Annotated in this window: 50 protein-coding genes, 1 rRNA gene and 1 pseudogene (1 of these 52 only partly in view); 14 read left to right on the top strand and 38 right to left on the bottom strand. The window is 72.6% G+C overall.

The window, feature by feature from the left end; genetic code table 11:
• Together ACFV20_RS08305 and ACFV20_RS08300 are read right to left on the bottom strand one after the other, a co-directional pair.
• Positions 1-411, bottom strand: the 5' portion of a protein-coding gene (locus tag ACFV20_RS08305; protein ID WP_385653853.1) for a S1 family peptidase. The gene continues 495 nt to the left of window position 1, outside the view; 411 of the gene's 906 nt are visible here — the first part of the coding sequence; it begins with the start codon at positions 409-411; its stop codon lies beyond the left edge, outside the window.
• A gap of 383 nt (positions 412-794) precedes the next feature.
• On the bottom strand, positions 795-2,087 hold the full coding sequence (locus ACFV20_RS08300) for a DUF5685 family protein (protein ID WP_385653851.1): 1,293 nt from the start codon (positions 2,085-2,087) through the stop codon (positions 795-797).
• Positions 2,088-2,375: 288 nt separating this feature from the next.
• Here ACFV20_RS08300 and ACFV20_RS08295 point away from each other — a divergent pair, with 288 nt between their 5' ends.
• Positions 2,376-2,816: a cell division protein SepF gene (locus tag ACFV20_RS08295; RefSeq protein ID WP_053672325.1), complete on the top strand. Its 441-nt coding sequence runs from the start codon at positions 2,376-2,378 to the stop codon at positions 2,814-2,816.
• Between the two features lie 49 nt (positions 2,817-2,865).
• On the opposite strand, the gene ACFV20_RS08290 is transcribed toward ACFV20_RS08295, so the two are convergent.
• Positions 2,866-4,056, bottom strand: a complete 1,191-nt coding sequence (locus ACFV20_RS08290; RefSeq protein ID WP_385653848.1) for an acyl-CoA dehydrogenase family protein — start codon at positions 4,054-4,056, stop codon at positions 2,866-2,868.
• A 130-nt stretch (positions 4,057-4,186) separates the two neighbouring features.
• Positions 4,187-5,788 carry an MFS transporter gene (locus tag ACFV20_RS08285; RefSeq protein ID WP_385653846.1) on the bottom strand — a complete coding sequence of 534 codons (1,602 nt, stop codon included), beginning with the start codon at positions 5,786-5,788 and terminating at the stop codon, positions 4,187-4,189.
• A gap of 263 nt (positions 5,789-6,051) precedes the next feature.
• On the opposite strand from ACFV20_RS08285, the gene ACFV20_RS08280 reads away from it, so the two are divergent.
• Both ACFV20_RS08280 and ACFV20_RS08275 read left to right on the top strand, forming a co-directional pair.
• Entirely contained in the window at positions 6,052-7,347 is a 1,296-nt protein-coding gene (locus ACFV20_RS08280) for a hypothetical protein (protein ID WP_385653844.1), read from the top strand.
• A 226-nt stretch (positions 7,348-7,573) separates the two neighbouring features.
• The gene (locus tag ACFV20_RS08275) at positions 7,574-8,569 is read left to right on the top strand and encodes a phosphatase PAP2 family protein (RefSeq protein WP_385653842.1); all 996 of its coding nucleotides are present in this window, start codon (positions 7,574-7,576) and stop codon (positions 8,567-8,569) included.
• A 77-nt stretch (positions 8,570-8,646) separates the two neighbouring features.
• On the opposite strand, the gene ACFV20_RS08270 is transcribed toward ACFV20_RS08275, so the two are convergent.
• Positions 8,647-8,862 (bottom strand): I78 family peptidase inhibitor, encoded by a 216-nt coding sequence (locus tag ACFV20_RS08270; protein WP_385653841.1) that lies wholly within the window; start codon positions 8,860-8,862, stop codon positions 8,647-8,649.
• Between the two features lie 427 nt (positions 8,863-9,289).
• Here ACFV20_RS08270 and ctaD point away from each other — a divergent pair.
• Positions 9,290-10,966, top strand: a pseudogene (gene ctaD, locus ACFV20_RS08265) (cytochrome c oxidase subunit I); the annotation flags it as partial.
• On the opposite strand, the gene ACFV20_RS08260 reads toward ctaD, so the two are convergent.
• Genes ACFV20_RS08260 through ACFV20_RS08250 form a run of 3 tightly spaced genes read right to left on the bottom strand, consistent with a single transcriptional unit; the run spans position 10,860 to position 13,767 of the window.
• On the bottom strand, positions 10,860-11,900 hold the full coding sequence (locus ACFV20_RS08260; RefSeq protein ID WP_385653839.1) for a helix-turn-helix transcriptional regulator: 1,041 nt from the start codon (positions 11,898-11,900) through the stop codon (positions 10,860-10,862). The pseudogene ctaD and the gene ACFV20_RS08260 sit on opposite strands and share 107 nt — an antisense overlap.
• A 39-nt stretch (positions 11,901-11,939) precedes the next feature.
• Positions 11,940-13,229, bottom strand: a complete 1,290-nt coding sequence (locus tag ACFV20_RS08255; protein WP_385653836.1) for an ABC transporter substrate-binding protein — start codon at positions 13,227-13,229, stop codon at positions 11,940-11,942.
• Entirely contained in the window at positions 13,204-13,767 is a 564-nt protein-coding gene (locus ACFV20_RS08250) for a hypothetical protein (RefSeq protein WP_385653833.1), read from the bottom strand. Before ACFV20_RS08250 ends, ACFV20_RS08255 begins: the two co-directional genes overlap by 26 nt.
• Before the next feature lie 145 nt (positions 13,768-13,912).
• Here ACFV20_RS08250 and ACFV20_RS08245 point away from each other — a divergent pair, with 145 nt between their 5' ends.
• Genes ACFV20_RS08245 through ACFV20_RS08235 form a run of 3 tightly spaced genes read left to right on the top strand, consistent with a single transcriptional unit; the run spans position 13,913 to position 17,759 of the window.
• Entirely contained in the window at positions 13,913-14,389 is a 477-nt protein-coding gene (locus tag ACFV20_RS08245) for a hypothetical protein (RefSeq protein WP_385653832.1), read from the top strand.
• Positions 14,389-17,121 carry an ATP-binding cassette domain-containing protein gene (locus tag ACFV20_RS08240; RefSeq protein ID WP_385653829.1) on the top strand — a complete coding sequence of 911 codons (2,733 nt, stop codon included), beginning with the start codon at positions 14,389-14,391 and terminating at the stop codon, positions 17,119-17,121. The genes ACFV20_RS08245 and ACFV20_RS08240 overlap by 1 nt, the downstream gene beginning before the upstream one ends.
• Positions 17,118-17,759, top strand: coding sequence for an ABC transporter ATP-binding protein (locus tag ACFV20_RS08235; RefSeq protein WP_385653827.1), 642 nt, complete (start codon positions 17,118-17,120; stop codon positions 17,757-17,759). Before ACFV20_RS08240 ends, ACFV20_RS08235 begins: the two co-directional genes overlap by 4 nt.
• Before the next feature lie 72 nt (positions 17,760-17,831).
• Here the strand turns inward: ACFV20_RS08235 and ACFV20_RS08230 are convergent, their stop codons facing one another.
• The gene (locus ACFV20_RS08230; protein WP_385653826.1) at positions 17,832-18,485 is read right to left on the bottom strand and encodes a transglycosylase family protein; all 654 of its coding nucleotides are present in this window, start codon (positions 18,483-18,485) and stop codon (positions 17,832-17,834) included.
• Between the two features lie 544 nt (positions 18,486-19,029).
• On the opposite strand from ACFV20_RS08230, the gene ACFV20_RS08225 reads away from it, so the two are divergent.
• Positions 19,030-19,812: a hypothetical protein gene (locus tag ACFV20_RS08225; protein WP_385653824.1), complete on the top strand. Its 783-nt coding sequence runs from the start codon at positions 19,030-19,032 to the stop codon at positions 19,810-19,812.
• 85 nt (positions 19,813-19,897) lie between these two features.
• Positions 19,898-20,332 carry a hypothetical protein gene (locus ACFV20_RS08220; protein ID WP_385653821.1) on the top strand — a complete coding sequence of 145 codons (435 nt, stop codon included), beginning with the start codon at positions 19,898-19,900 and terminating at the stop codon, positions 20,330-20,332.
• Positions 20,333-20,393: 61 nt separating this feature from the next.
• Here ACFV20_RS08220 and der read toward each other — a convergent pair whose 3' ends face one another.
• The 5 genes from der to aroH form a co-directional block, all read right to left on the bottom strand.
• Positions 20,394-21,887, bottom strand: a complete 1,494-nt coding sequence (gene der / locus ACFV20_RS08215; RefSeq protein ID WP_385653818.1) for a ribosome biogenesis GTPase Der — start codon at positions 21,885-21,887, stop codon at positions 20,394-20,396.
• A gap of 81 nt (positions 21,888-21,968) precedes the next feature.
• Positions 21,969-22,616 (bottom strand): lysophospholipid acyltransferase family protein, encoded by a 648-nt coding sequence (locus ACFV20_RS08210; protein WP_385653815.1) that lies wholly within the window; start codon positions 22,614-22,616, stop codon positions 21,969-21,971.
• On the bottom strand, positions 22,613-23,275 hold the full coding sequence (gene cmk, locus ACFV20_RS08205; RefSeq protein WP_385653812.1) for a (d)CMP kinase: 663 nt from the start codon (positions 23,273-23,275) through the stop codon (positions 22,613-22,615). Before cmk ends, ACFV20_RS08210 begins: the two co-directional genes overlap by 4 nt.
• 135 nt (positions 23,276-23,410) lie before the next feature.
• On the bottom strand, positions 23,411-24,496 hold the full coding sequence (locus ACFV20_RS08200) for a prephenate dehydrogenase (RefSeq protein ID WP_385653809.1): 1,086 nt from the start codon (positions 24,494-24,496) through the stop codon (positions 23,411-23,413).
• Complete coding sequence (gene aroH / locus ACFV20_RS08195) at positions 24,493-24,855, bottom strand: chorismate mutase (RefSeq protein WP_031106761.1); 363 nt, start codon at positions 24,853-24,855, stop codon at positions 24,493-24,495. The genes ACFV20_RS08200 and aroH overlap by 4 nt, the downstream gene beginning before the upstream one ends.
• 178 nt (positions 24,856-25,033) lie before the next feature.
• On the opposite strand from aroH, the gene ACFV20_RS08190 reads away from it, so the two are divergent.
• A complete protein-coding gene (locus tag ACFV20_RS08190) occupies positions 25,034-25,474 on the top strand; it encodes a Rieske (2Fe-2S) protein (RefSeq protein ID WP_385653806.1) in 441 nt (146 codons plus the stop codon).
• A gap of 25 nt (positions 25,475-25,499) precedes the next feature.
• On the opposite strand, the gene ACFV20_RS08185 is transcribed toward ACFV20_RS08190, so the two are convergent.
• The 11 genes from ACFV20_RS08185 to ACFV20_RS08135 form a co-directional block, all read right to left on the bottom strand.
• Positions 25,500-26,519: an ADP-ribosylglycohydrolase family protein gene (locus ACFV20_RS08185; RefSeq protein WP_385653803.1), complete on the bottom strand. Its 1,020-nt coding sequence runs from the start codon at positions 26,517-26,519 to the stop codon at positions 25,500-25,502.
• Positions 26,516-27,235, bottom strand: a complete 720-nt coding sequence (locus ACFV20_RS08180; RefSeq protein ID WP_385654310.1) for an NUDIX domain-containing protein — start codon at positions 27,233-27,235, stop codon at positions 26,516-26,518. The genes ACFV20_RS08185 and ACFV20_RS08180 overlap by 4 nt, the downstream gene beginning before the upstream one ends.
• A gap of 68 nt (positions 27,236-27,303) precedes the next feature.
• Positions 27,304-28,422 carry a pseudouridine synthase gene (locus ACFV20_RS08175; RefSeq protein WP_385653801.1) on the bottom strand — a complete coding sequence of 373 codons (1,119 nt, stop codon included), beginning with the start codon at positions 28,420-28,422 and terminating at the stop codon, positions 27,304-27,306.
• Complete coding sequence (scpB, locus tag ACFV20_RS08170) at positions 28,422-29,108, bottom strand: SMC-Scp complex subunit ScpB (RefSeq protein ID WP_385653799.1); 687 nt, start codon at positions 29,106-29,108, stop codon at positions 28,422-28,424. Before scpB ends, ACFV20_RS08175 begins: the two co-directional genes overlap by 1 nt.
• Entirely contained in the window at positions 29,105-30,253 is a 1,149-nt protein-coding gene (locus ACFV20_RS08165; protein ID WP_385653796.1) for a segregation and condensation protein A, read from the bottom strand. Before ACFV20_RS08165 ends, scpB begins: the two co-directional genes overlap by 4 nt.
• Positions 30,254-30,271: 18 nt before the next feature.
• Positions 30,272-30,856 (bottom strand): hypothetical protein, encoded by a 585-nt coding sequence (locus ACFV20_RS08160; RefSeq protein ID WP_385653793.1) that lies wholly within the window; start codon positions 30,854-30,856, stop codon positions 30,272-30,274.
• The gene (locus ACFV20_RS08155) at positions 30,841-31,968 is read right to left on the bottom strand and encodes a ParA family protein (RefSeq protein ID WP_385653790.1); all 1,128 of its coding nucleotides are present in this window, start codon (positions 31,966-31,968) and stop codon (positions 30,841-30,843) included. Before ACFV20_RS08155 ends, ACFV20_RS08160 begins: the two co-directional genes overlap by 16 nt.
• Before the next feature lie 424 nt (positions 31,969-32,392).
• Positions 32,393-33,517: an alanine dehydrogenase gene (gene ald, locus ACFV20_RS08150; RefSeq protein WP_385653787.1), complete on the bottom strand. Its 1,125-nt coding sequence runs from the start codon at positions 33,515-33,517 to the stop codon at positions 32,393-32,395.
• A 138-nt stretch (positions 33,518-33,655) separates the two neighbouring features.
• A complete protein-coding gene (locus ACFV20_RS08145; protein WP_385653785.1) occupies positions 33,656-35,695 on the bottom strand; it encodes a tetratricopeptide repeat protein in 2,040 nt (679 codons plus the stop codon).
• A gap of 385 nt (positions 35,696-36,080) precedes the next feature.
• The gene (locus ACFV20_RS08140; protein ID WP_385653783.1) at positions 36,081-36,707 is read right to left on the bottom strand and encodes an NUDIX domain-containing protein; all 627 of its coding nucleotides are present in this window, start codon (positions 36,705-36,707) and stop codon (positions 36,081-36,083) included.
• A gap of 94 nt (positions 36,708-36,801) precedes the next feature.
• On the bottom strand, positions 36,802-38,460 hold the full coding sequence (locus ACFV20_RS08135; RefSeq protein ID WP_234847135.1) for a CTP synthase: 1,659 nt from the start codon (positions 38,458-38,460) through the stop codon (positions 36,802-36,804).
• A 526-nt stretch (positions 38,461-38,986) separates the two neighbouring features.
• Between ACFV20_RS08135 and ACFV20_RS08130 the strand changes: the two genes are divergently transcribed.
• Entirely contained in the window at positions 38,987-40,789 is a 1,803-nt protein-coding gene (locus ACFV20_RS08130) for a glycoside hydrolase family 15 protein (RefSeq protein WP_385654307.1), read from the top strand.
• A 161-nt stretch (positions 40,790-40,950) separates the two neighbouring features.
• Here ACFV20_RS08130 and ACFV20_RS08125 read toward each other — a convergent pair whose 3' ends face one another.
• Positions 40,951-41,907 carry an LLM class F420-dependent oxidoreductase gene (locus tag ACFV20_RS08125; protein WP_385653781.1) on the bottom strand — a complete coding sequence of 319 codons (957 nt, stop codon included), beginning with the start codon at positions 41,905-41,907 and terminating at the stop codon, positions 40,951-40,953.
• A 125-nt stretch (positions 41,908-42,032) separates the two neighbouring features.
• Between ACFV20_RS08125 and ACFV20_RS08120 the strand changes: the two genes are divergently transcribed.
• Positions 42,033-43,679 carry a PucR family transcriptional regulator gene (locus tag ACFV20_RS08120; RefSeq protein ID WP_385653778.1) on the top strand — a complete coding sequence of 549 codons (1,647 nt, stop codon included), beginning with the start codon at positions 42,033-42,035 and terminating at the stop codon, positions 43,677-43,679.
• A 4-nt stretch (positions 43,680-43,683) separates the two neighbouring features.
• Here the strand turns inward: ACFV20_RS08120 and ACFV20_RS08115 are convergent, their stop codons facing one another.
• The 5 genes from ACFV20_RS08115 to ACFV20_RS08095 all read right to left on the bottom strand — a co-directional run bounded on the left by ACFV20_RS08115 (position 43,684) and on the right by ACFV20_RS08095 (position 49,083).
• Positions 43,684-44,826, bottom strand: coding sequence for a glycosyltransferase family 4 protein (locus tag ACFV20_RS08115; protein ID WP_385653776.1), 1,143 nt, complete (start codon positions 44,824-44,826; stop codon positions 43,684-43,686).
• A gap of 373 nt (positions 44,827-45,199) precedes the next feature.
• Complete coding sequence (gene recN, locus ACFV20_RS08110; RefSeq protein ID WP_385654305.1) at positions 45,200-46,918, bottom strand: DNA repair protein RecN; 1,719 nt, start codon at positions 46,916-46,918, stop codon at positions 45,200-45,202.
• 164 nt (positions 46,919-47,082) lie between these two features.
• On the bottom strand, positions 47,083-47,988 hold the full coding sequence (locus ACFV20_RS08105) for an NAD kinase (RefSeq protein WP_385653775.1): 906 nt from the start codon (positions 47,986-47,988) through the stop codon (positions 47,083-47,085).
• Positions 47,985-48,800, bottom strand: a complete 816-nt coding sequence (locus tag ACFV20_RS08100; protein WP_385653773.1) for a TlyA family RNA methyltransferase — start codon at positions 48,798-48,800, stop codon at positions 47,985-47,987. The genes ACFV20_RS08105 and ACFV20_RS08100 overlap by 4 nt, the downstream gene beginning before the upstream one ends.
• Positions 48,801-48,807: 7 nt before the next feature.
• The gene (locus tag ACFV20_RS08095; RefSeq protein ID WP_385653772.1) at positions 48,808-49,083 is read right to left on the bottom strand and encodes a hypothetical protein; all 276 of its coding nucleotides are present in this window, start codon (positions 49,081-49,083) and stop codon (positions 48,808-48,810) included.
• A gap of 42 nt (positions 49,084-49,125) precedes the next feature.
• On the opposite strand from ACFV20_RS08095, the gene ACFV20_RS08090 reads away from it, so the two are divergent.
• Positions 49,126-49,473, top strand: a complete 348-nt coding sequence (locus ACFV20_RS08090) for an SCP2 sterol-binding domain-containing protein (protein ID WP_385653769.1) — start codon at positions 49,126-49,128, stop codon at positions 49,471-49,473.
• A gap of 9 nt (positions 49,474-49,482) precedes the next feature.
• On the opposite strand, the gene ACFV20_RS08085 is transcribed toward ACFV20_RS08090, so the two are convergent.
• From ACFV20_RS08085 to ACFV20_RS08070, 4 genes are all read right to left on the bottom strand, one after another.
• Complete coding sequence (locus ACFV20_RS08085) at positions 49,483-50,355, bottom strand: ABC transporter ATP-binding protein (protein WP_385653767.1); 873 nt, start codon at positions 50,353-50,355, stop codon at positions 49,483-49,485.
• Complete coding sequence (locus ACFV20_RS08080; protein ID WP_385653764.1) at positions 50,352-51,389, bottom strand: FecCD family ABC transporter permease; 1,038 nt, start codon at positions 51,387-51,389, stop codon at positions 50,352-50,354. Before ACFV20_RS08080 ends, ACFV20_RS08085 begins: the two co-directional genes overlap by 4 nt.
• Positions 51,386-52,429 (bottom strand): FecCD family ABC transporter permease, encoded by a 1,044-nt coding sequence (locus ACFV20_RS08075; protein ID WP_385653761.1) that lies wholly within the window; start codon positions 52,427-52,429, stop codon positions 51,386-51,388. The genes ACFV20_RS08080 and ACFV20_RS08075 overlap by 4 nt, the downstream gene beginning before the upstream one ends.
• An 84-nt stretch (positions 52,430-52,513) precedes the next feature.
• A complete protein-coding gene (locus tag ACFV20_RS08070; RefSeq protein ID WP_385653760.1) occupies positions 52,514-53,545 on the bottom strand; it encodes an HAD hydrolase-like protein in 1,032 nt (343 codons plus the stop codon).
• A gap of 72 nt (positions 53,546-53,617) precedes the next feature.
• Here ACFV20_RS08070 and ACFV20_RS08065 point away from each other — a divergent pair, with 72 nt between their 5' ends.
• A complete protein-coding gene (locus ACFV20_RS08065) occupies positions 53,618-54,910 on the top strand; it encodes a DUF1015 domain-containing protein (RefSeq protein WP_385653757.1) in 1,293 nt (430 codons plus the stop codon).
• Positions 54,911-55,119: 209 nt separating this feature from the next.
• Here the strand turns inward: ACFV20_RS08065 and ACFV20_RS08060 are convergent, their stop codons facing one another.
• The 3 genes from ACFV20_RS08060 to rrf form a co-directional block, all read right to left on the bottom strand.
• Positions 55,120-55,893 (bottom strand): tetratricopeptide repeat protein, encoded by a 774-nt coding sequence (locus ACFV20_RS08060; protein ID WP_385654302.1) that lies wholly within the window; start codon positions 55,891-55,893, stop codon positions 55,120-55,122.
• The gene (locus ACFV20_RS08055; protein WP_385654325.1) at positions 55,785-56,804 is read right to left on the bottom strand and encodes a hypothetical protein; all 1,020 of its coding nucleotides are present in this window, start codon (positions 56,802-56,804) and stop codon (positions 55,785-55,787) included. Before ACFV20_RS08055 ends, ACFV20_RS08060 begins: the two co-directional genes overlap by 109 nt.
• Before the next feature lie 242 nt (positions 56,805-57,046).
• A 5S ribosomal RNA gene (gene rrf, locus ACFV20_RS08050) occupies positions 57,047-57,138 on the bottom strand; the annotation flags it as partial.

Genomic DNA, 57,138 nt, shown 5'->3' with positions numbered 1-57,138 from the left:
GTTCTGGACATTGAAGCCGAGGGAGCAGCGCCAGCTACTCGCATAGATGGCGTCGCCGCCCTGGATCAGCTTGCTGAACTTGCCGGGAGTGCGCTTGATCGTGAGCGCGTCGGCGTTGGCGCCGGCCTGCTGCTTGATCTTCGCGATCTCCGCCTGTGTGACCGTGCTGTCCACGGTCAGCAACACGCGGTTGGTCTTGCTGTCGACGGCCCAGGCGGTGCCCGGGATGTCGGCCTTCAGCAGCGAGCCGCTGGCGCTCTTGAGCTCGGCGGCGCTGAAGGTGGTGGGGGTGTCGGAGGCGTTCGCGCTGGGGATCGCGATCGCTGCGGCGGCAACGAGGCCGGTGGAAACGGCGATCAGCCGGGTCCGTCTCGAAATGCCACTGCGCGGGGTGGTGCGCTTGATCCTCACTTTTCGTTCCTCCACAAAGGAAGTCGGGGGCCCTCGTGGGGTTTCGGGCCCGTGAGGCGCAGCCTGGGGCCGACTGTCCGGATTCCGAACACGCCGTGCCCCTGACAAGCGCTGAGGGGGAGTATTCGGCCGAACGGCCGGTCGGCGCAAGAGTGCCTTTCGGACTTCAACCTTTGATGGATCTTTACCAAGTCGCCCCGCAGGCGCTTTTCAGCCCCAGAGGGCGCAAAGGGATCGCGGAACGCCCGGCGCACGGCGGACGTCAGGGGCGAAACCCCGCACACCCCACGCCCCTCCACACACCGGCGCGACCCTCGGCACCCGCGGAACGCACACCCGCCCTGTCCGGAAGTCGACCCTCCGGATCATCACACCGGTCCGGGTCAGCCGTCGCAGGGGCAGCAGCAGTCGCACCCGTCGCAGTCGCAGTCCCGGCAGACGCCCTCGCGCTTCTTGCGGGACCACGGCCCCTCGTACTCCTTGGCGCAGCACAACTGGCAGGTGCAGCACAGGAGCCAGAACATCCCGCAGCCGGCCCAGAACCCGCGCCTGCGCGGCGGCTGGGGCACCGGCGCACCGAACCCGCCCGCACCGAAGCCGCCACCGCCGTGCGCGCCTCCGCCACCGTCCGCGCCTCCGCCGCCGTAGGCCTCTCCCCCGCCGGCGTACGGATTCCCGCCACCGCCGGCGTAAGGATTCTGCGGAGAGCCGTAGGCCCCCTGAGGCTGCTGTCCGTAGAGACCCGGCCCCTGCCCAAACACATGTCCCGGTCCAGGCCCCTGTCCCTGAGGGCCGCCGCCCAGATGGGAGGCGCAGACCGGCACCGTGCCGAACGCCCGGTCCACCGAGCGCCGCAGCTCGTGCACGAGCAGCAGATGCACGAGTTGCTCGTCGGCGAACTCCACGTCGCGCAGCGCGAGCCGCACCCCGTGCACCGCGTCGTCGGCGAGCCGCCGGGCCTCCATGAGGGAGGTGCCGGTCGCGGTGATCGGGTTCCAGGCACCTGACGCGGCATCAGCGTGCCGGTCCTCCACGGCGTCCAGGAGGTGAGCGAGGCGTCCGAAGAGCCGGCCGGCCTCGGCGAGCGGCCCGGCGTTGCCCGGCCGGCCCGCGAGGACCGCCGTATGCGCGAAGGCCGCGGCGGTCGCGGTCTCGGTCGGTTCGGTGACCGCCAGGATCGGCGTCCCGGGCCCGGCCAGCGCCTCGATCCCGGCCTGCCGGTCCACCGCCTCGACCAGCAGCGACGTGTCGAATCCCACAGCGGTGCCGCTCCGGGCACCGGCCGTGTCCCAGCCCGCCGCTACCCGGCGCGCGGCGCGGGCCACCGGCTTGCGGGCCAACAGCCCGTCACCGTCGGTGACGTGATCGCGGACCTTCGCGGAAGCCAGAACCAGGGAGACGGCCGCCGCGAGCCGGGCGCCCTCGCCGTGCGCGACGGAAGCGGTCCGCATGCCGCGCAGCGGGCAGGGACCGGCCGTACGCCGGCCGGTCGCCTCGCGCCCGGCCTGAGCCTCCGTCAGAACGGAGATGAGCAGCCCGTCATAATTCGTGACGACTCGGGCGAACTGCCCGTGATCACCGCGCAGTGCGAGGCAGAGCCCGCACAAATGCGCCATCCACTGGCTTGCGAGCTTCTCCCCCAGGCGGTGCCTGCAGGGCCTGACGATTCCGAACACAACGCTCCCCCGAACCTCGTAACGACGTTGAGCTGCGGCATCGTATCGGCCCGCATTCACCCGTACGCCCCGCCCGTCACCCGTACGCCGAGAAGAATCATATTTCACTCACAGTCAGCAGCCGTTTGGGAAACGGCCCTTGGGACACACGGACTCTCGACGGATTCGCTGTGCACCAGTACCGTCACAAACCCCCCGTGCGGCGTCTATCCACTTGGCGCGCCATCCGCATCATGGACGACCATAGGGATGCGGAAAGCAGAAAGACCGCTGTGAGAGGAGGCGTCCATGGGATCGGTACGCAAGGCAAGTGCCTGGCTTGGCCTCGTCGACGACAACGAAGACGAGCGTTACTACGACGACGACGACTACTCCGACGGGAACGAGCCCGGGGAGGCCTGGGTCACCGATCCGCGTGTCAAGGTGGCCTCGGACGTGGCCGAGGAGAAGGGCCGCCGGATCGGCACGGTGACCCCGGACAGCTTCCGGGACGCGCGGGCCATCGGCGAGCTGTTCCGCGAGGGCGTGCCGGTCATCATGAACCTCACGGCCATGGAGGCCTCCGACGCCAAGCGCGTGGTCGACTTCGCGGCCGGGCTCATCTTCGGGCTGCGCGGTTCGATCGAGAGAGTGTCGACGCGGGTGTTCCTGCTGACCCCCGCCCACACGGAGATCGTCAACGGCGACCCGGCCGGACACCGCACGGACGGCTTCTTCAACCAGAGCTGACGCAGGGCCGCTCACCGGCCCTGCCTCAGCGCGGGGTCACCGGACCGGCCTACCGGAAGGCGTCGAGTCCGGTGAGCGCCTTGCCCAGCACGAGCTGGTGCATCTCGACGGTGCCCTCGTAGGTGAGTACCGACTCGAGGTTGGTCGCGTGCCGCATCACGGGATATTCGAGCGAGATCCCGTTGGCGCCGAGAATGGTCCGGGCCGTACGGCAGATCTCGATCGCCTCCCGGACGTTGTTGAGCTTGCCGAAGCTGACCTGCTCGGGACGCAGGCGGCCGGCGTCCATACGCCGCCCCAGATGATGGGCGAGCAGAATCCCCTTGTGCAGTTCGACCGCCATGTCGGCGAGTTTGGCCTGGGTGAGCTGGAAGCCGCCGATGGGCCGTCCGAACTGCTCCCGCGACTTCGCGTAGTCGACCGCGGCCTCGAAACTGCTGCGGGCCGCGCCCATGGCGCCCCAGACGATCCCGTACCGGGCGTGGGACAGACAGCTGAGGGGTCCGCGCAGACCGGTGACGTCCGGCAGGACGGCGTCGGCGGGCAGCCGCACGTCGTCGAGCACGAGTTCGCTGGTGACGGAGGCCCGCAGGGACCACTTGTGCTTGATCTCGGGAGCGGAGAACCCGCCGCTGTCGGTGGGCACCGCGAACCCGCGGATCCCTTCGTCGGTCTGCGCCCAGACCACGGCGACACCGGCGACCGACCCGTTGGTGATCCACATCTTGCGGCCGTTGAGGATCCAGTCGGAGCCGTCGCGCTTGGCATAGGTCCGCATGGAGGCGGGGTCGGACCCGTGGTCGGGCTCGGTGAGCCCGAAGCAGCCGATGACCTCACCGGCGGCCATGCGGGGCAGCCAGCGCTGCTTCTGCTCCTCGCTGCCGAAGCGGTGGATGGCGTACATGGCGAGGGAGCCCTGCACCGAGACGAGGGAACGGATCCCGGAGTCGGCGGCCTCCAGCTCCAGGCAGGCCAGCCCGTACTGGACGGCGGACGCGCCGGCGCACCCGTAGCCCTCCAGGGACATGCCGAGGGCTCCGATGCCGCCGAGCTCCCTGGCCAGCTCGCGGATCCCGGGCAGCTCGCCCTTCTCGTACCAGTCGGCGACGTAGGGCAGGACCCGGTCCGTGGCCCAGGCCCGCACGGTGTCCCTGATCCCCAGGTCCTCCGGCTCCAGCAGGTCGTCGAGGCCGAGGGGATCGGCGGGGTCGAAAGCGGGCAGCTTGGATGAACCGGACATGATCGACACCCTCCGAAGCTCTTTAACTAGCAGTGCTAACCAAGACGCTACGACGTCAGCCCACCCGCGCACCACCCATGGCTGACAGGGGAGAGGCGAAACGACAGGGTCGAGGCAATACGGCAGGGCCTCACACGGAGACGCGTGAGTCGGCCGCGTCCCTGGGAGCGGGCAGCTCCACCTGCTCCGGCTCACACTGCATCACCCGCGGCAGCCGCAGCGCCATCGCCGCGCCCAGCAGCAGCAACCCCGCACTCACCAGCAGCGTCACATGCAGGCCGTGCACGAACGCGTCCCGGGCGGCATGCCGCAGCGCGGTACCGGCGGACCCGCCGAGCTGTGCGGCGACCTCGTACGCCTCCCCCAGCGAATGACCGGCCGACGCGGACGCCGACGCCGGGACACCGGGCACGCCCGACAGCCCGGGCGCGTACGCCGCGTTCATCACCGTGCCGAGCAGCGCGATCCCGATGCCCGCCCCGAGCTGGTACGACGTCTCCCCGATCGCCGCCGCCCCACCGGCCTGCTCCTGCGGCGCCTCGCTCAGCATCGACTCGTACGCCCCGAACAGCGTCGTCTCCAGTCCGAAGCCGAGCAGCACGAACCCGCTCAGCATCAGGGCGCAGTCGTCCGTGCGCCCCAGCGCGGTCAGCAGCACCACCGCGAACGCCGTGAGGCAGAACCCGGCGCACACCATCCGGCGTGGCCCGAACCGCCGCAGCAGCCGCGCCCCCGCCAGCCCGGCCGCCATCGCGGCGAACGTCAGCGGCAGCAACCGCAGCCCGGTCTCCAGCGGCGACAGCCCCAGCACCAGTTGCAGGTACTGCGCCGCGATCAGTTCCAGCCCCACCAGCGCGAGCATCGCCAGCACGATGCACCCGACGGACGTGCTGAACGCCGGCCGGGCGAACATCCTAAGGTCCACCAGCGGATACGTCCGCCGCCGCTGGCGCCGTACGAAGGCGACCAGCAGGACGGCGCCGACCACGAGGGACGGCACCGTGAGCAGGCTGCCCAGGGACTCCCCGCTGCCGAGCCGCTTCACTCCCAGCACGACACCGAACAGCCCGGCCGCCGCCATCAGCGCGCCGACCACGTCCCAGGGACCCTTGCCGTCGCCCTTCGACTCGGGCAGCAGCACGCGTCCCACCGGGAGGCTGACCAGCATCAGCGGGATGTTGACGAGGAACACCGAGCCCCACCAGAAGTGCTCCAGCAGGAAGCCGCCGAGCAGCGGACCGACCGCCGCGCCCACCGCGGCCACGGCGCTCCAGATGCCGATCGCGAGCGCCCGCTCGCGCCGGTCGGGGAAGACCTGCCGCAGGATCGACAGGGTCGCGGGCATGATCATCGCGCCGCCGACCCCGAGCAGCGCCCGCGCCACGATCAGCAACTGGGCGCTGTCGGCGAGGGCCGCGAGCCCGGAGGCGACGCCGAACAGCGCGTACCCGAGGAGCAGGACTCTGCGGCGGCCGATGCGGTCGCCCAGCGTGCCGAACAGGATCAGCAGCGAGGCGCAGACCAGCGGGTAGACGTCGACGATCCAGAGCAGCTCTATCCCGCCGGGCTTGAGGTCCTCGGTGACGGCGGGGACCGCCACGTGCAGCACGGTGGCGTCGACGGCGACCAGCAGCAGGCTGACGCAGAGGACGACGAGGACGACCCAGCGGTTGGCACCGGCCCCGGCCGCCCGACGGCGCAGCGCGGCAGCGGCCGTGGTCGTCCCGGACATGTACGTACCTCCCAGATGTTCCCTCGCGATCGGCGGGCTCACGGGGTGGGGGACGCCCCCGCGACTCGGCCGGAGAGGAGCGGAAGCCTCCGGCCCGCGCAAACGAAAAGCGAGTGACACGTCAGCGTACGCGAGTCCCCGGCCAAGACCAGTGGCGGACCTCTCAGACCTCCGGTGGAAGGATGTGGCGTACGCCACTTCCTCCGGTGTCGTTCACGCCGTGCCCGGCCGGGCGGTTCCGGCTCCGGTCGATAATCGGGCGCGTGACCGATCTCGAGACGCGCGCGGCCCCGTCCCGCGCCGGGGCGCTGCGCCGGGCGGCCCCGGCGCTCGCCGGGTACGCGGCCGTCCGCGCCCTGGGCCTGCTGGCGCTGTTCCTGTGGAGCGCGGCGCGGGACAAGAGCGCGTACACCCTGCTGACCGCCCGCTGGGACGCGCTCTGGTACGTCAGGGTCGCCGAGCTGGGGTACGGCTACGAGGTGCGGCTGCCGAACGGGGACGTGCACTCGAACCTGGCGTTCTTCCCGTTGCTGCCCTGGCTGGAGCGGCTCGTGGCGGCGGTCTCGCCGCTGTCGTACGCGGACGGGGGGTTCCTCGTCAGCCTGGTCGCCTCGCTCGCGGCGGCGTGGGGGATCTTCGCGGTGGCGGACCACGTGTACGGCCGGCGGGTGGGCGTGTGCGCGGTGTTGCTGTGGGCTGTCCTGCCGGTCGGGATCGTGCAGTCGATGGCGTACAGCGAGTCGCTGTTCACGGCGCTGGCGGCGTGGTCGCTGTACGCGGTGCTGACCGGCCGGTGGGTGACCGCGGGCTCGCTGGCCCTGCTCGCGGGACTGACCCGCCCGGTGGGCCTTGCCGTGGTGGCGGCGGTGTGGACGGCGGCGGCTCTCTCCTTCCTGCGCGACGGACGCGCGCCCGGCTCGCAGACCCCGGGCACCCAGGACGCCCCGCCCGACCGCACGACCGGCCCGGGCACCCCCGCCGACCGGACGACCGACCCGGGCACCCCCGCCGACCGCACGACCGACCCGGGCGCCCCGGGGGCCGCCGCCGGCCCCGCGGCCCGCGGCCGGCGTCTTGTCGGCGTGGTCCTGGCCCCTCTCGGCACCGCGGGTTACGTGCTGTGGGTCGGCCACCGCACCGGCGGGGGCCCGCTGGGCTATCTGGACGTCCAGGCCGGATGGCGCAACGGCTTCGACGGCGGTTACGCCTTCGGCCGGTTCGTCGCCGAGAAGTTCACGTCGTTCCCCGCGGCCCTGGCCGGCGCGGGGCTGCTCCTCGGGGTCGCGTCAGTCGTCTGGCTGTACGTGACCGGAGTACGTGGGCGCCAGCCGCTTCCGTTGCTGGTCTACACCGGGGTCGTGACCGCGCTCGCACTGTGCGCGTCGAGCTACTTCGGCTCGAAACCGCGTCTGCTGCTGCCCGCCTTCCCGCTGCTGCTGCCCCTGGCCGTGGCGCTGGCCGGAGCGCGTCCTCGCAGGTCAGCAGCGGTGTTGGGGTGCGTGGCGGTGGCCTCGGCCGTCTACGGGGCGTTCTGGCTGAACGGTTCCGGTCCGCCCTGACCCGCTGTGAGCGCCGGGGGAATTCCGCACCATCCCCCGGTGAACGAATTCAAAAGCGCAATAAAACCCCATCCGGAATGATCAAAGGAATTGAAGGCCACAGCGGCCGACGATTACAGATTCGCTGGAAATAAACCTCCTCCTGAGAGGAATCCCACATCACATCGTCATCACAAAGCCGTTGATTCGCCCGGGATCCGAGCTCACTCGCTGTAACGTCGATTGGGTGCGTACCGAACCGAAGCTCACCCGTCTGGACCGGGTGTTCGCCCGGCTGGACCGTGAGCCGGAACGACCGGCCCACATCGATGTGCCGAAGATGAGCAGGCACCGCATCGTGCTCTTCGCGGCCACCCTGGCCTTCTACGGCGCGATCGTGTGGGCCGTGGTGATCACGTCCTGGCTGGTGCGGCTCGACTGGCAGGTCATGTTCTTCCGCCCGTACCAGCAGTGGTCGGAGATCCACTGGTTCGTCGACTACTACGTGGTCCTCGGCCAGCGCGGCCCGACCGCCGTCATGGTCGCGGCCTGGCTGGGCTGGCGCTCCTGGCGGCAGCACACCCTGCGCCCCCTGCTCGCGCTCGGCGTCTCGCTGTTGCTGCTGAACATCACGGTCGGCGCCGCCAAGTACGGCATGGGCCGCCTGGGGCCGCACTACGCGACCGTCATCGGCTCGAACGAGATGTGGCTCGGCGGCGATATATTTCCGAGCGGTCACACCGCGAACGCCGTGGTCACCTGGGGAATCCTGGCCTACCTGGCCTCCAGCGCGAGAGCCCAGCGCTGGTTGTCCGCCGTGTCCGCGGTGACCTCGCTGGGCGTCGGCATGGCCACCGTCTACCTCGGTACGCACTGGCTCAGCGACGTGCTCCTCGGCTGGACCGCGGGCCTGCTGATCATGCTCGGCCTGCCCTGGTTCGAGCCGCTGATCGCCCGCGCCGAGGACGCCCTCTTCGATCTGCGCGACCGTGTCCGGGCCCGCAGGCGCCGCACCGCGGTGGCGCCGGCCGGCCCGCCGCCCGTGGTGGTCACGCCCCTGCCCGCCGACCGCGACGACGTCGCGGCCCGCGCCTCACGGACACCGGCCCATCTGGCGCCGGGCCCGCACACCGCCCGTTCGGAGCGCTCACCGGTCACCCCGGCCGGCAGCCGCCGCCCGCCCCACCCCGAGCGCCACCCGCGCGGTTCGACACCGTCGGCCCGCCCCGTGACGGGCGGCTGACCAGGAGCGGTACGCCCCTCTCACCCGGCATGGCGACGGCCCCGGTCCCCGAGCGGGACCGGGGCCTTCGGCGGGTTTCAGCCCTTCCAGGCCCGCGCCACCCGGCCGCCCTCGACCTCGAAGTTCAGCCGGCCCACGCGGTACTCCATCGTGATGATCGCCCCCGGTGGCAGTGCGCGCACCGTCGGCCAGCCGCGCTCACGCGCGAGGCGTTCGGCCCGGCCGGCCTCCAGGCCGACATAGGTGTCCGGGCTGTCGTCGGGTTCCGCGGAGGGTGTGGGAGTCGGTGCCATGCCGCCACGCTATGTCCTGCCCGGTGACCATGGAAGCCCGGGCCGAGATCCGTCACCGTCCGCCTCCCGTCACGCTTCTGTCACAAGATCACGACAGGAGTTTCGGGCGCTGTCCGTCACCCGGACGAGCGGTTCCGTACGCCTTCCGCACGCATTCGGTGGTAATTCCCGCGTGTCACATGAGCTGATGGAAAAGCCCGTCGGAAAGTTCCGCAAGACGTGCCTTCTGAGCTCGGTTCCTTTCCCGCGCCGGGCCGGCCCGGTGAAGTCGGCGCGGTACGGGAAATGCATGGCTTCTGCGCCCGGAGGCCGGTCCGCCCCCTGTCGGAGCCTGCGGTGACGCGAGCATCATGGCGAGAGCTCGCGGGTACGTGAGGCGCGGGCTACGGCGGGCCCGGCACGCGATGAGCGAAGGGGCGAGCGAGCGATGGGGACGCAGACCGTAACGGCGGCGACGCCGCACGAACCGCGCACACGGCACGGCCGGGTGGTGGTCGACTGGCTGACGACGACGGACCACAAGAAGATCGGCCACCTCTACCTGGTCACCTCGTTCGTGTTCTTCCTGATCGCCGGGGTGATGGCGCTGCTGATGCGCGCCGAGCTCGCCCGTCCGGGCCTGCAGATCATCGACAACGAGCAGTTCAACCAGGCGTTCACCATGCACGGCACGATCATGCTGCTGCTGTTCGCGACGCCGAGCTTCGCGGGCTTCGCCAACGAGCTGATGCCGCTGCAGATCGGCGCCCCCGACGTCGCCTTCCCGCGGCTGAACATGTTCTCGTACTGGCTGTTCCTGTTCGGCGGGCTGATCGTGCTGGGCTCGCTGCTGGTGCCGTCCGGGCCGGCCGACTTCGGCTGGTTCGCCTACGCCCCGCTCAACAGCGCGGAGCGGTCGCCGGGCCTCGGACCCGATCTGTGGATCATGGGGCTGGCCCTGTCGGGTTTCGGCACGATCCTCGGGGCGGTCAACTTCATCACCACGATCATCGGGATGCGCGCCCCGGGCATGACGATGTTCCGGATGCCGATCTTCGTGTGGAACACCCTGTTCACGTCGATCCTGATCCTGATGGCGTTCCCGGTGCTGGCGGCGGCGCTGCTGGTGCTGGAGGCGGACCGGCGGTTCGGCGCGCAGGTCTTCGACGCGGCCAACGGCGGCGCGATCCTGTGGCAGCACCTGTTCTGGTTCTTCGGCCACCCCGAGGTGTACATCATCGCGCTGCCGTTCTTCGGCATCATCACGGAGATCATCCCGGTCTTCAGCCGCAAGCCGCTGTTCGGCTATCTGACGCTGGTCGGCGCCACGATGGCGATCACCGGTCTGTCGATGATCGTGTGGGCGCACCACATGTTCGCCACGGGTGCGGTGCTGCTGCCGTTCTTCTCCTTCATGAGCTTCCTGATCGCGGTGCCGACCGGGGTGAAGTTCTTCAACTGGGCCGGCACCATGCTCAAGGGATCGCTGTCGTTCGAGACGCCGATGCTGTGGGCGACGGGCTTTCTGGTGACGTTCCTGTTCGGCGGCCTGACCGGGGTGATCCTGGCCTCGCCGCCGATGGACTTCCACGTGACGGACTCGTACTTCGTGGTCGCGCACTTCCACTACGTCGTCTTCGGCACCGTCGTCTTCGCGATCTTCGCCGGCTTCTACTTCTGGTGGCCCAAGTTCACCGGGAAGATGCTCGACGAGCGGCTCGGCAAGATCCAGTTCTGGACGCTCTTCGTCGGCTTCCACACCACGTTCCTCGTGCAGCACTGGCTGGGTGCCGAGGGCATGCCCCGCCGCTACGCGGACTACCTCGCGGCGGACGGCTTCACGGCGCTCAACACGGTGTCGACGATCGGCGCGTTCCTGCTCGGCATGTCGACGCTGCCGTTCCTCTACAACGTGTGGAAGACCGCCAAGTACGGCGTGAAGGTCGAGGTCGACGACCCCTGGGGCTTCGGCCGCTCCCTGGAGTGGGCGACCTCGTGTCCGCCCCCGCGGCACAACTTCACGACGTTGCCGCGGATCCGCTCCGAGTCCCCGGCCTTCGACCTGCACCACCCGGAGTACGCGGCGGTGACGTCGCAGCCCGAGCCAGAGCCGCATCAAGCCGGTCCCGGGTCCTCCTGATCGCGTCGACCAGCTCGACCGGCTCCAGCACCTCGAACGCGAAGCCCAGCATGACGACGTGGATGACCATCACGTCGAGGCTGCCGGCGCCGCAGCGCAGCAGGCAGGTGTCCGGGCCCTCGGCCTCCAGCACCCCGGCCGAGGGGGAGATGTGCTCGGCGGCCTCCTCCAGGGGCACCAGGAGCCGTACGACGGCGTGGGTGGCGTACGCGCGGGTGGAGACGCCCTGGGAGACGTAGGCGGCGAGGTCCTCGGCGGGTGGCCGGCGAGGGGCGAAACGCGGGCCGTGCGGCGGTCTGGGCGTGACACGGTCCACGCGGAAGGTGCGCCAGTCGTCCCGGTCGAGGTCCCAGGCGACGAGGTACCAGCGGCGCTCGGTGCACACCAGCCGGTGCGGTTCGACGGTGCGCCGGGACACGGCGCCGTCGTGGCCGCGGTACTCGAAACGCAGCCGCTCGGCGTCCCGGCACAGATGGGCGAGTTCGGTGAGGACGGCCGGGTCGACCGAGGAGGGCAGGGTGCTGCGCAGCATCGGCACGGTGAAGGCGTTGAGGGCGCCCACACGGCGGCGCAGCCGGTTCGGGAGCACCTGTTCCAGTTTGGCGAGGGCCCGGACGGAGGTCTCCCCGATGCCGTCGATGCCCTGGCCGGCGGCGGTGCGCAGTCCGACCGCCACGGCGACGGCCTCGTCGTCGTCCAGGAGCAGGGGTGGCAGTTCGGCGCCGGCGCCCAGCTGGTAGCCGCCGCCGGTGCCGGGGCTGGCGTTGACCGGGTAGCCGAGTTCGCGCAGCCGGTCGACGTCCCGGCGCAGGGTGCGGGCGCTGATCCCGAGCCGGTCGGCCAGGTCGGCGCCGGACCACTCGCGATGGGCCTGGAGCAGGGACAGCAGGCGCAGCAGACGGGCCGAGGTCTCCACCATGGGGCCGAGTCTGCCAGGCCTTGCGGCCAACCGCTGTCCTCAAGGCGTGTAGGCCAGTTGGGGGACGGTGAAGCAGGTGCGGTTCATGTCGCCCTGGCTCACCCAGCCCCTGCCGTCCTGCCAGCGGGCCACCGACAGGCAGGTCCGGTTCGTCCTGGGCGGCTCGGGCAGGCGCTCGAACCGGATGGGGAGCAGCAGTCCCCGGGCGGTGTAGCCCTGGCTGCGGTTCATGTACGCGTCGACGCACGCGCGCGTGATGCCGGTCGCCGCGCAGGAGGTCGCCGCGTCCGTGAACCACCGCGCGGCCGCCCAGCCTTCCAGCTGCCACTGGGAATGCGTCTTCAGGTGCTTCGTCGCCTCGCGGAACTCCCGTACGGCCGGATTGCCGGTGTCCTCGAAGTTGCGGCTGGCGCCGGTCGCCCAGAGGGCGTTGCGGCAGCGCGGGGCGTCCTTGTAGTCGTCGGTGACGGTGGACGTCCAGTTCTGCACGTTGGTCACCTTGGCGGTGACGTGGGCGCCGGCCTCGTCCATCGCCCGGCACAACTGGGCGTTGCCGTGGGCGTCGATGGCGTCGAAGACCAGGTCGGCGCCCTGCTCCTTGAGGTCGGCGGCGACGGCGCGGAAGTTGGGCAGGGCGAAGTCGACCTGTTCGGTGACGACCTTGTAGCCCTCGGCGCGCAGGCCCCGCTCGACGAGCCGGGCGTAGGCGGCCGAGGCGGACTGGTTGTAGGAGACGACGGCGGCGGTGCGGGCGCCGTGCTCGCGTTTGAAGTAGCGGTAGACCTCGGTGCCGCCGTAGAGCCGGCCGTCCCAGCCGGGGGTGCCGCGGCGGGGTGCGAGGCTGCCGTAGATGCCGTAGAGGTGCGGGTAGGTGTCGTAGGCGGCGCCGATGGGCTGGCCGCCGATGTCGGGCACGCGCGCGCGGGCGACACGGGGGGCGCCCGCGTAGTCGAGGGCGGTGGTGGCGACCAGGGCGACGACCCCCTCCTCCTCGACGAGCTTGTGCACGCATTCGTTGTTGCCGACGCCGCTGCCGCCGTCGTCGCACCGGCGTACCTCGACCCGGCGTCCGTCGATGCCGCCGCGTGCGTCGAGCCGGTCGAAGAAGGCCTGGGCGCCGTCGCGCGGGCCGGTGAAGGCGCTGCCGCCGACGGGGCTGGTGGCGCTGGTGATGATGCCGACCCGCAGGGGCGCGGAGTCGCGGGGCGGCGGGGTGCCGCGGTCGTCGTGCCGGAAGTCGCTCTCCGGGAGCCGGCTGCCGCAGGCCGCGCTCAGGGAGAGCAACAGCACCGCGGCGAGAATTTCAGCAACCGGGGACCGGCGACGCATTGCCGCTCATCTGCACCAGCGAGCACAGCGCCTTGACGGACACCTTCCAGGTGCCCTCCTCCTCGACGGCTGTTCCGGAGGCGTTCGGCAGAACGGTGGCGCCCTTCAGGGTGAGCGTGTACGTCACGTCCGCCTCGGTCGCCGAGGTGAACTCCACCTTGGTGACCTTCGCCTGGACCTGTCCGCCGCGCTCGTCACCGCTGAAGGCCTGAAGGACCGGCCCCATCCGGTCGCCGTTCTGCAGGATGGCCTGCTTCTCCTCGGTCGAGGTCTGCGGGTCGAAGAACTTCTCCCAGTTCTGCTTGATCTCCGCCTCCGCCGCGGCCCGGTCCGCCGGCGCGCCGGCCGACGCGCTCCGGGTCTGCTCCGCGGTCGGTGTGGGGGGCGTGCTCCCGCTGCCGCCGCCGCTGTCGTCACTGCATGCCGCGAGGGCCGGGGCCAGGGCCAGGACCAGGGCGGCCGCGATCGCCGTGCCCCGTCCCGCGGTGCGTGGACCCCCCGTCCCGTTCCCCCGCCTGAGGTCGCTGCCGAGAACCATCTGGCTCACCACCGGGTGTCGGTCCGGGCCATGCGCGCCCGGTGCTTTCAGGGTCAGCTTCCACAGGGCATAGTGCAAGCGATCGGCGGACTCGAACAGGCAGCCCGACGCACACACAGCCGAATCCGACGTGTGGGAGCCAGCGATGCGGACCAGCCGACTGCGGACCGTGCATCCCGTTCTGTGGGCGGGCTGGGCCGCCCTGGCCGCCGGCGCGGTCTTGTGCGTCGTGGGCTGGTACGGGATCTCCGGTGAGCGCTACGCCGAACGGCAGCTGCCCTACCTCGCCTCCTGCACGGTCCCCGGCGCCGCCCTGATCATCGCCGGGGCGGTGCTGCTGGCCCGGGGCCGGGACTCGGTCGCCGCCGCGCGCGTGGAGGAGCTGTACGGCCTGCTGGTGGAGGACGGGCCGGCGGAGCCGGAGGCGGTCGGCCGGGCCGTGCTCGCGCCGCTCGCGGTCAGCGGCGATCTGCTGATGGTGCCGGGCGGCACGCTGTGGCACCGCGCGGACTGCCCGCTGGTCGCGGGCAAGGCGGAGGCGGTCCCGGTGGACTCCAAGCTGGTGGCGAGCGGCGAACTGGACCCGTGCCCGATCTGCGAGCCGGCCGAAGAAACCGACTGATGTCCTCGCTGACGTACGACCTCACGCTCGCCGGGCTCTCGGTGGGCAGCGCGGCGGCGCTGACCGGGATCGGCCTGATCGTCACGTACCGCGCGACGGGCGTGCTGAACTTCGCGCACGGCGCGATCGCGATGGTCTGCGCGTATGTGCTGCGGCAGTGCGTGGTCGAGTGGGGCTGGCCGCTGTGGCTCGGGGCGTCGGTGACGCTGCTGGTGCTGGCGCCCGGGCTGGGGGTGCTGCTGGAGCGGTTCGTCTTCCGGCCGCTGGCGGTCCTCGGCGGTGATCCGGCGCAGACGCTGGTGGCGTCCATCGGGGTGTTCGTGCTGCTGGTGGGCGGGGCGGCGCTGCTGTGGGGGCAGGGGGCGCGGGACGACGCGCCGGTGCTGGTGCCCGACGAGCCGTGGGGTCAGCTGGCGGTGGTGCTGGCGCTGGCCGCCGGGGTCGCGGTGGTGGTCCGCCGGACGCGCTTCGGGCGGGAGCTGCGGGCCGTGGTCGACGACCGGCGGCTCGCCGTGCTGGGCGGCATCGACGCGGACCGGGTCGCGGCCACCGGCTGGGCGTTCGGTTCGTTCACGGCCGGTCTGACGGGTGTGCTGCTGGCGCCGTACGTGCGGCTCGACCCGTACGGTCTGTCGCTGCTGGTGATAGAGGTCGTGGCGGTCGCGGTGGCGGCGCGGATGCGGAGCCTGGCGGTGGCGGTGGTGGTGGCCCTGGGCATCGGGGTGGCGCAGAGCCAGCTGACACGGCTGCACCCCTCGGGCTGGGCCGAACCGCTGCTCCAGGCGGCCGCCACGAACCTGTTCGTCGTCGCGCTGCTGGTCGCGGCGCTGGTCCTGCCGGGCGTCGGGGAGCGGGACGCGCTGCCCCGCACGGCCACGCGCGTGCCGGCCCCGCCGGCTGTCTGGATCGTGGTGCTCGTGCTGTTCCTGCTGCCGCTGGGGCTCGCGGGCCGGGACCTGCACACCGCGGTCCAGGTCCCGGCGCTGGCCGTGATCCTGCTGTCCCTGGTGGTGGTCACCGGCCGCGGCGGCCAGATCTCGCTGGGGCAGGCGGCGTACGCGGGGCTGGGCGCCCTGTTCACGGCCCTGCTGGCGTCCGGCCGCTTCCCGGGGCTGCCCGCGCTGCCGGAACTGGCGGCCCTCGCGGCGGCGGTGGTCCTGGTGGCGCCGCTCGGCCTGCTGACGGGCTGGCCCGCGATCGGCCGCCGGGGGCTGGCCCTGGCGCTGGCGACGTTCGCGGTCGGCGTGGGGGTGAGCCGCTTCGTCTTCACCCAGCCGTACGCCACGTCGGGCCTGGCACTGGGCCGGCCCGCGGGCTTCGACGGGGACCGGGCGTACTACGTCCTGGAGTTGCTCCTGCTGGCGGCCGCGCTGCTGGCGACGCACGCGCTGCGCCGGGGACGGACCGGCCGGGCCCTGGCCGCCATGCGGGATCACGAGCGGGGCGCGCAGGCGGCGGGCGTCGGTGTGCCGTCGCTGAAGCTGCTGGCGTTCGTCGCGGGTGCCGCGCTGGCCGCGCTGGGCGGCGGCATGCTCGGCATGGGCCTGCGTGCCTTCGACGCCGCCGCCTACGACCCCGTACGCGGCCTGCTGTGGTTCGCGGCGGTGGTGGTGCTGGGCGCCGACAGCACCCTCGGGGCCCTCGCCGCGGCGGCCCTCCTGGTCGGACTGGACGCGGGCACCCGCGGCGGCGTCGCGGCGGCCCTCGTCGGCGTCCTGGCGGTCCTGGCGGGCCGCTTCCCGGGCGGTCCCCACGAGGCGCTGCGCACGACGGCACAACGCCTGCGGCCGCACGGCACCCCGGCGCTGACACGGACCGGCGAACGGACCCGGGCCCGGCTGCGCCCGGCCCAGCCGCGAAGGGTGCGAAGAACGCCGGTACCGACCGGGGCGACGCGGGTGGCGCACGGGGAGCGCCGACCGAGCAGGGCGGCACCCGCCGGAGCCGCCCCGGCCGCCCCGCCGCCCACGGGCCCGGCCACCGCCGCACCCCTCCCCGGCGCACCCGCCCCCTCCTCCGCACCCGCCCCCTCCGCCGCCCCCCTCCTCACCGCCCGTCGGCTCCACGTCCGCTACGGGGGCTTCACCGCTCTCGACGGAGTGGATCTGGATCTCTCCCCCGGCCGGATCACCGCGGTCGTGGGACCCAACGGGGCCGGGAAGAGCACCTTGTTCCACTGTCTGGCCGGGACGCTGCGGCCCGTGGAGGGGAGCGTGCGGTTCGGCGGGCGGGACATCACCGCACTGCCCGCCCACGCCCGCACCCGGCTCGGCGTGGCACGGACCTTCCAGGAACTGGCCGTCTTCCCCTCGCTGACCGTGGCCGAGAACGTCCGGGTGGGCGCCGAGCAGGGCCGGGTGAGCGACCCGGGCGCCGTGGAGCGCACGCTCAGGCTGCTCGGGCTCGACGGGCCGGTGCGCGCCCGGCCCGCCGCGGGGCTGCCCACCGGGACGCTGCGCCGCGTGGAGCTGGCCCGGGTCCTCGCGGGCAGCCCCCACGTCCTCCTCCTGGACGAGCCGGCCGCCGGGCTCGACACCGCCGAAGTGACCGCTCTGGCCCGGGTCCTGAAGGCCCTGGCCGCCGATGGCACGGCCCTCCTCGTCGTCGAGCACGACCTGGACCTGGTCGCCGGTCTCGCCGACGTCGTGCAGGTGATGGCCGCGGGCCGGATCGTCGCCAGCGGTCCTCCCGGGCACATCCTGGACGCCCTGGAACGGGAGGCCGGGCGATGACGACGCTGTCCCTGCGCCACGCGCGCGTGCGCTACGGCCCCGTGGAGGCCCTGCACGGCATCACCCTCGCCGCCCCCGGCCCGGGCCTCACCGTGCTGCTCGGCCGTAACGGCTCCGGCCGTAGCACCGCCCTGCGCGCCCTGGCCGGCACGGTCCCCCTGGTGGGCGGCGCGGTGGTGTGGGACGGCCGGGACGTGACCCGGGTCCCCGCGTACGAGCGGGCCCGGCGCGGGATGTGCCTGGTGCCGGAACGGCGGGCCGTGTTCGCCTCGCTCACGGTGCGCGAGAACCTCCGGCTCGCCGCGCGCGACCCCAGTGCGGCCCTGGACGCCTACCCGCAGCTGCGGCCGCTGCTGGAGCGGCGCGCGGGCAGCCTCTCCGGCGGGGAGCAGCGCATGCTCGCCCTGTCCCGGGCGCTGCTCGCACGCGCGCGCGTGGTGCTCGTCGACGAGCCCGCCCAGGGCATGTCGCCCCCGGTCGCGGCGCGTACGTACGCGTTGCTGGGCGGGCTCGACGCGTGCGTGGTGCTCGCCGAGCAGCGGCTGCCGCCCGCCCTGCGGGAGCACCCCGCCCTCGTCTACGAACTGCGCCGCGGGACCGTCGTGTTCGCCGGGGAGGCGGGTGAGCTCAGGAGCTGACCGGGCGCGCCGAGGCCCCGTCCGGTCGGCCGACCGGACGGGGCCCGTGTCCCGGCGAGGGGGAGCAGCGGCTCAGAACTCGAGGCGCAGGCCGGGCACGATCACATCGGGATCGGCCCCGATGGCGGCCTTGTTGGTGGCGTAGAGGTGCTGCCAGGTGGTCCCGTGCCGGGCGGCGACGCCGCTGAGGGTGTCGCCCCGGCGGACGGTGTAGTCACCGCGGGAGGAGCCGCGGTCCGCGTGTTCCGTGGCCCGCGCCGGGGCCTTGGACGGCTTCGCGGGGGCCTTCGACGGCTCGGCCGGGGCGTGCCGGGTGGAGGTGGCCGGGTCGGCGGCGGGTGCGTCGCCGCTCGCTCCGGCGCGTGCCGAACAGACGGGCCAGGCGCCCCACCCCTGGGCGCGCTGGACCTTGGTGGCGACGGCGATCTGCTGGGACCTGCTCGCCCGGTCGGCGGTGGGCGCGTAGGCCGTGCCGCCGTAGGCGCTCCAGGTGGAGGGGGCGAACTGGAGTCCGCCGTAGTAGCCGTTGCCGGTGTTGATGTGCCAGTCGCCGCCGCTCTCGCACTGGGCGATGCGGTCCCACACTCCGCTGTCGGCCGCCGCGGCGTTTCCGGTCGCGGCCAGCAGTCCGAGGGGCGCGAGCAGTGCCGCCCCGGCGAGGACCGCCGTCGTACGAACCTGGTGCCTGCGGGCGTCTGAGCGAGTGGTATCGGCACAATCGGACATGTAGGTCCCTTTCGGAACACCCGGGGATCCCCCAAGGCGGAACGCCGCTCCCGCGCCATGGGACGCGAGGGCCGCGCTCGCCCCGCCCACCGGTAGCGGTGCCGTGCCCGGTTCCTGGGAACCCGGCGGCCGGTGGACGTACCCGAGCGGTGCTCGTTGCACACGGCCGAGGAATCTAAGGAGGTCGAGGGCTCGGCATCAAGGAATCACCCGTTCGGGCAGGCCAGTTCATTGATACCTCGGGTAACGGCGGTTTCCGGACACCCACTTCATTCGCGGATTTCCGGATTTGTCGACCAACGGACCCGATGACCTGTGACCCACCTCACCCCACCAACACCCTTGCGATGTCGGCGAGTTGACGATGAGTGTGCGATTCCGCGCTCTGCGTGACCCTGTGCGCTGGTTGGTTCGATTACGTACGGCGTGGGGCGTGACTCCCGCCACAGATCGCCCGTTGTCTTCTGCATGAGCCGGGACCTACCCGGACCACGGGCCGGGAGCCACCCGGCTTTGCCACACCGCATCCCCGAGGGAGCCACCCGTGCCGCGCATGCTCGACGTCAGCGACGACGTACGCGCCGAGATCGGCGACGAAGAAGCCGACCGCCTGCTCGCCGGAGAGACCGCCCCGGGCAGTTACGACTGCACGTCCTGCCGTACCCCGGGCGACTCCGAGCAGGAGCGCACCAGCACCGTCCTGTTCATCGGTGACGAGACCGCCGTCCTCGCCTTCGCCCACGCCGGCTGCCTGCCCTCGCAGGTCGTGCAGGTCACCGAGGAGCAGCTGCGGGGCGCCGTGAAGTCCATCACCGGCGACACCGTCGACCTGGAGCCCGACAAGGTGGTGCCCGAGCAGGCGGTGCTCGGCGTGACCAGCGGACTCGTCCTGATCGGCGGCGACCTGCACCCGGCCCTGGTGGTCGAGCCGACCGGGCCCATCGCCCGGCCCGGCGCGACCGGCGGCGGCGACGACTTCCTGCCGCTGCTCATCGAGCAGGGCTTCATGCCGCTGACGGAGCTGTCCGCCGTACCGCCGGTGCTGCACGGCTGGTCGGTGCTGCTCGCCGTGGGCCAGCTGCACGCGGTGCTCCAGCCGGGGCCGGGCGGCGGGCAGCCGGTGGCCTGGTGGCAGGCGCACCAGCCGCTGCAGGTGACCGAGGGCTGGCGCGCGGCCGCCAACAAGCACCAGCAGGTGCTGATGTTCGCCGCGCCGGCCGGCTCCATCGGCCGCCAGCCGCGCGAGGACCTGCTGCGGGACGCGCTGGACAAGGCGGCGGCGAACGGAAAGCTGGTCGCCTCGGCGCTGCCGCTGGCCGGCACCTGAGCGGCGCGTCACCCGTCCACGCCGTACACCCGCGAAAGCCGTACCCGGGCCGCATCCCTTGACCCGCGGGGTCGTTTGGACATACGTGCACGCATACGACGTTCCCCGCCGCCAGTCCTTCTCGCCGATCCCGTCCGCGCGGTCGGCTCAGGACTCCCAGGGCGGCCCATCGGCCACGCCGATCTACGACGCGCTCTACGCCGAGTACGTCAAGTCCTTCCGCGCACTGCCCGGGGACCGCAGCGGCGAGGAGAAGCTGGGCTTCACCGCCTTCGGGAACAGCCCGCACGGTTCGGGCTCCTACGGAGGGACGTACGGCAGTTCGTACAGTGCGTACAGCGCGGGCGCCCAGAGCGCCCGCCACGCCGCCGGGCAGCAGCCGCAGTGGCAGCGCGTCGGGACCATCGGCTCGCACACCACGGGGTCGCACACCACGAGCGGGCACGGCACGAGCGGGCACGGCACGGGTATGCACCACGTCCCGGCCGCGCTGCCGCCGGGACGGCGGGGCGGCAGCTGAGCGAGCACCGGACACCGGAAAGGGCGGCCCCGATCGGGGCCGCCCTTTCCGGTGCTTCGCGCTACTTCTTCTTGCCGCGCTTCTCGCGCACCCGCACGGAGATGTGGATCGGCGTCCCCTCGAAGCCGAACTCCTCGCGCAGGCGGCGCTCGATGAAGCGCCGGTAGCCCGCCTCGATGAAGCCGGAGGCGAACAGGACGAACCGCGGCGGCTTGGTGCCCGCCTGCGTGCCGAACAGGATGCGCGGCTGCTTGCCGCCCCGGACGGGGTGCGGGTGGGCGGCGACGAGCTCACCGAGGAAGGCGTTCAGCCGGCCCGTCGGGACCCGGGTCTCCCAGCCCGCGAGAGCGGTCTCGATCGCCGGGACCAGCTTCTCCATGTGCCGGCCGGTGCGCGCCGAGACGTTGACCCGCGGCGCCCACGCCACCTGTCCGAGCTCGGTCTCGATCTCCCGCTCCAGGTAGTAGCGGCGCTCCTCGTCGAGGGTGTCCCACTTGTTGTACGCCATGACGATCGCGCGGCCGGCCTCGACGGCCATGGTGACGATCCGCTGGTCCTGCACCGAGATGGACTCGGAGCCGTCGATCAGGATGACCGCGACCTCCGCCTTCTCGACGGCGGCCGCCGTGCGCAGCGAGGCGTAGTAGTCGGCGCCCTGCTGGAGGTGGACGCGCTTGCGGATGCCCGCCGTGTCGACGAACTTCCAGGTGACGCCGCCGAGTTCGATCAGCTCGTCGACCGGGTCACGGGTGGTGCCCGCCAGCTCGTTGACGACGACGCGCTCCTCGCCCGCCACCTTGTTCAGCAGGGAGGACTTGCCGACGTTCGGGCGTCCGATGAGGGCGACGCGGCGCGGGCCGCCGATGCCGCCCCCGCCGAACGTCTGACGCGGCGCCTCGGGGAGCACCTCCAGGACCTGGTCGAGCATGTCGCCGGTGCCGCGGCCGTGCAGCGCGGAGACCGGGTGCGGCTCCCCCAGGCCCAGCGACCACAGGTAGGAGGCGTCGGCCTCGCCGCTCGGGCCGTCCACCTTGTTGGCGCACAGCACGACCGGCTTGCCGGCCTTGCGCAGCAGCCGGACGACGGCCTCGTCGGTGTCGGTGGCGCCGACCTTGGCGTCGACGACGAAGACGACCGCGTCGGCGGCCTCGATGGCGTACTCGGCCTGGGCGGCCACGGAGGCGTCGATGCCGAGGACGTCCTGCTCCCAGCCGCCGGTGTCGACGACCTTGAAGCGGCGGCCCGCCCACTCCGCCTCGTAGGTCACGCGGTCGCGGGTGACGCCGGGCTTGTCCTCGACGACGGCCTCGCGGCGGCCGATGATGCGGTTCACGAGGGTCGACTTGCCGACATTGGGGCGTCCGACGACGGCGAGCACGGGAAGCGGGCCGTGACCCGCCTCCTCGATGGCGCCCTCGACGTCCTCGAGGTCGAAGCCCTCCTCCGCGGCGAGCTCCATGAACTCCGCGAACTCGGCGTCGCCGAGCGCCCCGTGGTCGTGCTCGTGGGCGCCCTCGGACGCGTCCGAGCCGTCGGGCTGGATGTGGTCGTTCATGAAGTCCGTACCTCGTCGTTCATTCGTGGTGGTCGGTGGAGTGCCCGCCGTGTGCCGGGCTGATCCACTACTCAGTGTCGCCTAGCGCCCGGTGAGGCGCCTGGCGTTTTCCAGGTGGGCCGCGAGCTGCTTCTGGATGCGCCCGGTCGCCTCGTCCAGCGCCTTGCGCGTCCGGCGACCGCTGCCGTCGCCCGCCTCGAAGGGCTCGCCGAAGACGACGTCGACGCGGGAGCGCAGCGGAGGCAGCGCCTTTATCAACCGTCCGGGCTTGTCGGAACTTCCCAGCACGGCCACTGGGACTATCGGAGCGCCGCTGCGCACCGCGAAGTACGCGAGCCCGGCTCGCAGCGAGGCGAAGTCGCCCTCGCCCCGGGTGCCCTCGGGGAAGATGCCGAGCACGCCGCCTTCGGCCAGGACGCCGAGCGCCCGGGTGATCGCCGTGCGGTCGGTGGTGTCGCGGTCGACCTTCACCTGCCCGATGCCGAGCAGGAAGGGGTCCAGCGGGCCGACGAAGGCTTCCTTCTTGATCAGGAAGTGCGTCGGCCGGGGCGCCACGCCCATGACCATCGGGCCGTCGATGTTGTGGGAGTGGTTGACCGCGAGGATCACCGGGCCGCTCGCGGGCACCCGCCAGGCGCCGAGCACGCGCGGCTTCCACAGCCCGTACATCAGGCCGACGCCGATGCGCCGCCCGACCTCGGCGCCCCGGGCCGAAGGCAGCTCGGTCACTTTCCGGCCCGCTTCTCCTCGACGAGGGTGACGACGCACTCGATGACCTGGGCCAGCGTGAGCTCGGTGGTGTCCACCTCGACGGCGTCGTCCGCCTTGGCGAGCGGGGAGGTCTTGCGGCTGGAGTCGGCCGCGTCCCGCTTGATCAGGGCCTCGCGGGTGGAGTGGACGTCGGAGCCCTTCAGCTCGCCGCTGCGGCGGGCGGCACGCGCCTCCGGGGAGGCGGTGAGGAAGATCTTGAGGTCGGCGTCGGGCAGCACGGTCGTGCCGATGTCGCGGCCCTCGACGACGATGCCCAGCTCCGCGGAGGCGGCGATCGAGCGCTGCAGCTCGGTGATCCGGGCCCGCACCTCCGGCACGGCGCTGACCGCGCTGACCTTGGAGGAGACCTCCTGGGTGCGGATCGGGGCCGCCACGTCCACGCCGTCGACCGTGATGGTCGGGCCCTCCGGGTCGGTGCCCGAGACGATCTCGGGCTTGCCCGCGGCGGCGGCGACGGCGGACGGGTCGTCTATGTCGATGCCGTTGCTCACCATCCACCAGGTGATCGCCCGGTACTGGGCGCCGGTGTCCAGGTAGCTCAGCCCGAGCTGGGCCGCCACGGCCTTCGAGGTGCTCGACTTGCCGGTGCCGGCGGGGCCGTCGATGGCGACAATCACTGGCGTGGCGCTTTCCACAGTGGGGACCTTCCTGAACCGGGCTCTGCGGGGGTGAGGGCGCGAGTGCCCCGCACCAGGTTACTGGGTGCGCGTCACTCGTCCGGCCGCGCGTCGGCCGGCCCCCTCCGGCCCGCCCTACTGCCGGAGCGCCCAGCCCCTCTCCCGCAGGGCGGCGCTCAGGACCGGGGCCGCCTTCGGCTCCACCATCAGCTGCACCAGACCGGCCTGCTGCCCCGTCGCGTGCTCGATGCGCACGTCCTCGATGTTGACGCCGGCCGCGCCCGCGTCGGCGAAGATCCGGGCCAGCTGTCCCGGCTGGTCGTCGATGAGCACGGCCACGACCTCGTAGGCCCGGGGCGCGGACCCGTGCTTGCCGGGGACGCGGACCTGGCCGGCGTTGCCGCGCCGCAGCACGTCCTCGATCCCGCCGGCGCCCTCGCGTCGCTTGTGGTCGTCGGAGGACTGCAGGGCGCGCAGGGCCCGCACGGTCTCCTCCAGGTCGGCGGCGACGTCCGTGAGCAGGTCGGCGACCGGCCCGGGGTTCGCGGAGAGGATGTCGATCCACATCCGCGGGTCGGAGGCGGCGATCCGCGTCACGTCCCGGATGCCCTGCCCGCACAGCCGCACGGCGGACTCCTCGGCGTGCTCCAGGCGCGCGGCGACCAGGCTGGAGACCAGGTGGGGCATGTGGGAGACGAGGGCGACGGCCCGGTCGTGGGTGTCGGCGTCCATGACCACCGGCACGGCCCGGCAGTGCGAGACCAGCTCCAGGGCGAGGTTCAGCACCTCGGTGTCGGTGTCCCGGGTGGGGGTGAGCACCCAGGGGCGGCCCTCGAAGAGGTCCCCGGTGGCGGCCAGCGGGCCGGACTTCTCCCGGCCCGACATGGGGTGCGAGCCGATGTACGCGGACAGGTCGAGGCCGCGTGCCTCCAGCTCGCGGCGCGGTCCGCCCTTGACGCTGGCGACGTCGAGGTAGCCGCGTCCCGCTCCGCGGCGGATGGCGTCGGCGAGGACGTCGGCCACGTGCGCGGGCGGGGCGGCGACGATCACCAGGTCGACGGGCCCGTCGGGCGCCTCGTCCGTGCCGGCGCCGAGCGCGGCCGCCGTACGGGCCTGTTCGGGGTCCGGGTCGGCGAGGTGCACGGCGACGCCCCGCTGGGACAGGGCCAGGGCGGCGGACGTGCCGATGAGGCCGGTGCCGATGACGAGTGCGGTCCTCACTGGGCGATGTCCTTGCGCAGGGCGGCGGCGGCGCCGAGGTAGACGTGGGCGATGTCGGCGCGGGGCCGGTCGGACTCGATGTGCGCGAGGACCCGGACGACACGCGGCATGGCGCCTTCGATGTCCAGTTCCTGGGCGCAGATCAGCGGCACGTCGACGATGCCCAGCTTGCGGGCGGCGGCGGCCGGGAAGTCGCTGTGCAGATCGGGCGTGGCCGTGAACCAGATGCTGATCAGGTCGTCGGCGGCGAGATCGTTGCGCTCCAGGATCTCGGTGAGCAGGGCTCCGACCTGCTCGTCCATGTGCCCGGCCTCGTCCCGTTCGAGTTGGACGGCGCCCCGGACCGCTCGTACCGCCACGGCGATGCTCCTTGTTGACGTGCGTGTCGCTCTCCGTCCGACCAGCCTAGTCAGCCCGCGCGGACCGGGTGCGCGGCGCCCGCCCGGTGAGACGCCGGAAACACGGGCTTTGGGTACGTTCGGTGCCAAGATGGCGCATATTCCGATTCACCCCTTCAGTCAGCTTCGGAGCGACGACATGACCTACGAGACCACGCGCCGCACGGTTCTCCTCGCGACGGGTGCGACGGGCGCGGTGGCGCTCGTCACGGCCTGCGGCGGGGGCGGCGACGACAGCGGCTCCGCGTCCACGGGCTCCCCCACGGGTGAGGGCACGGCGAGCGGCTCCGCCGGTCAGGCCCTGGCCGACATCGACGAGATCCCGGTCGGCGGCGGCAAGATCTTCGCGGACGAGAAGGTCGTGGTGACCCAGCCGGAACAGGGTCAGCTCAAGGCCTTCTCGGCGATCTGCACCCACCAGCACTGCCTGGTGGGGTCCGTCTCCGGCGGCACGATCAACTGCCCCTGCCACGGCAGCAAGTTCAAGATCACCGACGGTGCGGTGGCCCACGGACCGGCGACCCAGCCGCTGCCCGCGGAGCAGATCACCGTGGAGGGGAACTCGATCCGGATGACCTGACGTCCCCCGCCCGGCACCCGGGCCGTCACGCGTCCCACAGCGCCCCGAGGGTGAGCAGGTCGCCCCGGTACTCGACGCGGTCGGCCCACTCGGTGGGCCAGGCCTCCGCACCCAGGTGCGCGCCCGCGAAGGCGCCCGCCAGGCAGGCGATGGAGTCCGAGTCGCCCGCGGTGCAGGCGGCGCGGCGCAGGGCGGTCACCGGCTCGTCGACGAAGAGCAGGAAGCACAGCAGTCCGGTCGCCAGGGCCTCCTCGGCGATCCAGCCCTCACCGGTGGCCAGACAGGGGTCGGTCTCCGGTGAGACGGTGCGCACGGCGTGCCGGAGCCGCTCCAGGGCCTCCAGGCACTCGTCCCACCCGCGCGCGATGTACTGCCCGGGGCTCGGGGCCCCGGCCCGCCGCCACAGGTCACCGAGCCAGCGCTCGTGGTAGCGGCTGCGGTTCTCCAGGGCGTAGGAGCGCAGCAGGCCGATCAGCCCGGTCGGCTCGGCGCCCTGCGCGAGCAGACGTACGGCGTGCGCGGTGAGGTCGGACGCGGCGAGCGCGGTGGGGTGCCCGTGGGTGAGGGCGGACTGCAACTGGGCGGCGCCCGCGCGCTGTTCGTCGCTCAGGCCGGACACCAGGCCCAGCGGGGCGACGCGCATGTTGGCGCCGCAGCCCTTGGATTCGGTCTGGCTGGCGTCCTGCCAGGGGCGGTCCGAGTGCTCCAGCAGGGCACAGGCCCGCAGACAGGTGTTGCCGGGGGCCCGGTTGTTCTCCGGGGAGCGGTTCCAGGCGACGAACTCCCGCCGCACGGCCTCGGCCATCCCCTCCGGCCCCAGCACCCCCCGGTCCATCGCCGCCCGTACGCCCCGTCCGAGGGCCAGCGTCATCTGCGTGTCGTCGGTGACGATCGCCGGGGACGGCAGCTCCATCTGCCTCCAGGGCCCGTGCTCGGCGAGGATCGAGGGAACGTCGTCGAACTCGGTCGGATACCCCAGCGCATCCCCGAGGGCCAGGCCCGTGAGCGCTCCGGTGGCGGCCTGCTTGTGGACGAGTGTGGTCATGCGGGGCGTCCTTCCCGGGCGGGCCGGAGGAGAGGCGGGTGGAGGGCGGTGGCGGTGCCTGCGCGGTACAGCGCGGCGGGTTTGCCGCGTCCGCCGGTGAGCCGGGCGGCGCCCGGGACGGCTTCGACGAAGCCGGGTGTGGCGAGCACCTTGCGACGGAAGTTGGGCCGGTCCAGCTCGGTGCCCCACACGGTCTCGTAGACCTGCTGCAACTCGCCGAGGGTGAACTCGGGCGGGCAGAAGGCGGTGGCGAGGCAGCTGTACTCGAACTTGGCGCCGACGCGGTCGTGGGCGTCGGCCAGGATGCGGTCGTGATCGAAGGCGAGCGGCCCCGCCGTGCCGTACGGCACCCAGCGGGCCTGCGCCGCGTCACTGCCGCCGCGTGCCTCGGGGGCGTCGGGCAGCAGCGCCGCGAAGGCGACCGAGACGACCCGCATCCGGGGGTCGCGGCCGGGCTCGCTGTAGGTCCGCAGCTGCTCCAGATGCAGCCCCGAGACGTCGGACAGGCCGGTCTCCTCGGCGAGTTCACGCCGGGCGGCCGTCTCCGCGGACTCGTCCGGCTGCAGGAATCCGCCGGGCAGCGCCCAGTGCCCGGCGTACGGCTCCTGCCCGCGCTCGACGAGCAGCACGTGCAGCACGCCCTCCCGGACAGTGAACACCGCGAGGTCGACGGTGACCGCGAAGGGTTCGTGGGCGTACTTGTCGTAGCCGTTCATGGCGAACACCGACACCCCCTTTAATAGTCAGCACGACTATAAAAGGGGGTGCCCGTCGCTCACAAGGTCTAGAGGTCGACCTCCTGCATCAGCATCCCGACCTCCGTGTTCGACAGCCGCCGCAGCCAGCCGGACTTCTGGTCGCCCAGGGTGATCGGCCCGAAGGCGACCCGGACCAGCTTGTCGACCGGGAAGCCGGCCTCCGCGAGCATCCGGCGCACGATGTGCTTGCGGCCCTCGTGGAGGGTGACCTCGACGAGGTAGTTCTTGCCGGTCTGCTGGACCACGCGGAAGTGGTCCGCGCGCGCGTAGCCGTCCTCCAGCTGGATGCCGTCCTTGAGCTGCTTGCCCAGGTCGCGCGGGATGGGCCCGACGATGTGCGCGAGGTAGGTCTTCTTCACGCCGTACTTGGGGTGCGTCAGCCGGTGCGCCAGCTCGCCGTGGTTGGTGAGCAGGATGACACCCTCGGTCTCGGTGTCGAGCCGGCCGACGTGGAAGAGCCGGGTCTCGCGGTTGGTGACGTAGTCACCGAGGCACTGCCGGCCCTCGGGGTCCTCCATCGTCGACACGACACCGGCGGGCTTGTTCAGCGCGAAGAACTGGAAGCGCTGGGTGGCGACGGTCAGGCCGTCGACCTTGATCTCGTCCTTCTCCGGGTCGACGCGCCGGCCCTGCTCCAGGACGATCTCGCCGTTGATCTCGACCCGGGCCTGCTCGATCAGCTCCTCGCAGGCGCGCCGGGAGCCGAAGCCGGCGCGGGCGAGGACCTTCTGCAGGCGCTCGCCCTCCTGCTCGGCGCCGGGGAAGGTCTTCGGGAGCTTGACCTCCTTCTTCCCGGCGTACCGGTCGCGGTTGCGCTCCTCGACCTGCGCCTCGTACTCACGCGGGCGGGCCGGGGTCGTACGGCCCTGCCTCTGGGGCTGCTTGGGTCCGCCCTTGGCGCCGCCGCGTGCGGCACCGCCACGCCCTGCCTTGGGGCCGTCCTTCGTCGCCCCGGGGCCCACGTCGTAGCGGCGCTCCTCCGGGCGCGGCTTCTTCGGACGGCCGCTGCCCTGCTTGTCGTCGCGGTTGTTGCCGGCGCCGCGGAAGTTGCCGCGACCACCACCACTCCCGCCGCGGCCGCCGCTGTTGCCACCACGGCTCCCGCCGTTGTTTCCGCTGCTGTTCCTGCCGCTGCTGCTTCGCATCAAAGTTCCGTCTGGTCGTCTTCGTCGTGGGTTCCCGGGCTTCCCGGGCGGCCCGGCACGTCGTCGTCGGGCGCGTCCGGGTCGAACGACGGTACGCCCTCCTGGGTCTCGGCCTCGATCGCCTCCGCCTCCGGGAGGAAGGGCGCGAGCTCCGGGAGCTCGTCCAGACCGCGCAGGCCCATCCGCTCCAGGAAGTAGTTCGTCGTCCTGTACAGGATCGCACCTGTTTCGGGTTCCGTGCCCGCCTCCTCTATCAGACCGCGCTGCAGGAGGGTGCGCATGACGCCGTCGCAGTTGACTCCGCGGACGGCCGAGACCCGGCTGCGGCTGACCGGCTGGCGGTAGGCGACGACGGCCAGGGTCTCCAGGGCGGCCTGGGTGAGACGGGCCTGCTGGCCGTCCAGGACGAAGCGCTCGACGGCCGGGGCGAAGGCGGCGCGCGTGTAGAAGCGCCAGCCGTTCGCGACGTACCGCAGCTCGAAGCCGCGGCCCTGGACGGTGTACTCGTCGGCCAGCTCGCGCAGGGCGTCCGCGATCTGGCGCCTCGGCCGCTCCAGTATCTTCGCGAGGTGCTCCTCGGTCGCGGGCTCGTCCACGACCATGAGGACGGCCTCCAGGGCGGGCTTGAGGTCGAGGCCGGCGACGGTGGGCGTCCCGGCCGGCAGGTCGGTCGTTGACTCGCTCACGCCTTCTTCTCCTCCTTGGGCGGCTCGGGCGGCCGGTCGAACTCGTCGGTGACGGTCGGGGTCTCGTCCCCGTCGCCGCCGGTCCACCGCACGAGCAGGTCCCCGAGCGCCCTCTCCTGCTCCAGCGCGACGGCCTTCTCGCGGTACAGCTCCAGCAGGGCGAGGAACCGCGCGACGACGGTCAGGGTGTCGTCGGTGTCCGCCACGAGGTCCCGGAAGGCTGCCTCGCCGAGCTCCCTGAGCCGGGCCACGACGATCCGCGCCTGCTCCTGCACGCTGACCAGGGGGGCGTGGATGTGGTCGACGTAGACCTGCGGCTTGGGTCTGGGCTGCATCGCCTTCACGGCGAGCCTGGCGAAGCCCTCCGCGCCGATGCTGATGACGACGTCGGGCAGCAGCTCGGCGTGGTGCGCCTCGAGTCCGACGGTCCGGGGGTAGCGCCGGGCCTCGTCGTCGAGCCGTCCGCTGAAGATGTCGGCGATCTGCTTGTACGCGCGGTACTGCAGCAGCCGGGCGAACAGCAGGTCCCGCGCTTCGAGCAGCGCGAGGTCGCCCTCGTCCTCCACCTCGGCGGTGGGCAGCAGCCGCGCCGCCTTCAGGTCGAGCAGGGTGGCGGCGACGACCAGGAACTCGGTCGTCTCGTCCAGGTCCCAGTCCGGCCCCATCGCCCTGATGTGGGCCATGAACTCGTCGGTCACCTTCGACAGCGCGACCTCGGTGACGTCCAGCTTGTGCCGCGAGATCAGCTGCAACAGCAGGTCGAAGGGCCCTTCGAAGTTGGCGAGCCGGACCTTGAAGACACCGTCGCCCGCCGCCTCGGCGTCACCGGCCGGGGGCGGGAGGACCGGGGCGGGCGCGGAGGACTCCTCGGGCCCGTTCGCCGACCCGGCGGTCGGGGTCGCCGCGGCAGTCCCGTTCGACTCCCCCACGCCCACCGATCCTGCTGCCTCCACAGGCGGTGCGGGCGACTCGGCCGCCTCGGTTCCTGCCTCCGCGGCCGGCAGCGTCGCGGGGTCTGCCTCCTGCGGTGAGGTGGGCGACGCGGCCCCCCCCGGCACGGCCGGCGCAGCCCCCGGCCCCCTCCCCAGCGCACGCCGGCGGCCGGCCGGGGTGCCGGGGGGAGGTGGGGAAGCGTTCGAGGTCATGGCCCCCGCAGGCTACCGCTACCGCCCGCGCAGTCGTCGTACGAGGATGCTGGCGTCCCCGCGGGTCTCCAGGTCGGCGAGGACCACCGCGACCGCCTCACGGACGATGCGTCCGCGGTCCACGGCCAGACCGTGCTCGCCGCGGAGCACGAGACGGGCGTGTTCGAGGTCCATGAGTTCCTCGGCCGACACGTAGACGGTGATCTTCTCGTCGTGCCGCTCACGGCCGCTGGGCCGGCGCGAGGGGTTGCGTCCGCGCTTGCGGGGCGCTGCCCCCGCGGCAGCGGCGGCAGAACCTTCCTGCGCCCCCTGCCGACGGGCGGAACCGGAGCGCTCGGCTGCCGCGGAACGGCTGTGGGCCTCCCCGGCCTCGGCCGGCTCCGCGTCCGCCGCGACGTGCTCCGCGCCCTCGCCGTCGCCGCCCTGGGCGGGCACCGCGTGCGGCGCGTCCTCCGCGGCGGCCGCCGCGTCGCCCTCCCCCGCCGGAGCGGGCACCCTGGCGTCGCCGTTGGCCTGACGCCTGGGCTGGGACGACTGAAGCGCCATCCCCCCTGTCGTACGGAAGAGTTCGTCGGCCCCCGGCAGACTCACTCGGCGTGACACCGGGCGAGCACCTCCCTGGCGAGCTGACGGTAGGCGGCGGCACCGACGGAGTTGGAGGCGTAGGTGGTGATCGGCTCACCGGCGACCGTGGTCTCCGGGAAGCGGACCGTGCGCCCGATGACCGTGTGGTAGACGTGGTCGTCGAACGCCTCGACCACACGCGCGAGCACCTCACGGCTGTGCACCGTGCGCGAGTCGTACATGGTGGCGAGGATGCCGTCGAGCTCCAGCTCCGGGTTGAGCCGCTCCTGGACCTTCTCGATGGTCTCCGTCAGCAGGGCCACACCACGCAGCGCGAAGAACTCGCACTCCAGAGGCACTATCACCTTGTGCGCGGCCGTCAGGGCGTTCACCGTGAGCAGGCCGAGCGAGGGCTGGCAGTCGATGACGATGAAGTCGTAGTCGGGCAGCAGCGGCTTCAGGGCACGCTGCAGCGTCGACTCGCGGGCGACCTCGGAGACGAGCTGGACCTCGGCCGCCGACAGGTCGATGTTGCTGGGCAGCAGGTCCATGTTGGGGACCGCGGTCTTCAGCAGCACCTCGTCGGCCGCCATCCCCCGCTCCATGAGCAGGTTGTAGACGGTGAGGTCGAGCTCCATCGGGTTGACGCCGAGTCCGACCGACAGCGCGCCCTGCGGGTCGAAGTCCACGAGCAGGACACGGCGTCCGTACTCCGCGAGCGCGGCACCCAGGTTGATGGTCGACGTGGTCTTGCCGACGCCGCCCTTCTGGTTGCACATCGCGATGATCTTCGCGGGTCCGTGCTCGGGCAGCGGACCCGGGATCGGGAAGTACGGCAGCGGACGCCCGGTCGGGCCGACGCGCTCACGGCGCTGTCTGGCAGCGTCGGGCGCGAGAGTGGCCGCGTACTCGGGGTCGGGCTCGTACTCGGCGTCGGGGTCGTAGAAGTGCCCCTCGGGCAGTTCGTCGTAGTCGGCGAAGTGGTCGTGGGGCGCGCCACTTCCGTCGCCGGCCATGGCGTTCACGTGATGGCCATCCATCTTCTGGTGTGCTGTGTGAGTCGCCTGCTGACTCTGGTGGGCTGCGAAGGTGCGCACAGCGACGGAGCCGACAGCCGCGAACCCCGCGGGCTCCTGGCCCGGTGCAGGCATTCCTGGTTGGCCACCGCCGGGAGTAAATGTCGACTCATTCACAAGTCGTCTTACCTCCTTGGTGACCAGGAAACTTCTAGACAGGTCAGCGTGGCACCATGCCGACGGTTGGCGACTCTATGGCGTGTCGGGCGTCCGCAGCAACACAATCCGCCGGACCCGGCCCGATGTGTCGGCAATGAAACATCCCGCTGTCAAGGGCGTACGGCCGTCGCACGGCAGGTTTCACCGGTGTGCGAATCGGTTGAAGGGTTACGTTCGAGGCGAGTTGCCCGAGAATCGCGAAGTGACCATACACACATCCGGCCGGACCTGTCGGGCAAGGTCCGGCCGGGTGCGCGGCGTTGACGAGGGGAGTTGACGTATCGCCTTTGCGGGTTGGTTACTTAGCCGACTTACCGGCGACCGCGGGCCGGTGGGCCGGTCAGCCGAGGAGCGAGGACAGCTCCACGTGCTCCACGCCGTGCGCCTCGGCGACCTCGCGGTAAACGACCTTGCCGTCATGCGTGTTGAGGCCCTTGGCCAGCGCCGGGTCGCGGCGCAGCGCGTCCGCCCAGCCGTGGTTGGCCAGTTCGACGATGTACGGCAGCGTGGCGTTGGTCAGCGCGTAGGTGGAGGTGTTCGGCACCGCGCCGGGCATGTTGGCGACGCAGTAGAAGACCGAGTTGTGCACCGGGAAGGTCGGCTCGGCGTGGGTGGTCGGACGGGAGTCCTCGAAGCAGCCGCCCTGGTCGATCGCGATGTCGACAAGGACACTTCCGGGCTTCATCCGCGAGACGAGCTCGTTGGTGACCAGCTTCGGGGCCTTGGCGCCGGGGATGAGCACCGCGCCGATCACGAGGTCGGCCTCCAGGCAGGCCTTCTCCAGTTCGAAGGCGTTGGAGACGACGGTCTGGATCTTCGTGCCGAAGATCTTGTCGGCCTCGCGGAGCTTGTTGATGTCCTTGTCGAGCAGGGTCACGTGGAAGCCCATGCCGATGGCGATCTGCGCGGCGTTCCAGCCGGAGACGCCGCCGCCGATCACGACGGCGCGGCCCGCCAGCACGCCGGGGACGCCGCCGGGCAGGACGCCGCGGCCGCCGTTGGCGCGCATCAGGTGGTAGGCGCCGACCTGCGGGGCCAGGCGGCCCGCGACCTCGGACATCGGGGCGAGCAGCGGCAGCGCGCGGTTCGGCAGCTCGACGGTCTCGTAGGCGATGGCCGTGGTGCCGGACTCCAGCAGGGCGTCCGTGCACTCCTTGGAGGCGGCCAGGTGCAGGTAGGTGAAGAGCGTCTGGTCCTTGCGGAGGCGGTGGTACTCCTCGGCGATGGGCTCCTTGACCTTCAGGAGCAGGTCGGCGGCGGCCCACACCTCGTCGGCGGTGTCCAGGATCTGCGCGCCGGCGGCGACGTACTCGGTGTCGGGGATGGAGGAACCGACGCCGGCGCCGCGCTCGACGACGACCTGGTGGCCGTGGCGCACCAGCTCGTGCACTCCGGCGGGGGTGATGGCCACCCGGAACTCGTTGTTCTTGACCTCGCGGGGGATGCCGACCTTCACGTCGATCACGGTCCTTGGCTCAGAGGGTATGGGGGGTATTTCTTAGACATACCCGGGCACGCACGGGCACACCGGGAGAGACCGCAGGAGAACGTGCGGCAGAGCCAGTCTAATGAAGGTGTTCTCCCTGTCTAGCCTTTCATTGCATCAATCTTCAGCGGATGCGGTACGGATTTCGCAGGCGTCAGGGTCATTTTGAAGGTTTGAGTCGTCGAGAATCCGCTCGGCGGCGCCCCGGTGCAGCCCGGCGGACGCGGGGTCCCCCAGGTGTTCGAGGGTGTCGGCGACCCGCAGGTGCAGGGCGGCCTGCAGCCGGGGGTCCTCGGCGCGCCGCGCCCACTCCACGGCCTCCCGGCAGGTGCGCAGCGACTCCTCGGGGCGGCCCGCGTACTCCTGGACCCGCGCCAGCTCGCTCAGGGCCCGGGCCTGGGCGGCGATGTCGCCGTTCTTGCGGTGGCCGGCGATCGCCGCGCGCCAGTTCCGCAGGGCCTCGCCGTAGCGGCCCGCGAAGGTGTGGGCGGCGGCGATCCGCCCGTAGAGCCGTGCGGCCTCGGCGCGCTCACCCCGGGCGAGCCGCTCCACCAGGGCGCGCCCGAACCAGTCGGCGGCCCGGTCGAAGTCGTCGAGGTCCTGGTACGCGCCGCCTACGGATTCCATCGCACGGCCGGTCGCGTAGGGGTCGTTCACCTCGCGCCCGGCGTCGAGAGCGGCCCGGTAGCGCGCCAGGGCGTCGGCCGTGCGGCCGGTGCGGGCGTCGAGGTCGCCCAGGTTGAGCAGGGCGGCGGCACGCTCCCTGGGCAGGTGGCGGCGCTCGGCGACGTCGAGGACCATGCCGTGGATCTCGTAGAGGTCGGGCGCGGCGGCCTTGGTGCCGATGTGCGCCGCCATCGCCCGGACCAGCTGGGACATCAGCCGGCGGGCCAGCGTGTCCAGCTCCCCGTCGGCGACCGCGAGCCGGGCCGACGCCAGCAGCGCGGGCCGGGTCAGGCGCAGCCAGTCGGCTGCCGCCCGCGGCGTGGGGAAGCGCAGCGCACGGGGCATGTCGAGCAGCTTCTGGCGGGCCGTCGGACTGTCGGTCTCGGTGATCGCCCGGCAGGCCTGGAGCAGCCGGACGGTGCGTTCCAGCATGCGGGCGCGGGCCAGCTGGAGATCGGCCGGGCGTTCGTGGTGCTCGGCGAGGATCCGCAGCTGCGGGTGCAGGCAGCCGGGCACCACGTACTGCGGCAGCGGGGAGTCCACCGCGTGCAGGAAGCCCGACGCGACGAAGTCGTCGAGGGTGGAGCGGGCGCTGTCGACCGAGCAGCCGACGAGTGCGGAGGCGGTCTGCGGGTCGACGAGGCCGGCCGGGGCGAGGGCGAGCAGGCGCAGCATCCGGGCGGCGTTCGCGGGCAGGGAGGCGTGGGCGAGCCGGAAGACCCGGGTCAGGGCGGTGCCCTCACTGTCGTCGGCGCGCAGTTGCTTGGCCAGGTCGGAGACGGCGGCCTTGGGGCGGGCCGCGAGCCAGCCGCCCGCCAGCATCAGCGCGGCGGGCTGCCCCTGGCACTCCTCGGCGAGGCCCTCGGCGGCCCGGGGGTCGACGGTGATGCGGACCGAGCCGGTGTGCCGGGTCAGCAGTTCCACCCCGGACTTGGCGTCCAGGCCGCCCAGGGTGCAGGGGCGCACGTCGGAGATGCCGGTCAGCGGGCCTTCGGAGACCGCGACGACGAGGCAGTCGGGGGTGTCTGGAAGCAGGGCGTCGACCTGTTCGGCATCGGCGGCGTCGTCCAGCAGGAGCAGGGCCCGGCGGTCGGCCAGGGCGCTGCGCAGGGTGTCGGTGAGATCGTCCTCGCAGGCCCCGGCCGGTGCCTGTTCGTCCAGGGCGGCCAGCAGGTCCCGGGCGGCGCGTCCGACGGGGACGGGGGTGCCGTCGGGGTCGGTCAGGCCGACGCGCAGGACCCCGTCGGGGTAACGGTCCGCTACCTGTCGTACGAGTTCCTCGGCGAGTGCGGTGCGTCCCGAACCGGGCCGGCCCGCGATGAGCAGGACGCGTGCGCGGGGTGCCTTGCGGCCGGCCAGGGTGTCCAGTCCGGCGCGCTCGATGTCGGCGCGCAGTTCCTTCAACTCCCGTGTGCGGCCGAGGAACTCGCTCGCTGCGGCGACGCGCCCGGCCGACCGCGCGTCGCCTGTCTCCACGACCTGATCCGTCACGGGCCACACTCCCGTCCCACCGCACACGCAAGCCCGCCGGGACTCCGGCTCGGGCGTGCCACAGAGCCTAGTTCACGCTCTGCAACGTTCCGGGTGGTGCAGGGCGGGCACGGCGGAGCATCCCCCGATCGGATCAGCAGATCGTAGGACCACAAGCCTCAAAACGCCGCCCCAAAGGGGCGCGGGGAACTGCGCGACAAGCCACGACGGAGCCGCACCTGACCGACGACCGACCCCGAAAGGGGCGCGGGGAACTGCGCGACAAGCCACGACGGAGCCGCACCCGACCGACGACCGACCCCGAAAAGGGGCGCGGGGAACTGCGCGACAAGCCACGACGGAGCCGCACCCGACCGCCGACACGCGCGGCACCGCTCGCGCAGCGCTACGCCTCGAACGGACGCGCCGGCCACGGAGCCTGGGCCGGCCGCAGCGCGTCCAGACCGTCACCGTTACGCGCGGCGACCAGGGACAGCACGCCCACGACGAGGCAGTTGTTGTGCAGCTCACCGGCCAGCACACCCCGCACGAGGTCCGCCACCGGCACCCGGTCGAGCTCCATGTCGGCCTCCTCCTCCTCGACCGCGAAGCGCTCCCCCTCCGCCTCGGACAGGTCCCGCGCGAGGAAGATCCGGACGGCCTCGTCGCAACCGCCGGGCGTGGTGTAGACGTCGGTCAGCACCCGCCAGTCCTCGGCCTTGACGTGCGCTTCCTCGTACAGCTCCCGCTGCGCGGCGTGCAGCGGGTTCTCGCCGGGGACGTCGAGCAGGCCGGCCGGGATCTCCCACAGCTTGTGGCGCACGGGGTGGCGGTACTGGCGCAGCACCAGCACGCGGTCGGACTCGTCGAGGGCGAGGACGGCCACGGAGCCGGGGTGGACCTGGTAGTCACGGCCGACCACGGAGCCGTCGGGCATGACGACCTCGTCGGTGCGCACGGAGGTCTTGTTGCCCGTGAAGGGGGTCTCCGTCGCCCGGATCTCCCACTCCTCCGGGGTGTCCTTGATCGTCATGCCTGTCCTTCCACGTGCCGTGCGACCTGCTGAAACGAAACCGGGGTGCACACCCTTTGAAGGGATGCACCCCGGCCACCGTACAACTGGTGTGTTACTTCGAAGTCTTCCGCTCCACCGAGGCCTTGACGAGCCCGGCGAACAGCGGGTGCGGACGCGTCGGGCGCGAGCGCAGCTCCGGGTGGGCCTGCGTGGCGACCAGGTACGGGTGGACGTCGCGCGGGTACTCGACGTACTCGACGAGCTTGCCGTCCGGCGAGGTGCCGGAGAACAGGATGCCCGCCTTCTTCTCCAGCTCGGCGCGGTAGGCGTTGTTCACCTCGTAGCGGTGCCGGTGCCGCTCCTCGACGTACTCCTTGCCGTCGTACACCTCGCGCACGATCGAGCCCTCGGCCAGCTTCGCCGGGTACATGCCGAGCCGCATGGTGCCGCCCATGTCGCCCTCACCGGCGACGATGTCGAGCTGCTCGGCCATGGTGGAGATGACCGGGTGGCCGGTGGCCGGGTCGAACTCGGTGGAGTTGGCGTCGGTGATGTCGGCCAGGTTGCGCGCGGCCTCGATCACGATGCACTGCAGGCCGAGGCAGAGGCCGAGCAGCGGGATCTTGTTCTCGCGTGCGTACTTGATCGCGCCGACCTTGCCGAGCACGCCGCGGTCGCCGAAGCCGCCGGGGATGCAGATGCCGTCGACGTCGCCGAGCTGCTGGGCCGCGCCCGCCGGGGTCTTGCAGTCGTCGGAGGTGACCCACTTGATCTTGACGCGGGCCCGGTTGGCGAAGCCGCCGGCGCGCAGCGCCTCGGTGACCGACAGGTAGGCGTCGGGCAGGTCGATGTACTTGCCGACCAGGGCGAGGGTGATCTCGTGGTCGGGGTTGTGGACGCGGTCGAGCAGGTCGTCCCAGGTCGTCCAGTCCACGTCGCGGAACGGCAGGTCCAGCTTGCGGACGACGTAGGCGTCCAGGCCCTCGCCGTGCACGGTCTTCGGGATGTCGTAGATCGAGCGGGCGTCGGGGCAGGCCACCACGGCGGCCTCGTCGACGTCGCACATCAGCGAGATCTTCCGCTTGATCGCGGTGGGCACCTCGCGGTCGCAGCGCAGCACGATCGCGTCCGGCTGGATACCGATGTTGCGCAGGGCCGCAACCGAGTGCTGGGTGGGCTTCGTCTTCAGTTCACCCGAGGGGCCGATGTACGGCAGGAGCGAGATGTGGACGACGAAGACGTTGTCACGGCCGACCTCGTGACGGACCTGGCGGACGGTCTCCAGGAACGGCAGCGACTCGATGTCGCCGACGGTGCCGCCGACCTCGGTGATCACGACGTCGACCTCGTCCGTCGCCATGCGGCGGATGCGGTGCTTGATCTCGTTGGTGATGTGCGGGATGACCTGCACGGTGTCACCCAGGTACTCGCCGCGCCGCTCCTTGGCGATCACGGTGTTGTACACCTGACCGGTGGTGACGTTGGCGGAGCCGTCGAGGTCACGGTCGAGGAAGCGCTCGTAGTGGCCGATGTCCAGGTCGGTCTCGGCGCCGTCGTTGGTGACGAACACCTCACCGTGCTGGAAGGGGTTCATCGTGCCCGGGTCGACGTTGAGGTACGGGTCGAGCTTCTGCATCACGACGCGCAGACCGCGGGCCTTGAGCAGCATGCCGAGGCTGGAGGCCGTCAGGCCCTTGCCGAGCGAGGAGGCGACACCCCCGGTGACGAAGATGTGCTTGGTCGTCGAATTACGAAAAGCGGCGGGCGGCATGGCCAAGACGGGGCTCCCGTGGTCGCGGTCTGGGGGTGCGGTGCGGCTGCCCGCCGGAATACTCCGGGGTGCCGTCGCTGCGGTTCGGGGGTTTCCTGTCGGGCAGGGGCCCACCGGTCCACGGGCTACCAGCGTATCAGCGCCGCGGGGCGGCGGCTTCCGGCCACGCTCCGCACACATCCCGACACGGAGGCGGTCACGGTCACCGGTCCCTCACCCGTTGCTCACTCGTTCGGCGTACCCGCCTTGCCACTACGGGCACCCGGATCATCGGCGTGCGTCGTATCCTGCTCGGACACTCGCTGCCGAGCCCGTCCGGCCCCACGGCACCACCCCCCGCCCGTACCCACCGGAACAACGTGAGCTCGTCAGTTCGTTGAGCAAGAATTGGCGCTTTGCATCACGGCTGGGCGACCTGTTTTGCTTCATCGCTCAATGACGCATTGCAAGACCTGCTGAAACCCCCTTGACCGCACTAGCGACAGCCCCCTCGTGGGGTGACGTGGCCGTTCGACTGGAGTTGCACGTGGCCGGGCGCATCGAAGACTACGCACTCATCGGAGACATGCAGACCGCTGCCCTGGTCTGCCGGGACGGGACAGTCGACTGGCTGTGCCTGCCCCGCTTCGACTCGCACGCCATCTTCGCCGGCCTGCTGGGCACCGAGGAGCACGGCTTCTGGCGGCTCGGGCCCGCGTACGCCTCCGACCAGCAGCCCCCCACCGCGGCGCGGCGCAGCTACCGGGGCGACTCGCTGATCCTGGAGTCCGAGTGGGACACCCAGCGGGGCACGGTCCGGGTGACCGACTTCATGCCGCCGCGTGACGGCGCCCCGCAGCTGATCCGGATCGTGGAGGGCGTCTCGGGCCGGGTCCCGATGCGCTCGGCGCTCAGGATGCGGTTCTCCTACGGACGGGTGGTGCCGTGGGTGCACAAGCACGAGGGGCGCACGGTGGCCGTCGCGGGTCCCGACTCCGTGTGGTTCGACACATCCGCGGAGACCTACGGCAAGTCGCTGACGACGTACGCGGACTTCACGGTCGCGCCGGGTGACCGGATCGCGTTCACGATCTCCTGGCAGCCCTCGCACAAGGAGCCGCCGCCGCTGCCCGAGCCGGAGCAGTCCCTGGAGGCGACGGAGGACTTCTGGCGCGAGTGGGTCGACCACTGTACGTACCACGGCCCCTACCGGGAGGCCGTGGTCCGCTCGCTGATCACGCTGAAGGCCCTGACGTACGCCCCGACCGGCGGCATCGTCGCCGCGCCGACCACCTCCCTGCCGGAGGACGTCGGCGGTGTCCGCAACTGGGACTACCGCTACACCTGGCTGCGCGACGCGGCGATCACCCTGTCCTCGCTGCTGCGCACCGGGTACCGCGAGGAGGCCCGCGCCTGGCGCGAGTGGCTGCTGCGCGCGGTGGCCGGCGACCCGGAGAACCTGCAGATCATGTACGGCATCGCCGGTGAGCGCGAGCTCGGCGAGGCGGAGCTGGACTGGCTGCCGGGCTACGAGAACTCCACCCCGGTCCGGGTCGGCAACGGCGCGGCCCACCAGCTCCAGCTGGACGTCTACGGCGAGGTCACCGAGGCCCTGCACCTGGCCCACATGACGGGCCTCGCCCGCAACGACTACGCCGCCCTCCTCCAGCTGAAGCTGATCCGCTACCTCGAGGACCACTGGCAGGACCCGGACGAGGGCATCTGGGAGGTGCGCGGCCCGCGCCGCCACTTCGTGCACTCCAAGGTGATGGCCTGGGTGGCGGTCGACCGCACGATCAAGCTGATCGAGTCCGGGGACGCGGACGGCCCGCTGGAGCGCTGGAAGGAACTGCGCGAGGACATCCACCGGGACGTGTGCGAGAAGGGCTACGACAAGGAGCGCAACACCTTCACGCAGTCGTACGGCTCGAAGGAGCTGGACGCCTCCCTGCTGCTGATCCCCCAGGTGGGGTTCCTGCCGCCGGACGACAAGCGGGTCATCGGCACGATCGAGGCGATCCAGCGGGAGCTGTCCACGTCGGACGGCTTCATCCTGCGCTACCCGACCACCAGCGGCGACGAGAACGTCGACGGTCTGCCCGGCGACGAGGGCGCGTTCCTGGCCTGCTCGTTCTGGATGGCCGACGACCTGGCGATGATCGGCCGCGTGGACGAGGCCCGCAAGCTGTTCGAGAAGCTGCTGTCCCTGCGCAACGACCTCGGCCTGCTGGCCGAGGAGTGGGACCCGCGCCTGCAGCGCCAGGTCGGCAACTTCCCGCAGGCCTTCAGTCACGTCCCGCTCATCGACACGGCACTGCGTCTGACGGCCTCGGGCGCGTACGGAGGCTGACCGGGGCAGCTCACGCAAACCTCACCCCGGGTCGGTCCGGGCCGCGGGCTCACTCCGGCCCGCTCCGGGCCGGGGGCTCACTCCGGCCCTCGCGGGCGGGTCGCTCAGGTCCTCGACACGCGTCAGGGCCTCCCCGGGCCTCACCGCGGCCCGCGCCGGGGCTACTCCGGCCTGAGGGCCGTGAGGGTGCGTTCGCCCGCGGGATCGTCCGCCGTGGCCGGGACGAGGGCGATCTCGTCGAGTCCGGCCTCGGCGTAGGCGGCGATGCGGGCGCGGACGGTGCCGGCGTCGCCCACGAGGGCGACGGTGCCGGCGGCCTCGGGCGGCAGGGCCCGCAGCAGGGTGTCCGGGTCGGCGCCCTTCGCGGCCAGTTCGACGACCTCGGCGAACCCCGCGTCGACGAACATGTCGCTGTAGCCCGGCACGGCGAGGTAGCCGACGACGCTGCGCAGGACCTGGGTGAGCGATTCCGGTCCGGGATCCACGGCGGCGGGCAGCCAGGCGGCCAGCCGGGGCGGTGTACGGCCCGCCTTCCCGGCCGCGGCGAGCATCCGGGCCCGCAGCATGCGGACCTGCTCGGGCGAGACGATGTCGAGCAGCATCCGGTCGGCGTGCGCGACGGCCGCGGCGACCGCGCGCTCCCCGAACGCCGCGACCGTGACCATGCCGCCGGGCGGCGGCAGCCGGCGCGGGAAGCCGCTGCCGGGCACGATCGGCTCCCCGGGCACGCTGTGCATCAACGCCCGCACCACCGCCGCCGACTCCTCGAGGGCGGCGGCGGGCCGGGTGCGCGGACGGCCGTGCACGCCCTCGACGACACGTTTGCTGGAGGTGCCCAGGGCCACGCCCACGGGCCGCCCGGTCACGGCCGCCGTGGACGCGGCGCCCCGGACGATGGTCAGCGGGTCGCGCACCGACACCGGCACGGGCCCGGCGGTCAGCGCGACCTGTTCGGTGGCCGCACCGATCGCCGCCGCCAGGACGAACGAGTCCCACGTGGGTCCCTCGCCCGCCCACACCTCCCGGTACCCGAGCCGGTCGGCGAGCACCGCGACCCGCAACGGCTCCTCGACCGGACTGTCGTCCTCCCGCCCCACGGCGACCACGCTCATGTCCATGACGGCGTCCGTACCCGGCCGGTCACCCCGTAATCCGGGAGCGGCGCGGAGGGATCCGGGCGAAGATCGTCCGCGCGCCCCTCCGGAGATGTCCGGGAGGCACCCGCACGGGTAGCGTCCGGCCCATGGACAGCGGGACGGACAGCGCGCACGACACCCAGGGCGCCGGGATCACCGTACGGCGGGCGCTGGAGCTGCCGGGGCTGCGCAGCGGGCTCCCCGAGGTGCTGGCGGGCGGCGAGCGGCTCGGGCGGACCGTGCGCTGGGTGCACGCCGGAGAGGTGCCGCACATCGCCTCGCTGCTCAAGGGCGGTGAACTGCTGCTGACCACGGGCTACGGCCTGGGCACCCGCCCCGCCGAACAGCGGGCGTTCGTGCGCACCCTGGCCGAACGCGGCATCGCCGCCCTGGTCGTGGAGCTCGGTCCGCGCTTCACCCGCCTGCCCGCGGCCCTCGTCGACACGGCGCGCGCGGCCGGGCTGCCCCTGGTCCAGCTGCACCGCGAAGTGGCGTTCGTCACGGTCACCGAGGAGGTGCACACCGAGATCGTCAACGGCCACTACGCCCTGCTCCAGCGGGCCGAGGAGGTGCACCGGCGGTGCACACAGGCCGTGCTGGGCGGCGGCGGGGTGCCCCAGGTGCTCGGCATCCTGGCCGACTTCGCCGCCAACCCCGTGTTCCTGGAGACGGCGGACGGAAGGTTGCTGTACGCCGCGGGGGCCGGTCCCGAGGGCGCGGACCCGCTCCAGGTGTGGGAGGGGCTGCGCGGCCAGCACCAGGACGAGCCGCCGCTCGCGGGGTCGGTCCTGGTGGACGTGCCGGGCGGCGGGCCCGGCAGCGGGGGTGTCCGGGCGCGTCTGGTCCTGCTGCCGGTGCGCACGTCCCTGGCGCCGGTGCACCGGATGGCGGCCGAGCGGGCGGCGGGCATCCTGGCCGTGGTGCTGATGCAGGCCCGCCAGGAGGAGGAGCTGGCGGCGCGCGGGCGGGGCGACTTCCTCACCGATCTGGCCGAGGGCCGCGTCACGCCCGAGGACGCCCCGGCGCAGGCCCGGGTGCTGGGTTTCCGGCCGGGCGAGGGGCCGCTGCTGCCGGTGGTCATGCGGCTCGGGGAGGCCCTGGCCCCGGGCGGGGGCGGCTGGGGCGTGCCGGCCCGGGCCATCTCGGAGGAGCTGGCCGCGGTCGGCGTGCCGGTCCTGCTCGGCGTACGGCCGGTGGAGGGCCGGGTGCTGGTGCTGCTCGGGCTGCGCGCGGAGTCGGATCGGGCCGCGGTCGCGGACCGGGTCGCGGCGGCGCTGCGTGCCGGTGTGGAACGGGCCGGGATGGCGCGGCCGGGCGGGCAGCCGCCCGTGGTGGTCGTGGGGATGGCCGGTGGCTGGCAGGCGGCCGCCTCGGGCCTGCGGCACGCGGCCGAGACGGCCACGGCGGCCCAGGGCCTCGCGGACCGGCCCTGGTACGACGCCCGTCGTCTGGACATCGATCTGCTGCTGTGGCGGCTGCGCGACCATCCGGACCTGGCGGCGTTCGTGGACCGGGCCGTCGGCCCGCTGCTGGAGCACGACCGGCGTTCCCGGCCGCCGCTGCTGCCCACGCTGGCGACGTACCTGGCCCATGCGGGGCGCAAGGCGGAGACGGCCCGGGAGCTGCACCTGAACCGGCAGACCCTGTACAACCGTCTGGCGCGCATCGGGGAGTTGCTGGGCACGGACCTCGACGACCCGCAGACGGTGCTGGCCCTGAGCCTGGCCCTGCGGGCCCGCAGGCACGTGACGTAGGGCTCTAGGCGAGGGGGCGGGGCTGGGTCAACTCGTCGTACACACTGAGGACCTGGGCGACCGTCTCGTCCTCGGTCGGCCAGGTGGCGGCCTGCCGGGTGCCCCGGGCCGTCAGCAGGTCCCTGTGCGCCCGGTCGCCGAGCAGCCGTACGACGGCGTCGGCGAGGGCCTTCGCGTCGCCGTACGGGACGAGTTCGGCCGCGTCGCCGACGAGTTCGGGGATGCCGCCGACGTCGGTCGCGACGAGCGGCACGCGCGCGTGGAGGGCCTCCTGGGCGAGGACGGAGCGGGCCTCCCAACGGCTCGGCAGCAGGGCCAGGTCGGCGGCGGCGAGCAGGTCCGTGACGTCGTCGCGCCGCCCGATGAGCCGGACCGGCAGGCCCTCCTCCTCGATGCGGCCCTGGAGTTCACCGCGCAGCGGCCCTTCCCCGGCGATGACGACCAGGGGCACGGGATCGAGCCGGCGCCAGACGCGCGCGGCGTCCAGCAGGACGTCGTAGCCACGGTGTCGTTCCAGGGAGCCGACGGCCATCAGCAGCGGCCGTCCGATGGCGCCGAGTTCGGCGCGCACCTTGGGCCGGAGCCGGTCGGGGTCGTCGGGTTCGAGGGGCCTCTTGGGGCCGGGCAGCGCGACGGGGGCGAGCCGGGCGTCCCGTGCGCCGGTGAGCCGTGCGCGGTCCACGAGCGGCGAGGTCGTCCCGAGCACCACGGTGGCCGCCTTCACGACCCTGCGCTCCAGCACCCGCAGCATGTGGGCACGGGCGCCGTCGGCGTGTGCCCGGTCGTGCCAGGTCACGACGAGCGGGGTGCGCACCCGCCGGCCGCTGAGGGCGAGCACGGCGCGGAAGGAGGCGTGCAGTCCGTGCGCGTGCACCAGGTCGGCGTGGGCACAGGCCGCGCGCAGGGCCGCCACCGACACCGGGTCACTGCTGCGCGGCACGTGCACGTGGTCGGCGCCGACGCCACTGAAGTCATAGGCGCGATCGGCCTCAAAGGGGGCGCACACCGTGACTTTCACGCCCCGCGCGACGAGCCCCGCGGCCAGCGAGCGCACATGCGCACTGCTGGCGGCGTTGCCTCCGCCCAGCACCTGCACGGTGCGCAGCGGCGACTGGCCATGCGGTGAGTGGCTGCTCACGGGGGTCACGTGGCCGGGCTCCTGGTTCGGGTCGGGCGGTCACGACGCGGTTTCCCACGCGTACTCCGCCAAGGATGCCAGGACGAAGGGGGGTTCCGGGAACACCACTGAAGCGGGAGCGCCGGGCGCACGGGGGGCCGACGGAAGCAGGTCACCCACACGAGTGAAGAAGTCCTCGCGGCGAAGCAATCGCACATCCGACGCCCGCTTCACCCCACGAGAAGCCGAACCGACCCACCGCTCCCCGCCGGTGACAGTGGCCTCCGCCAGGACGGGCGGCCGGCACCGAAGGGCGTGTGCCGGGACGGCGCCCGCACTCCGGTGAGGGGCGGCCGGCATCGAAGGGCGTGGCCGGGACGGCGCCCGCACTCCGGCGGGCGGGTCAGGCGTCCGCGCGGGCCGCTGCCAGCAGTTCCTCCGCGTGCGCGCGGGCCGTCTCGGAGTCCTCCTGGCCGGCGAGCATGCGGGACAGCTCCCGGATCCGGTCCTCGCCCTCGAGGACCTTGACGCCGGAGCGGGTCACGGAACCGTCGTTGGTCTTCTCGACCAGCAGCTGGCGGTCGGCGAAGGCGGCCACCTGCGGCAGGTGCGTCACGACCACGACCTGTGCGGACTTCGCCAGGCGGGCCAGCCGGCGGCCGATCTCGACCGCCGCCTTGCCGCCGACGCCCGCGTCGACCTCGTCGAACAGGTACGTCGGCACCGGGTCCGTGCCCGCGAACACGACCTCCACCGCCAGCATCACCCGCGACAGCTCACCTCCGGACGCGCCCTTGGCGATGGGCCGGGGCGGTGCGCCCGGATGCGGGGCCAGCAGCAGCTCGACCTCGTCGGCGCCCGCGGGACCGTAGGCGACGGAACGGCCGCCGACCTCGACGCCGTCGGGGTCCTCGGTCTGCCGGATGTCGAAGGACACACGCGCGTGCGGCATGGCCAGCGAGGCCAGCTCGGCGGTCACCGCCGCGGCGAACCGTTCGGCGGCCTCCGTGCGGGCGTCCGTCAAGGCCTGCGCCAGCCCGCCCAGTTCGGACCGCAGGGCGTCCCGCTCGGCCGTCAGCTCCCCGATCCGCTCGTCGTCGCCCTCGAGTTCGGTGAGCCGCGCGGCGCTCTCCTCGGCCCAGGCCAGCACGGCGGCGATGTCCTCGCCGTACTTGCGCGTCAGCCCGGTGAGCGCGGCCCGCCGCTCCTCGACAGCCGCGAGCCGCAGCGGATCGGCGTCCAGATCGTCGGCGTACCCGGCCAGGTCCCCCGCCGCGTCCCGCAGCAGGATCCCGATCTCCCCGACGCGGTCGGCCAGCGCGGCGAGCGCCGAGTCGTGCGACCGTACGGCGTCCAGGGCCCGCTGCGCGCCCGCGACGAGCGTCCCGGCGTCGACGCCCTCGGGGTCCTCCGGATTGCCCGCCAGGGCGGCGTGCGCGGCCGCGGCGGCCGATGCCAGCGCCTCGGCGTGCCCGAGCCGCTCCGCCTCCCCGGCCAGTTCCACGTCCTCGCCGGCGCGGGGTTCGACGGCGGCGATCTCGTCGAGCCCGAAGCGCAGCAGGTCGGCCTCCTGGGCCCGTTCCCGCGCCCGGGTGGTGATCTCGTCGAGCTCGGCGGTCACGGCCCGCAGCCGCTTGTAGGCCTCGCCGTACTTGGCCAGCGGCCCGGCGACCGCGTCGCCCGCGTACCGGTCGAGCGCCTGCCGCTGCCGGGACAGCTTGAGCAGCCCCTGCTGGTCGGTCTGACCGTGCACGGCGACCAGTTCGTCGGCGAGCTCGGCCAGGACGCCCACGGGCACGCTGCGTCCGCCCAGGTGCGCCCGTGAGCGCCCCTCGGCGGAGACGGTCCGGCTGATCAGCAGGGCCCCGTCGTCGAGCTCGGCCCCGGCCTCCTCGGCGCGTACGGCGACCGAGGCGTCCCGGGGGACGGTGATGCGCCCCTCCACGACGGCCTTGCCGGCGCCGATCCGTACGAGCGCCGGGTCGGCCCGCCCGCCCAGCAGCAACCCCAGGCTGGTGACCACCATGGTCTTGCCCGCACCCGTCTCACCGGTGACCGCGGTGAACCCGGGCGACAGCTCGACGACAGCATCGTCGATCACGCCCAGCGACCGTATCCGCATCTCCTCCAACACGGACACGACCTTACGAGGTCGGGGCGGAGAAGTGCGACCTGCCCACCCTTGTCACCCACGCGAGTGGACCGGGCCCAGGGGCGCGGGGAACCGCGCGAACAACCACAATCCACCCGCACCCGCCGACGCTCCGGGACCGCCCCCAGGGCCCGCTAGTGAGGCGCCCCCCGCCACCCGGAAACCGGCAGCGCGAACTTCGCCACCAGCCGGTCCGTGAACGACGCGTGGTGCAGCCGGGCGAGCCGCACCGGCACGGCCCCCCGCCGCACCTCCACCCGCGCCCCCGCCGGCAGCTCCACCGTCCGCCGCCCGTCGCACCACAGCACCCCGGGCGGAATGTGCGGCAGAACCTCCACGGCCAGCACCGAGTCCGGCGATGTCACCAGAGGCTTCGCGAACAGCGCGTGCGCGGAGATCGGCACCATCAGCAGCGCCTCGACCTCCGGCCACACCACCGGCCCGCCCGCCGAGAAGGCGTACGCCGTCGACCCCGTGGGCGTGGCGCACACGATCCCGTCGCAGCCGAAGCCCGTGACGGGCCGGCCGTCGATCTCCAGGACGATCTCCAGCATCCGCTCGGCGGACACCTTCTGCACGGCCGCCTCGTTCAGCGCCCAGTCCGTGTGCACGATGTCGCCGTTCTGGTGCACGACGACGTCGACGGTCATCCGCTCCTCGACCTCGTACGCCTTGGTCACCACCCGGTCGACGACCTTGTCGAGGTCGTCCCGCTCGGCCTCCGCGAGGAACCCGACCCGCCCGAGGTTGACGCCGAGCATCGGCACGCCGGAGGCCCGGGCGAACTCGGCGCCGCGCAGGAGCGTGCCGTCGCCGCCCAGCACGATCAGCAGCTCGCACCCGTCGAGGCACTGCGGGGTCGCCTCCTTGACCAGCACCACCTCGTCCGGCAGCGGCAGGTCCCGCGCCTCGTCCTCCAGGACGCGCACGCCCAGTCCGGAGCGCAGCAGGCCCTTCACCACGAGCTCGGCACTGCGCACGGCGGCGGGCCGCCCCGTGTGGGCGAGCAGGAAAACAGTACGAGCTCGGTTCTCGGTCAACGCGGCCCCTCCGCCACTGCACGGTCTGCCTCGGCCGGGTCCAGTTCCGGTGCCCCGGACCGCAGCCACAAGAAGTATTCGACATTCCCCGACGGGCCGGGCAGCGGACTGGCCGTCACGCCCTGCACCCCGAGCCCCAGCCCCCAGGCCTTCTCGGCCACCCCCCGGACCGCATCGGCCCGCAGTTGGGTACTGCGGACCACTCCCCCGCTGCCGAGGCGCTCCTTGCCCACCTCGAACTGCGGCTTGACCATCATCACCAGATCGGCGTCCGGCTTCACGCACCGCACCAGGGCGGGCAGGACCAGCCCGAGCGGGATGAAGGACAAGTCCCCCACGACAAGATCCACTGGCTCCCCATCGATCGCTTCAAGCGTCAACTCGCGTACGTTCGTACGGTCCTTGACGGTGACGCGTTCATCCTTCTGGAGAGACCAGGCGAGTTGTCCGTATCCGACGTCCACGGCGACGACGTGGGCCGCGCCCGCGCGCAGCAGCACATCGGTGAAACCGCCGGTGGACGCGCCCGCGTCGAGCGCCCTGCGCCCTTCTACGGCCAGCCCTCGCGGCCCGAAGACGGCGAGCGCCCCGGCCAGCTTGTGGCCGCCGCGCGAGACGTAGTCGGGATCGTCGTCGTCCTGGGCGACCACGATCGCGGCCGCGGTCTCCACCTGCGTGGCGGATTTGGTCGCGACGGTCCTGCCGACGGAGACCCGGCCGGCGGCGATCAGCTGCGCGGCGTGCTCACGCGAGCGCGCGAGCTTCCGGCGGACCAGCTCCGCGTCCAGACGGCGACGTGCGACTCCTGCCACGTTCGGTTCAGCTCCTAGGTGCGTGCGGCGTCGGGGGCACCGGAGGTCCCGGGCGTACGTCGAGCGCGGTGAGCGCGTCACGCAGCCCCCGGTGTACATCCTCGTACACCTCGAGATGCCCGTCCGTGGCGAGGTGGTCGGCGTCGCCGAGCCGGTCCAGGGCGGTGTCCACCCCGGGGTCGCCGGTGGGCGTGCGGGGCACGTTCAGGGGCGCGGGGGCGGCAGGGTCGTACGCCGGCTCCTCCTCCGCCGCCGGAGGGGCCTCGGGAACTGCGTCGTCCATGCCCCGACGCTACCGCGAACCGCTGCGGTACCGTCGACCGCGATGGCCACGATCGAGGAGTGCCGCAGCGCACTCGACAAGCTCTCGGACACCATGCAGCGCGCCGAAGGGGACGTCCGCGACGCCGCGGCCCTGGACCGCTCGGTGAGCTGCCACATCACGGACCTCGACATCACCTTCGTCGGCCGCATGCGGGGCGGGCGGATCGAGGTGCACGACACCGTGCAGGGCCCGCCGCCCGGCAAGGCCGAGATCAGACTCGCCATGACCGGTGACGACCTGGTGGCCCTGGTGGGCGGCGAGCTGAACTTCGCCAAGGCCTGGGGCTCGGGCCGGGTGAAGCTGCACGCCGGTGTGCGGGACCTGTTCCAGCTCAGGAAGCTCCTGTAGCCGCGGCCTTCACTGCCGTGCCTGCCCGGCCGCACTCGGAACGCGGGCCTTGCGGGCCGCCGGCACGACCAGCGGTGTGCCCGTCTCCGGGTCGTCGATCACCTGGCAGCGCAGCCCGAAGACCTCCTCGACCAGTTCGGCCGTGACGATGTCCTTCGGCGCGCCCTCGGCGACGACCCGGCCCTCGCGCAGGGCGATGAGGTGGGTGGCGTAGCGGGCGGCGTGGTTCAGGTCGTGCAGCACGGCGACGAGCGTGCGCCCCTGCTCCTCGTGCAGCTCCGCGCACAGGTCCAGCACGTCGATCTGGTGCTGGATGTCCAGGTACGTGGTGGGCTCGTCGAGCAGCAGCAGGGGCGTCTGCTGGGCGAGGGCCATGGCGATCCACACGCGCTGGCGCTGGCCGCCGGAGAGCTCGTCGACGTAGCGGTCCCCGAGCTCGGCGACGCCGGTCTGCCGCATGGAGTCCTGGACGACCCGCTCGTCGTCGGCCGACCACTGGCGCAGCAGGCCCTGGTGCGGGTAGCGGCCGCGGCCGACCAGGTCGGCGACGGTGATGCCGTCGGGCGCGATGGACGACTGGGGCAGCAGCCCGAGGGTGCGCGCGACCTTCTTCGCCGGCATCGACTGGATGACGTTCCCGTCGAGCAGCACCCGGCCCTCGCTCGGCTTGAGCATCCGCGACAGCGCCCGCAGCAGCGTCGACTTGCCGCAGGCGTTCGGGCCGACGATCACCGTGAACGACCGGTCGGGTATCTCCACCGACAGCTGCTCGGCGATGACCCGCTGGTCGTAGGCGAGGGTGACGTTCTCGGCGGACAGGCGGTTCACGGGGCTCCCTTGGTAGTTCAGTCCGCTGGTGTTCTTCTCCAACCGGCTGCTCATATCCGGCCCGCCCTGCGCTCGCCGACCAGCAGCCACAGCAGGTAGACCCCGCCGAGCACACCGGTCACCACGCCCACGGGCAGCTGCTCGGCGCCGAACGCCCGCTGCGAGACCCAGTCGGCGACGACCAGCAGGGTGGCGCCCATGCACAGCGAGGCCAGCAGGTTGGGCCCGGGCGAGCGGGTCAGGCGCCGGGCCAGCTGCGGTGCGGTGAGCGCCACGAAACTGACCGGCCCGGCCGCGGCGGTGGCGGACGCGGTGAGCAGCACGGCCGCGACCATGAGCAGCAGCCGTACCCGCTCGACCCGCACCCCGAGGGCGTAGGACACGTCGTCGCCCATCTCCATCATCCGCAGCCCGCGCGCGTTGACCAGGACGAGCGGCACCAGCACGGCGGTCAGCGCGAGCAGCGGCCACACCTGGGCCCAGTCCCGGCCGTCGAGAGAGCCGGTCATCCACACGACCGCGCGGGCGGCGTCCACGATGTCCGACTTGGTCAGCAGATAGCCGTTGACGGCCGTGACGATCGCGGAGACGCCGATGCCGACCAGGACCAGACGGTAGCCGTGCACACCCCGCTTCCAGGCGAGCACGTAGATGGCGAGGCCGGTCACCAGGCCGCCCACCAGTGCCCCGGCGGCGACCTGGTTCGCGCTGCCGGAGGTCAGCACGATCACCACCAGCGCGCCGGCCGTCGCCCCCTGCCCGAGGCCCAGCACGTCCGGACTGCCCAGCGGGTTGCGGGAGATGGCCTGGAACAGCGCGCCGCCGAGGCCCAGCGAGGCGCCGACCAGCAGCCCGACCAGGACCCGCGGCAGCCGCAGCTCGTTGACGATGAACTCCTGGCCCGGATTGCCCTCGCCGACCAGCGTCCGCAGCACATCGGCGGCCGGGATCGGGAAGTCGCCGGTGCCGATGAGCACGACACTCGCCACGAGCGCCGCGACCAGCAGCAGGAGCACGACGGTGACGGCCCGCACGTCCAGGCGTATCGAGAGCCCGCCGGTCCGCACGGCACGGTTGGTGGTCTTCACAGCTGAGCCGTCCTCCGCCGTCGTACGAGAAGGATGAACACCGGCCCGCCGAGGACGGCGGTGACGATGCCCACCTGGAGTTCCGAGGGCCGGGCCACGATGCGGCCGAGGACGTCGGCGCCGAGCAGCAGCACGGGCGACAGGACCGCCGCGTACGGCAGGATCCAGCGCAGGTCGGGCCCGGTGAAGGAGCGCACCACGTGCGGCACCATCAGCCCGACGAACACGATCGGTCCGCAGGCGGCGGTCGCGGCCCCGCACAGTACGGTCGCGGCCAGCATGGACAGCGCCCGCGTGCGGTTGAGGTCGGCGCCGAGGGCCTTGGCGGTGTCGTCGCCCATGGCCATCGCGTTCAGCGGCCGGGCCAGGACGAGCGCCAGGACCATACCGGCCAGCAGGAACGGCAGGACCTGCGTGATGGTCGAGTTCGTCGCCGAGGAAAGCGAACCGACCGTCCAGAAGCGCATCTTGCCGAGCGCCGCCTCGTCCATGATCATCACGGCTTGCAGGTAGCCGTACAACGCGGCGCTGATGGCCGTGCCGGCGAGCGCGAGCCGCACCGGCGTGGCACCCCGGCTGCCGCCGAGGAACCACACCAGCGCCCCGACCGCGGCCGCGCCGAAGAACGCGAACCAGACGTAACCGCTGAGCGAGGTGACCCCGAAGTACGTGATGGCCGTGACGACCGCGGCGGAGGCGCCCGCGTTGATGCCGAGCAGTCCGGGGTCGGCCAGCGGATTGCGGGTGAGGGCCTGCAGCACCGCCCCGGCCAGACCGAGGGCCGCGCCCGCCAGCAGCCCGAGCAGCGTCCGCGACAGCCGCTCCGCCACGACGACGTCGCCGTAGGTCCCCGAGTCCTCGAACAGGCCGTGCCAGACCTGCCCGAAGGACAGCTCTTTCGCCCCGATCGCGATACTCGCCAGCGCGACGAGCACCAGGATCGCCACGGACAGCAGCAGCCCGAAGGCTCGTACCGCCCGTCGGGCCGGGGGCGCGGGGGCGGTCTCCGCGCTCTGTTCGGGGGGACTCTCGACCAACACGCAGTTAGGTTAGCCTACCCTCGCATCCAGGCACGATGCGGAGGCCCGCCCCGCCCCCGGTCCCGCCCGGGCACTGACAGGCGCTCAGATACCCAGCCGCGCCAGCGCCTTCCCGCCGTCCAGCTCGCACACACCTTCACCGGCCGCCGTCCACGCCGCGGCACACAACGCGCGCAGACCGTCCAGGGCCTCGCCCTCCCCGCCGAGCTCCAGCCGGTCCGCGCCCGACCTCGCCGTCCAGCCACCGCACCGGAACGCGCCCTCACCCGCGTCGACGACCTCCGGCTGACCCCCGAGCATCCCGCGCAGATCGGCGTCCACATATGTCGGCCGGTGCTGCGGCGGCGCGGCCAGCAGCTGAGGGCCGTCGGTCACGCCGGTCAGGACGAGCAGCGAGTCCACCTCGCCGTTGAACGCGCCCTCGATGTCCGTGTCCAGCCGGTCCCCGACCACCAGCGGCCGCCGCGCCCCGGTCCGCAGGATGGTCTCGCGGTGCATCGGCGGCAGCGGCTTGCCCGCGACCTGCGGCTCGGCACCCGTGGCGATCCGGACGACCTCCACCGCGGCCCCGTTGCCCGGAGCGATGCCCCGCCCGCTCGGAATCGTCAGGTCGGTGTTGGACGCGAACCACGGCACGCCCCGCGCCACCGCGTAGGAAGCCTCGGCGAAGCGCCCCCACGGCAGATCGGGCCCGCCGTAACCCTGCACCACCGCCACCGGATCGTCGTCCGCCGACTCCACGGGCACCAGCCCGCGTTCGCGCAGCGCCACCCGCAGCCCCTCACCGCCGATCACCAGCACCCGCGCGCCCTTCGGCACCTGCTCGCTGATCAGCCGCGCGACGGCCTGCGCCGAGGTGATGACGTCCTCCGCGCCCGTCGGTATCCCCAGCTCGGTCAGATGCGCGGCCACGGTGTCCGGGGTCCGCAGCGCGTTGTTGGTCACGTACGCCAGGTGCATCCCACCCTCCCGGGCCGCGGCCAGCGACTCGACCGCGTGCGCGATCGCGCTCCCGCCCGCGTACACGACACCGTCGAGATCGAGCAGCGCCGTGTCGTACGCCTCGCTCAGGGCCTGCCCACTGCCCTCGGGCCTCGTCCTGACGCTTCGGCTCATCCCGCATCGCTCCTCGTTCGACGGCTTTCCCCCGATCATCCCCCATGCCACCGACAGCCGTACGATGCCGGGATGAACTCAGCAGGTCACTCGGAGGCAACGACGCACCGAGGCCTGGAACTCACCCCGTTCCGAGGCCTTCGTTACGACCCCGACCGGGTCGGCAGCCTTGCCGCCGTCACATCTCCCCCGTACGACGTCGTGGTGCGCCCCGACGGCCTGCACCACCTCGAATCAGCCGATCCTTACAACATCGTCCGCCTGATCCTCCCCCAGGCCGCCACACCCAGCGCCCGCAACGAGCGGGCCGCCGACACCCTGCGCCGCTGGCTGTCCGAGGGCATCCTGACCACCGACCCGGAACCGGGCCTCTACGTCTACGAGCAGCAGGACGGCGACGGCATGCTGCAACGCGGCATCATCGGCGCCCTGCGCGTGTCCGATCCGGCCGAGCAGCTGGTGCTCCCGCACGAGGACGTGATGCCCCACGTCGTCGCCGACCGCGCGGCCCTCATGCGTGCCACTTCGGCCAATCTCGAACCCCTCCTGCTCACCTACCGCGGCGACGGGGCGACGACCGCCACCGCCGATCTGATCGAACGCACCGCGACCCTGCCGCCGCTCCTGGCCACCACCACGGAGGACGGTTTCCGGCACCGCCTGTGGTCGGTCACCGCCCCCGAGGACCTGGCGACGATCCAGAGGGACCTCGGCCGGCACCAGGCTCTGATCGCCGACGGCCACCACCGCTGGGCGACCTACCGCCGCCTCCGCGCGGAGCACCCCTCCCCCAGCCCCTGGGACCACGGCCTGGTCCTCCTCGTCGACACGGCCCGCTATCCCCTGCGCGTCCGCGCCATCCACCGCCTCCTGCACGACCTGCCGGTCGCCGACGCCGTGGCCGCCCTGGAGGGCCGCTTCCGCGTGCGCCGCCTCGACGTCCCGCTGTCCGAGGCCCTGGAGACCCTGGCCGACGCGGCCTGCGCCGGCAACGCCTTCCTGCTGGCCGGCGACGGCGCGTTCCACCTCGTCGACCACCCGGACCCGGACCTGCTGGCCCGTACGGTGCCCGCCGACCGCCCCACCGCCTGGCGCACCCTGGACGCGACGGTTCTGCACGCCACGCTCCTCGACCACGTCTGGCGCATCCCCGAGGACTCCCCGGCCCACATCGCCTACATCCACGACACGGCCGCGACAGTCGAGAAGGCGGAACGGGACGGCGGAACGGCCGTCCTGATGCACCCGGTCCGCGAGGAGGTCGTACGCGAGCTGGCCCGCCAGGGCGTGACGATGCCCCGCAAGTCGACGTCGTTCGGTCCCAAACCGGCGACGGGCCTGGTCCTGCGGGCGCTGGACCTCTGACGCGGCTCCGAACCGGCCCGGACACGCGGAAGGGGCGGGACCCCAGCGCCTCACGGCCGGGATCCCGCCCCTTCTTCTGTACTGCTGTCCACCTTCTGTACTGCTGTCCGCTGCTGCTCAGCTGCTCAGCTGCTCAGCTACTCAGCTACTCAGCTACTCAGCTGCTTACGGACTCGGGGGCTTGGTCGCTCCGATGCCCTGTGCGGGCGTCAGTCCTTTTGGTTCTCGCCCTCGTCGTCGTCCGCCTGGGGCGTGGCCGGAGCCTCGTCGTTCTCGTCCCCGTCGTTCTCGTCCCCGTCGTCCTCGACCATGGCGTCCATGAACTCCACACCGTCCAGCTCGGCGAGCCGGTCCGAGGCGTCGGTGCTGCCGTCGCGGTCGGCCTCGACGGCCTTCGCGAACCACTCCCGGGCTTCGCTCTCCCGCCCGGCGGCGAGCAGCGCGTCGGCGTAGGCGTACCTGAGGCGCGCCGTCCAGGGCTGCACGGAGTTCGCGGCCAGCTCCGGGCTCTGCAGCGTCACGATGGCCGCGTCCAGTTGTCCCATGTCTCGCCGCGCACCGGCCGCGACGAGCCGCATCTCGACCTGGCCGGCCTTGTCGAGCTTGTGCACCTCGGGCGCACCGGCCATGTCCAGCGCCTTCTCCGGCCGGCCGAGACCGCGCTCGCAGTCGGCCATGACGGGCCAGAGGTCGATGTTCCCGGTCATCCGCTTGGCGGCCCGGAACTCGGCCAGCGCCTCGCCGTACTTCTGGCTGGCGTAGGCGGCGAACCCGGCGGCTTCCCGCACGGCGGCGACACGCGACGCCAGCCGCAGCGCCACCCGGGAGTAGCCGTACGCGCCCTCGGGGTCCTCGTCGAGGAGCCGCGCCACCATCACCAGGTTCCGCGCGACGTCGTCCGCGAGCGTCTTGGGCAGGCTCTGCAGCTCCTGCCGGACGTCCTTGTCGATCTCCTCGCCGGTGACGTCCTCGGGGATCGGCAGCCGCTTGATCGGCTCCCTGTCGCGGTCGCGATCGTCACGGAACCGGCCCGGGCCGCGCCGGTCCTCGCGGCCACGGAACCCGCCCCGGTCTCCGTCACGGCGATCGCCGTCACGACGGAAGCCGCGGTCGCCACGGTCGTCACGCCGGGGGCCGCGCCCGCCGCGGTCCTCGCGCCCGCGGAAGGCACCGCGGTCGCCACGGTCGCCCCTGCTGTCGCGGTCACCACGGTTGTCGTCCCGACGGAAGTCGCCACGGTCGCCGCGGGGGCCGTCCTCACGCCGGAAACCGGGACGTCCGCCTCGGCCGCCCTCGTCCCGCCGAAAGCCACCGCGCTCCCCGCGATCGTCCCCACGGCGCTCGTCACGCCGGTCGTCACGCCGGTCGTCACGCCGGTCGTCACGCCGGTCGTCACGGCCTCGGAAGCCCCCGCGGTCGTCCCGGCGGAATCCGCCACGCTCGCCGCGGTCGCGGTCGTCGCTGCGGAAGCCGCGGTCACGGTTGTCGTCGCGACGGAAGCCGCCACGGTCCCGGTCGTCGCGACGGGGGAATCCGCCACGGTCGCCCTCGCGCCGCTCGCCACGCCGCTCATCGCGTCGGTCGTCACGCCTGTCGTCGCGCCGGTCGTCGCGCCTGTCCTCGCGGCGGAAGGAGGGACGGTCACCGCGGTCGTCACGACGGTCGTCCCGGCGGAATCCACCCCGGTCACCACGATCGTCCCTGCGCGGACCACGGTCACGGTCGTCACGCCGACCGTACCCGCCACCACGGTTGTCATCGCGCCGGAAACCGCCACGGTCACCACGGTCGGGACGGTCCCCGCGGTCGGGACGGTCGCCCTCGCGACGCCCGTACCCACCACGGTCGTTGCCGCCACGATCGTTGTCGCGACGGAAGCCTCCACGGTCTCCACGGTCTCCACGGTCTCCGCGGCCCCCGCGCTGACCGCCGCGGTCGTGCCGGTCGCTCCGGTCGCCCTCCCGTCGCCGCTGGTCGCGCTCCGGTCGGTCCTCGGGAGAGTTGGTGGACATGGTGACTCCTGTCTTCGGTACCGCAAGTCATTCTCGCGCAGCCGGGTGCCCAGCGCGCACTGCAAAAACAAAAAGGACCCTTGGTCCCAGCTGAACGCTGGGACCAAGGGTCCTTCCAAAGATTGTTCGGCGGCGTCCTACTCTCCCACAGGGTCCCCCCTGCAGTACCATCGGCGCTGTAAGGCTTAGCTTCCGGGTTCGGAATGTAACCGGGCG

Source organism: Streptomyces sp. NPDC059696 (assembly GCF_042733745.1).
Taxonomy (GTDB): domain Bacteria; phylum Actinomycetota; class Actinomycetes; order Streptomycetales; family Streptomycetaceae; genus Streptomyces.
This window is presented reverse-complemented; position numbering and strand designations above follow the sequence as displayed.

Coding starts and splice junctions, on each gene's coding strand:
- ACFV20_RS08295 (WP_053672325.1), top strand. CDS start 2,376: ATGGGATCGGTACGCAAGGCAAGTGCCTGGCTTGGCCTCGTCGACGAC.
- ACFV20_RS08290 (WP_385653848.1), bottom strand. CDS start 4,056: ATGTCCGGTTCATCCAAGCTGCCCGCTTTCGACCCCGCCGATCCCCTC.
- ACFV20_RS08285 (WP_385653846.1), bottom strand. CDS start 5,788: ATGTCCGGGACGACCACGGCCGCTGCCGCGCTGCGCCGTCGGGCGGCC.
- ACFV20_RS08270 (WP_385653841.1), bottom strand. CDS start 8,862: ATGGCACCGACTCCCACACCCTCCGCGGAACCCGACGACAGCCCGGAC.
- ACFV20_RS08260 (WP_385653839.1), bottom strand. CDS start 11,900: ATGGTGGAGACCTCGGCCCGTCTGCTGCGCCTGCTGTCCCTGCTCCAG.
- ACFV20_RS08255 (WP_385653836.1), bottom strand. CDS start 13,229: ATGCGTCGCCGGTCCCCGGTTGCTGAAATTCTCGCCGCGGTGCTGTTG.
- ACFV20_RS08250 (WP_385653833.1), bottom strand. CDS start 13,767: ATGGTTCTCGGCAGCGACCTCAGGCGGGGGAACGGGACGGGGGGTCCA.
- ACFV20_RS08245 (WP_385653832.1), top strand. CDS start 13,913: ATGCGGACCAGCCGACTGCGGACCGTGCATCCCGTTCTGTGGGCGGGC.
- ACFV20_RS08240 (WP_385653829.1), top strand. CDS start 14,389: ATGTCCTCGCTGACGTACGACCTCACGCTCGCCGGGCTCTCGGTGGGC.
- ACFV20_RS08235 (WP_385653827.1), top strand. CDS start 17,118: ATGACGACGCTGTCCCTGCGCCACGCGCGCGTGCGCTACGGCCCCGTG.
- ACFV20_RS08230 (WP_385653826.1), bottom strand. CDS start 18,485: ATGTCCGATTGTGCCGATACCACTCGCTCAGACGCCCGCAGGCACCAG.
- der (WP_385653818.1), bottom strand. CDS start 21,887: ATGAACGACCACATCCAGCCCGACGGCTCGGACGCGTCCGAGGGCGCC.
- ACFV20_RS08190 (WP_385653806.1), top strand. CDS start 25,034: ATGACCTACGAGACCACGCGCCGCACGGTTCTCCTCGCGACGGGTGCG.
- ACFV20_RS08185 (WP_385653803.1), bottom strand. CDS start 26,519: ATGACCACACTCGTCCACAAGCAGGCCGCCACCGGAGCGCTCACGGGC.
- ACFV20_RS08180 (WP_385654310.1), bottom strand. CDS start 27,235: ATGAACGGCTACGACAAGTACGCCCACGAACCCTTCGCGGTCACCGTC.
- ACFV20_RS08175 (WP_385653801.1), bottom strand. CDS start 28,422: ATGCGAAGCAGCAGCGGCAGGAACAGCAGCGGAAACAACGGCGGGAGC.
- ACFV20_RS08165 (WP_385653796.1), bottom strand. CDS start 30,253: ATGACCTCGAACGCTTCCCCACCTCCCCCCGGCACCCCGGCCGGCCGC.
- ACFV20_RS08155 (WP_385653790.1), bottom strand. CDS start 31,968: ATGCCTGCACCGGGCCAGGAGCCCGCGGGGTTCGCGGCTGTCGGCTCC.
- ACFV20_RS08140 (WP_385653783.1), bottom strand. CDS start 36,707: ATGACGATCAAGGACACCCCGGAGGAGTGGGAGATCCGGGCGACGGAG.
- ACFV20_RS08135 (WP_234847135.1), bottom strand. CDS start 38,460: ATGCCGCCCGCCGCTTTTCGTAATTCGACGACCAAGCACATCTTCGTC.
- ACFV20_RS08125 (WP_385653781.1), bottom strand. CDS start 41,907: ATGGACATGAGCGTGGTCGCCGTGGGGCGGGAGGACGACAGTCCGGTC.
- ACFV20_RS08120 (WP_385653778.1), top strand. CDS start 42,033: ATGGACAGCGGGACGGACAGCGCGCACGACACCCAGGGCGCCGGGATC.
- recN (WP_385654305.1), bottom strand. CDS start 46,918: ATGCGGATACGGTCGCTGGGCGTGATCGACGATGCTGTCGTCGAGCTG.
- ACFV20_RS08095 (WP_385653772.1), bottom strand. CDS start 49,083: ATGGACGACGCAGTTCCCGAGGCCCCTCCGGCGGCGGAGGAGGAGCCG.
- ACFV20_RS08090 (WP_385653769.1), top strand. CDS start 49,126: ATGGCCACGATCGAGGAGTGCCGCAGCGCACTCGACAAGCTCTCGGAC.
- ACFV20_RS08085 (WP_385653767.1), bottom strand. CDS start 50,355: ATGAGCAGCCGGTTGGAGAAGAACACCAGCGGACTGAACTACCAAGGG.
- ACFV20_RS08070 (WP_385653760.1), bottom strand. CDS start 53,545: ATGAGCCGAAGCGTCAGGACGAGGCCCGAGGGCAGTGGGCAGGCCCTG.
- ACFV20_RS08065 (WP_385653757.1), top strand. CDS start 53,618: ATGAACTCAGCAGGTCACTCGGAGGCAACGACGCACCGAGGCCTGGAA.